The organism is Streptomyces olivochromogenes (genome assembly GCF_021538895.1).
Classification (GTDB): domain Bacteria; phylum Actinomycetota; class Actinomycetes; order Streptomycetales; family Streptomycetaceae; genus Streptomyces; species Streptomyces olivochromogenes_A.
The window spans coordinates 1-47683 of sequence record NZ_JADDRL010000075.1 but is presented as its reverse complement, the minus strand read 5'-3'; the positions used below and the strand labels follow the sequence as shown (position 1 = coordinate 47683).

Annotated in this window: 40 protein-coding genes and 1 pseudogene; 22 read left to right on the top strand and 19 right to left on the bottom strand. The window is 71.0% G+C overall.

The features are described from left to right. The 3 genes from IPZ69_RS31220 to glgB form a co-directional block, all read left to right on the top strand. Window positions 1-481: alpha-glucosidase C-terminal domain-containing protein (locus tag IPZ69_RS31220; RefSeq protein WP_235458007.1), on the top strand; the 481-nt coding region annotated here is incomplete at its 5' end. Between the two features lie 86 nt (window positions 482-567). Then, the gene (locus IPZ69_RS31215; protein WP_235458006.1) at window positions 568-2019 is read left to right on the top strand and encodes a maltokinase N-terminal cap-like domain-containing protein; all 1452 of its coding nucleotides are present in this window, start codon (window positions 568-570) and stop codon (window positions 2017-2019) included. A 35-nt stretch (window positions 2020-2054) separates the two neighbouring features. Then, entirely contained in the window at window positions 2055-4565 is a 2511-nt protein-coding gene (gene glgB / locus IPZ69_RS31210; RefSeq protein ID WP_235458005.1) for a 1,4-alpha-glucan branching enzyme, read from the top strand. Here glgB and IPZ69_RS31205 read toward each other — a convergent pair. From IPZ69_RS31205 to IPZ69_RS31190, 4 genes are all read right to left on the bottom strand, one after another. Then, entirely contained in the window at window positions 4474-6810 is a 2337-nt protein-coding gene (locus IPZ69_RS31205) for a HelD family protein (RefSeq protein ID WP_235458004.1), read from the bottom strand. The genes glgB and IPZ69_RS31205 overlap by 92 nt on opposite strands. Before the next feature lie 139 nt (window positions 6811-6949). Next, window positions 6950-7282: a thioredoxin family protein gene (locus IPZ69_RS31200; RefSeq protein ID WP_308407563.1), complete on the bottom strand. Its 333-nt coding sequence runs from the start codon at window positions 7280-7282 to the stop codon at window positions 6950-6952. Beyond that, window positions 7279-7707 (bottom strand): MerR family transcriptional regulator, encoded by a 429-nt coding sequence (locus tag IPZ69_RS31195; protein ID WP_235458003.1) that lies wholly within the window; start codon window positions 7705-7707, stop codon window positions 7279-7281. The genes IPZ69_RS31200 and IPZ69_RS31195 overlap by 4 nt, the downstream gene beginning before the upstream one ends. Window positions 7708-7736: 29 nt before the next feature. Continuing rightward, entirely contained in the window at window positions 7737-8258 is a 522-nt protein-coding gene (locus IPZ69_RS31190) for an Lrp/AsnC family transcriptional regulator (RefSeq protein WP_235458002.1), read from the bottom strand. Between the two features lie 46 nt (window positions 8259-8304). Here IPZ69_RS31190 and IPZ69_RS31185 point away from each other — a divergent pair, with 46 nt between their 5' ends. Together IPZ69_RS31185 and IPZ69_RS31180 are read left to right on the top strand one after the other, a co-directional pair. Further along, a complete protein-coding gene (locus IPZ69_RS31185) occupies window positions 8305-9216 on the top strand; it encodes an NAD-dependent epimerase/dehydratase family protein (protein ID WP_235458001.1) in 912 nt (303 codons plus the stop codon). 1 nt (window position 9217) lies between these two features. Next, on the top strand, window positions 9218-10114 hold the full coding sequence (locus tag IPZ69_RS31180; RefSeq protein ID WP_235458000.1) for an aldo/keto reductase: 897 nt from the start codon (window positions 9218-9220) through the stop codon (window positions 10112-10114). Between the two features lie 28 nt (window positions 10115-10142). Here the strand turns inward: IPZ69_RS31180 and IPZ69_RS31175 are convergent, their stop codons facing one another. From IPZ69_RS31175 to IPZ69_RS31165, 3 genes are all read right to left on the bottom strand, one after another. Beyond that, window positions 10143-11714 (bottom strand): AAA family ATPase, encoded by a 1572-nt coding sequence (locus IPZ69_RS31175; protein WP_235457999.1) that lies wholly within the window; start codon window positions 11712-11714, stop codon window positions 10143-10145. Window positions 11715-11802: 88 nt separating this feature from the next. After that, window positions 11803-12567: a DUF2127 domain-containing protein gene (locus IPZ69_RS31170; protein ID WP_235457998.1), complete on the bottom strand. Its 765-nt coding sequence runs from the start codon at window positions 12565-12567 to the stop codon at window positions 11803-11805. Between the two features lie 120 nt (window positions 12568-12687). Beyond that, complete coding sequence (locus IPZ69_RS31165; RefSeq protein WP_235457997.1) at window positions 12688-14367, bottom strand: MFS transporter; 1680 nt, start codon at window positions 14365-14367, stop codon at window positions 12688-12690. A gap of 133 nt (window positions 14368-14500) precedes the next feature. On the opposite strand from IPZ69_RS31165, the gene IPZ69_RS31160 reads away from it, so the two are divergent. Continuing rightward, on the top strand, window positions 14501-15136 hold the full coding sequence (locus tag IPZ69_RS31160) for a TetR/AcrR family transcriptional regulator (RefSeq protein WP_235457996.1): 636 nt from the start codon (window positions 14501-14503) through the stop codon (window positions 15134-15136). Between the two features lie 142 nt (window positions 15137-15278). Here the strand turns inward: IPZ69_RS31160 and IPZ69_RS31155 are convergent, their stop codons facing one another. Beyond that, window positions 15279-16676: a cation:dicarboxylate symporter family transporter gene (locus IPZ69_RS31155; RefSeq protein ID WP_235457995.1), complete on the bottom strand. Its 1398-nt coding sequence runs from the start codon at window positions 16674-16676 to the stop codon at window positions 15279-15281. A gap of 147 nt (window positions 16677-16823) precedes the next feature. On the opposite strand from IPZ69_RS31155, the gene IPZ69_RS31150 reads away from it, so the two are divergent. Continuing rightward, window positions 16824-18491: a sensor histidine kinase gene (locus IPZ69_RS31150; RefSeq protein WP_235457994.1), complete on the top strand. Its 1668-nt coding sequence runs from the start codon at window positions 16824-16826 to the stop codon at window positions 18489-18491. Continuing rightward, window positions 18488-19183, top strand: coding sequence for a response regulator (locus IPZ69_RS31145; protein ID WP_235457993.1), 696 nt, complete (start codon window positions 18488-18490; stop codon window positions 19181-19183). The genes IPZ69_RS31150 and IPZ69_RS31145 overlap by 4 nt, the downstream gene beginning before the upstream one ends. Here the strand turns inward: IPZ69_RS31145 and IPZ69_RS31140 are convergent. After that, window positions 19179-21269 (bottom strand): annotated as a pseudogene (locus IPZ69_RS31140) (tetratricopeptide repeat protein); the annotation flags it as partial. The gene IPZ69_RS31145 and the pseudogene IPZ69_RS31140 sit on opposite strands and share 5 nt — an antisense overlap. Beyond that, entirely contained in the window at window positions 21266-21823 is a 558-nt protein-coding gene (locus IPZ69_RS31135; protein ID WP_235457992.1) for a hypothetical protein, read from the bottom strand. The gene IPZ69_RS31135 and the pseudogene IPZ69_RS31140, both read right to left, overlap by 4 nt. Window positions 21824-21856: 33 nt before the next feature. Between IPZ69_RS31135 and IPZ69_RS31130 the strand changes: the two genes are divergently transcribed. From IPZ69_RS31130 to IPZ69_RS31090, 9 genes are all read left to right on the top strand, one after another. Then, complete coding sequence (locus IPZ69_RS31130; RefSeq protein WP_235457991.1) at window positions 21857-22702, top strand: 5'-methylthioadenosine/S-adenosylhomocysteine nucleosidase; 846 nt, start codon at window positions 21857-21859, stop codon at window positions 22700-22702. A gap of 85 nt (window positions 22703-22787) precedes the next feature. Continuing rightward, complete coding sequence (locus tag IPZ69_RS31125) at window positions 22788-24767, top strand: tetratricopeptide repeat protein (RefSeq protein WP_235458010.1); 1980 nt, start codon at window positions 22788-22790, stop codon at window positions 24765-24767. Between the two features lie 177 nt (window positions 24768-24944). After that, complete coding sequence (locus tag IPZ69_RS31120) at window positions 24945-26195, top strand: helix-turn-helix domain-containing protein (RefSeq protein ID WP_235458009.1); 1251 nt, start codon at window positions 24945-24947, stop codon at window positions 26193-26195. Between the two features lie 122 nt (window positions 26196-26317). Next, the gene (locus IPZ69_RS31115) at window positions 26318-26728 is read left to right on the top strand and encodes a DUF6415 family natural product biosynthesis protein (RefSeq protein ID WP_235457990.1); all 411 of its coding nucleotides are present in this window, start codon (window positions 26318-26320) and stop codon (window positions 26726-26728) included. Next, window positions 26722-26937, top strand: coding sequence for a hypothetical protein (locus IPZ69_RS31110; protein ID WP_235457989.1), 216 nt, complete (start codon window positions 26722-26724; stop codon window positions 26935-26937). The genes IPZ69_RS31115 and IPZ69_RS31110 overlap by 7 nt, the downstream gene beginning before the upstream one ends. A 223-nt stretch (window positions 26938-27160) precedes the next feature. After that, window positions 27161-28543, top strand: a complete 1383-nt coding sequence (locus tag IPZ69_RS31105) for an extracellular solute-binding protein (protein WP_235457988.1) — start codon at window positions 27161-27163, stop codon at window positions 28541-28543. A 32-nt stretch (window positions 28544-28575) separates the two neighbouring features. After that, window positions 28576-29493 carry a carbohydrate ABC transporter permease gene (locus IPZ69_RS31100; protein WP_374294443.1) on the top strand — a complete coding sequence of 306 codons (918 nt, stop codon included), beginning with the start codon at window positions 28576-28578 and terminating at the stop codon, window positions 29491-29493. 8 nt (window positions 29494-29501) lie between these two features. After that, window positions 29502-30329 (top strand): carbohydrate ABC transporter permease, encoded by an 828-nt coding sequence (locus IPZ69_RS31095; protein ID WP_235457986.1) that lies wholly within the window; start codon window positions 29502-29504, stop codon window positions 30327-30329. A gap of 180 nt (window positions 30330-30509) precedes the next feature. Then, window positions 30510-31235 carry a helix-turn-helix domain-containing protein gene (locus IPZ69_RS31090; protein WP_374294429.1) on the top strand — a complete coding sequence of 242 codons (726 nt, stop codon included), beginning with the start codon at window positions 30510-30512 and terminating at the stop codon, window positions 31233-31235. Between the two features lie 9 nt (window positions 31236-31244). On the opposite strand, the gene IPZ69_RS31085 is transcribed toward IPZ69_RS31090, so the two are convergent. Then, window positions 31245-32270 carry an ATP-dependent 6-phosphofructokinase gene (locus IPZ69_RS31085; RefSeq protein ID WP_235457985.1) on the bottom strand — a complete coding sequence of 342 codons (1026 nt, stop codon included), beginning with the start codon at window positions 32268-32270 and terminating at the stop codon, window positions 31245-31247. A 223-nt stretch (window positions 32271-32493) separates the two neighbouring features. Between IPZ69_RS31085 and pta the strand changes: the two genes are divergently transcribed. The 3 genes from pta to pyk all read left to right on the top strand — a co-directional run bounded on the left by pta (window position 32494) and on the right by pyk (window position 37334). Continuing rightward, on the top strand, window positions 32494-34602 hold the full coding sequence (pta, locus tag IPZ69_RS31080) for a phosphate acetyltransferase (RefSeq protein ID WP_235457984.1): 2109 nt from the start codon (window positions 32494-32496) through the stop codon (window positions 34600-34602). Further along, the gene (locus IPZ69_RS31075) at window positions 34599-35807 is read left to right on the top strand and encodes an acetate kinase (protein WP_235457983.1); all 1209 of its coding nucleotides are present in this window, start codon (window positions 34599-34601) and stop codon (window positions 35805-35807) included. The genes pta and IPZ69_RS31075 overlap by 4 nt, the downstream gene beginning before the upstream one ends. 99 nt (window positions 35808-35906) lie before the next feature. Continuing rightward, window positions 35907-37334 (top strand): pyruvate kinase, encoded by a 1428-nt coding sequence (pyk, locus tag IPZ69_RS31070; protein WP_235457982.1) that lies wholly within the window; start codon window positions 35907-35909, stop codon window positions 37332-37334. A 97-nt stretch (window positions 37335-37431) separates the two neighbouring features. Here the strand turns inward: pyk and IPZ69_RS31065 are convergent, their stop codons facing one another. The 4 genes from IPZ69_RS31065 to IPZ69_RS31050 all read right to left on the bottom strand — a co-directional run bounded on the left by IPZ69_RS31065 (window position 37432) and on the right by IPZ69_RS31050 (window position 41714). Further along, on the bottom strand, window positions 37432-38784 hold the full coding sequence (locus IPZ69_RS31065) for a hypothetical protein (RefSeq protein ID WP_235457981.1): 1353 nt from the start codon (window positions 38782-38784) through the stop codon (window positions 37432-37434). Beyond that, the gene (locus tag IPZ69_RS31060) at window positions 38774-39331 is read right to left on the bottom strand and encodes a DUF6114 domain-containing protein (RefSeq protein WP_235457980.1); all 558 of its coding nucleotides are present in this window, start codon (window positions 39329-39331) and stop codon (window positions 38774-38776) included. Before IPZ69_RS31060 ends, IPZ69_RS31065 begins: the two co-directional genes overlap by 11 nt. 115 nt (window positions 39332-39446) lie before the next feature. Then, on the bottom strand, window positions 39447-40082 hold the full coding sequence (locus IPZ69_RS31055) for a DUF6230 family protein (protein ID WP_235457979.1): 636 nt from the start codon (window positions 40080-40082) through the stop codon (window positions 39447-39449). Between the two features lie 660 nt (window positions 40083-40742). After that, window positions 40743-41714: a tetratricopeptide repeat protein gene (locus tag IPZ69_RS31050; protein WP_235457978.1), complete on the bottom strand. Its 972-nt coding sequence runs from the start codon at window positions 41712-41714 to the stop codon at window positions 40743-40745. 207 nt (window positions 41715-41921) lie between these two features. On the opposite strand from IPZ69_RS31050, the gene IPZ69_RS31045 reads away from it, so the two are divergent. Further along, window positions 41922-42548, top strand: coding sequence for a TetR/AcrR family transcriptional regulator (locus IPZ69_RS31045; protein ID WP_235457977.1), 627 nt, complete (start codon window positions 41922-41924; stop codon window positions 42546-42548). A 37-nt stretch (window positions 42549-42585) separates the two neighbouring features. On the opposite strand, the gene IPZ69_RS31040 is transcribed toward IPZ69_RS31045, so the two are convergent. The 4 genes from IPZ69_RS31040 to IPZ69_RS31025 form a co-directional block, all read right to left on the bottom strand. Then, window positions 42586-44286 carry an acyl-CoA mutase large subunit family protein gene (locus tag IPZ69_RS31040; RefSeq protein ID WP_235457976.1) on the bottom strand — a complete coding sequence of 567 codons (1701 nt, stop codon included), beginning with the start codon at window positions 44284-44286 and terminating at the stop codon, window positions 42586-42588. 75 nt (window positions 44287-44361) lie between these two features. Continuing rightward, entirely contained in the window at window positions 44362-44700 is a 339-nt protein-coding gene (locus IPZ69_RS31035) for a DUF3817 domain-containing protein (protein ID WP_235457975.1), read from the bottom strand. A gap of 43 nt (window positions 44701-44743) precedes the next feature. Then, a complete protein-coding gene (locus IPZ69_RS31030; protein WP_235457974.1) occupies window positions 44744-45253 on the bottom strand; it encodes a MarR family winged helix-turn-helix transcriptional regulator in 510 nt (169 codons plus the stop codon). A 21-nt stretch (window positions 45254-45274) separates the two neighbouring features. Further along, window positions 45275-46534 carry an MFS transporter gene (locus tag IPZ69_RS31025; RefSeq protein WP_235457973.1) on the bottom strand — a complete coding sequence of 420 codons (1260 nt, stop codon included), beginning with the start codon at window positions 46532-46534 and terminating at the stop codon, window positions 45275-45277. 208 nt (window positions 46535-46742) lie between these two features. Between IPZ69_RS31025 and IPZ69_RS31020 the strand changes: the two genes are divergently transcribed. Then, window positions 46743-47683, top strand: a 941-nt coding sequence (locus tag IPZ69_RS31020) for an ArsR/SmtB family transcription factor (RefSeq protein ID WP_235457972.1), incomplete at its 3' end; no start/stop codon positions are given.

The following is a 47683-nucleotide window of genomic DNA, read 5'->3' as shown; positions in this document are numbered from 1 at the left end:
TGACCGCGACGCCGTCCGCACCCCCATGCAGTGGACCCCCGACCGCAACGCGGGCTTCTCCTCCTGCGACCCCGGACGGCTCTACCTGCCCACGATCATGGACCCGGTCTACGGCTACCAGGTCACCAACGTCGAGGCCTCCATGTCCTCCCCGTCCAGCCTGCTGCACTGGACCCGGCGCATGATCGAGATCCGCAAGCAGAATCCTGCCTTCGGACTGGGGTCCTACACCGAGCTGCAGTCGTCGAACGGGGCGGTGATCGCGTTCCTGCGGGAGTACGAGGACGACCTCGTCCTGTGCGTCCACAACTTCTCCCGCTTCGCGCAGCCCACCGAGCTGGACCTGCGGTCGTTCAACGGCCGGCATCCCGTCGAACTGTTCGGCGGGGTGCGCTTCCCGGCCATCGGCGAGCTGCCCTACCTGCTGACCCTCGCGGGCCACGGCTTCTACTGGTTCCGGCTCCGAGCGGACGCCGCCTAGCCACCCCCGGGTGGGGCGGTTTCCCCTGCCCCACCCTGGGCACGCATCAGTATCACCCCGACGACCCGGGGAAAGGACGTGACGCCATGGCGGACACAGTCACCCCTTCCGGTACGACTCCCGGCCACTTCCTCGCGTCGCTCGATCCACTGTTGCGCGAGTGGCTGCCGAGGCAACGGTGGTTCGCGGGCAAGGGGCGCCCGGTCACCGGTTTCTCCCTGGTCGCGGACACCGCGATATTGCCGTCCCGCACCCTGTCGGCCTCGCTCGACCAGCGGGACACCACCGGCCGCCTCGGCCTGCACCATCTGCTGGTGCGCGCCCACCAGCCGCCCATGCTCGGCGCCGCCGCCCACCCCGGCGACATCTACCAACTCCTCATAGGCGTGCGCGAGGCGCTGCCGCCCCGGCTCGCGCCCGCGCTCATCGGACACGTCGCGGACGGCCCGCTCGCCGGGCACACGGTCTACGACGCCCTGTACGACCCCCGGCCCGCCGAGGTGCTCCTGGAGGCCCTGCGCACCCAGGCCCGCATCGGCGGGCTTCGCTTCGAGCGGGACCCGCGCCAGGAGATCCGGGGCGGACTCGTGGCCCGCATGCTGACCGCCGAGCAGTCCAACTCCTCGGTCGTCTACGGCGATACGTTCATCCTGAAGCTGTTGCGCCGGATCGTTCCCGGTGTCAATCCCGACCTGGAGATACCCCTCGCCCTGGCCCGCGAGGGCTGTGCCCGGGTGCCCGCGCCGACCGCATGGCTGCGGGGATACGTCAATGGCGACATCGGCGATATCAGCGACGTCGGCGACGCGTACGTCCTCGGCGTGCTCCAGCCCTTCGTGCGCGGTGCGACCGACGGCTGGGAGCTGGCGCTGCGCGAACTGGCCAAGGGCGAGGACTTCACCGCCGAGGCGCGGGCGCTGGGGCGGGCCACGGCCGAGGTGCACACGGCGCTCGCCCGCGCGCTGCCGACCGTCACGCTGGGCCACAGCCGGCTGCGGCTCCTGGTCGACGGCATGGTCGAGCGGCTGGAGTCGGCCGTACGGGCGGTGCCCGCGCTGGGCCCGTACGAGCCGGGGCTGCGCTCCGCCTTCGAGGCGCTGGCCGACCTGGCCGCCGACGGGCGCACCTGGACCGCCCAGCGCATCCACGGCGACCTGCACCTCGGCCAGTGCCTGCGCTCGCCCTCCGGCCAGTGGACGCTGATCGACTTCGAGGGCGAACCGGCCCGCCCACTCGCCGAGCGGCGCATGCCGCAGCCGGCGGTGCGGGACATCGCCGGGATGCTCCGCTCCTTCGACTACGCGGCGCACTCGGTGAACCCCGCGGCGCCCGACTGGGCGACCGCGTGCCGGGCCGCGTACTGCGCCGGGTACGCCGAGGTCGCCGACCGCGATCCGCGGACCGATCCGGTGCTGCTGCGGGCCTACGAGACCGACAAGGCCGTCTACGAAGTCGTCTACGAGGCCCGGCACCGCCCCGACTGGCTCCCGGTACCGCTGTCGGCGGTGCGCCGCCTCGCCACGTCCGACCCGACCTGACCGACCTGATCACCTTCGCCGAGGAGGCTCCGCACGTGACCCCCCGCACCCCGTCCAGCGGCCCGGAACCGAAGAAGCCGGAAGTGGAGAAGAGCGCCGTCGACAAGACCGCCGCCACCGAGCAGAGCGTGAAGAAGGCCGCGGCGAAGAAGACCCCGGCGAAGAGTGCGGCGACGAAGAAGTCGGCCGCGAAGAACTCGGCCGCGAAGAACTCGGCCGCGAAGAAGTCGGCTACGAAGAAGGCGGCTACGAAGAAGGCGGTGACCAAGAAAGCGGCGACGAAGGCGGCGGCCGGGAAGGCGGTGACGAAGAAGGCGGCCGCGGCCCACGCGAAGAAGCCCGCTCCACTGGAGATAGCCGTCTCCCCCGCTCTCGACGCCGGTGACCGGGAGCGGCTGCTCCGCGGTGACCATCACGATCCGCATGGAGTCCTGGGCGCCCACCCGGTACCCGGAGGCGTTGCCTTCCGGGCCTTCAGGCCGTACGCGCGGGCGGTCACCGTCGTCTCCGGCGGTCTGCGGGCCGAGCTGCACGACGACGGCGAGGGCTTCTTCTCCGGGCTGGTGCCGCTGCGCGAGGTGCCGGCGTACCGGCTGCTCGTTACCTACGAGGAGGCGGTGCGGGAGACGGAGGACGCGTACCGCTTCCTGCCCACGCTCGGCGAGTTCGACCTGCACCTGATCGGCGAGGGCCGGCACGAGCAACTGTGGAAGGCGCTGGGCGCCGAGCCGATGACGCACCAGGGAGTGACCGGCACCCGCTTCTCGGTGTGGGCGCCGAACGCGCGGGGCGTACGCGTGGCCGGCGGCTTCAACTTCTGGGACGGCACCGGCCACCCGATGCGCTCGCTGGGCTCCTCCGGGGTGTGGGAGCTGTTCGTGCCGGGCATCGGCGAGGGCGAACTGTACAAGTTCGAGATCACCCGCCCGGACGGTACCCGCACCATGCGCGCCGACCCGATGGCCCGCCACACCGAGACCCCGCCGAACACCTCGTCCGTCGTGCACACCTCGCGCTACGAGTGGGGCGACGCCGAGTGGATGGCGCGGCGCGGGTCCACACCCGTGCACGAGGCGCCGTTCTCGGTGTACGAGGTCCACCTCGCCTCCTGGCGCCCCGGTCTGACGTACCGCCAACTGGCCGAGCAACTGCCCGCGTACGCCAAGGACCTCGGCTTCACGCACGTGGAGCTGATGCCGGTCGCCGAGCACCCCTTCGGCGGTTCCTGGGGCTACCAGGTCACCGGCTTCTACGCGCCGACGGCCCGGCTGGGCACCCCCGACGACTTCAAGTTCCTGGTCGACGCCCTGCACCGGGCCGGCATCGGGGTCCTGATGGACTGGGTGCCGGCGCACTTCCCGCGCGACGAATGGGCGCTGGCGGAGTTCGACGGGCGCCCGCTGTACGAGCACGAGGACCCGTTGCGGGCCGCCCACCCCGACTGGGGCACGCTGGAGTTCGACTTCGGCCGGCGCGAGGTGCGCAACTTCCTGGTCGCCAACGCGGTGTACTGGTGCGAGGAGTTCCACATCGACGGCCTGCGCGTGGACGCGGTCGCCTCGATGCTCTACCTCGACTACTCGCGCGAGCCGGGCCAGTGGTCGCCGAACGAGCACGGCGGCCGGGAGAACCTGGACGCGGTGGCCTTCCTCCAGGAGATGAACGCGACGGTGTACCGGCGCTGCCCGGGGGTCGTGACCATCGCCGAGGAGTCGACCGCCTGGGACGGCGTGACCCGCCCCACCCACCACAAGGGCCCGAGCGGCTTCGGCGGGCTGGGCTTCGGGCTGAAGTGGAACATGGGTTGGATGCACGACTCGCTGGAGTACATGAGCCACGAGCCGGTCCACCGCAAGTACCACCACCACGAGTTGACCTTCTCGATGGTGTACGCGTACAGCGAGAACTACGTCCTGCCCATCTCGCACGACGAGGTGGTCCACGGCAAGCGCTCGCTGGTGTCGAAGATGCCGGGCGACTGGTGGCAACAGCGCGCCGACCACCGCGCCTACCTGGGCTTCATGTGGGCCCACCCGGGCAAGCAACTCCTCTTCATGGGGCAGGAGTTCGCCCAGGGCGCCGAGTGGTCCGAGGCGCACGGCCCGGACTGGTGGCTGCTGGACCCGGGATACGGGGCGGAGGCGGACCACCGCGGCGTCCGCGACCTGGTCCGCGACCTCAACACCGTCTACCGCGCCGCCCCGCCCCTGTGGCAGCGGGACACCGACCCGGCCGGCTTCCAGTGGATCGTCGGCGACGCGGCGGACGACGACGTCCTGGCGTTCCTGCGCCTGGACGCGGACGGCACCCCCCTGCTGGCCGTCTCCCACTTCTCCCCCGTCGTCCGCCACGACTACCGCCTCGGCGTCCCTGAGGACGTCCCCGCCTGGCTGGAGGTCCTCAACACCGACGGGGCCCGCTACGGCGGCAGCGACGTCACCAACCCCCACCCCGTCAAACCGGAACCCCACCCCCATCACGGTCGCGCGACGAGCGTCCGCCTGACCCTGCCGCCTCTGTCCACGGTGTGGCTGCGGCCTGCCTGAGGCTGTCGGGCAGGGCGCCCGTGTGCAGCACCCCGAGCCGCTGGGTGGCCCGGGTCAGGGCCACGTACAGGTCGCTCGTGCCGTAGGCGGCGGGTTCCACCACCAGGACGGAGTCGAATTCGAGGCCCTTGGCCTGGCGCGGGTCGAGCAGGACGACCGTGTGCGTCAGGTCGGGGTCGGCCCCGGCCGTGACGCCGTCCAGGCGGGCGGCCAGGGAGCGGTGCAGCTCGCGTGGGGCGATCACCGCCAACCGTCCCTCGGCCGGGGTGAGTTCGGCGACCGCCTCGGCCACGGCGGCGGGGAGGCCGGCCACGGCCTGGCGGATCCACGGGCGTACCCCGGTCGAGCGGACCGAGCTCGGCGGTTCGAAGTCCGGGTTCTCGGCGCGGACCACGGCCGCGGCGAGGTCCATGATCTCGGACGGGGTGCGGTAGTTGACGCCGAGCCGGGTGTGCTCCCAGCGGTCCTCGACGTACGGCTCCAGGATGCCCCGCCAGGAGCCGACGCCCGCCGCCTCCGCGGTCTGCGCCGGGTCGCCGACCAGGGTCATCGAGCGGGTCGGGCTGCGCCGCATGAGCAGCCGCCACGCCATCGGCGACAGCTCCTGCGCCTCGTCGACGATGATGTGCCCGAACGCCCAGGTCCGGTCGGCCGCCGCCCGCTCGGCGGCGCTGCGCAGGTCCTCCTCCTCGTGCCGCTCGGCGAACCGCTCGGCGTCGATGATGTCGTGCGCGGACAGCACCTCCGAACCCTCGGGATCGCTGTCCTCCTTGTCCTCGAACTCGAACGTCCGGGAGGCGTAGGAGACGTCCAGCACGCCCTGCGCGTACGCGACCTGCGTCTCGCGTTCGCGTTCCGCGCGCGCCCGCGCCACCCGGTCGTCCTCGCCGAGCAGTTCGGCCGCCTCGTCGAGCAGCGGTACGTCCGCCACGGTCCAGGCCCGTGTCACCGGGCGGCGGATGGCGGCGGCGTCCGCGTCGTCGACGTACCCCTCGGGCTCGGCGAGGAAGTCCGCGACGAGCCGCCGCGGGGTGATCCTCGGCCACAACTGGTCGATGGCGGACCAGACTTCGCGGTTCTCGGCGAGTTCGTCGCGGATCTGGGTGATGTCGCTGGGGTCGAGCAGATTGGTGCCGTCGTACGGGTCGGTGCCGATGCGCTCGGCGACCATGTCGGTGAGCGTGTTGAGGATGTGCCCCTCGAAGTGCTCGCGGGCCACGTTGTGCGGCAGCCCGGTGGCGCGGGTGCGCTCGCGGGCCACGTTCACCAGGCCGTCGTCGAGCATCAGGATCTCGCGGTCGTGCTCGATCGCGACGACCGGGTCGGGCAGCGCCTGCCGGTCGCGGACGACGGCGGCGAGCACGTCCGCCATGTCGGCGCGGCCCTTGACGGCGGCCGCCGCCGGGGTGTCCGTGGCCGTCGCCCGCACGCCCGGAAAGAGCTCGCCGACCGTCGCCAGCAGCACGCCGGTCTCACCGAGTGAGGGGAGCACCTCCCCGATGTAGCCGAGGAAGGCCGGGTTGGGGCCGACGATCAGGACGGCCCGCTTGGCGAGCAGTTCCCGGTGTTCGTACAGGAGATAGGCCGCCCGGTGCAGGGCCACCGCCGTCTTGCCGGTGCCGGGGCCGCCCTCGACCACCAGCACTCCCCGGTGGGGCGCGCGGATGATCTCGTCCTGCTCGGCCTGGATCGTCTGCACGATGTCGCTCATGCGGCCGGTGCGGGCGGAGTTGAGCGCGGCGAGCAGCACGGCGTCGCCGGTCGGGTCCTCGTACCCGGTGCGGGTGGCGTCGCCGAGGTCGAGGATCTCGTCGTGCAGCGAGGTCACGGTGCGGCCGCTGGTGGTGAGGTGCCGGCGCCGGCGCAGCCCCATGGGGGTGTGGCCGGTGGCCAGGTAGAAGGGGCGGGCGACGTCGGCCCGCCAGTCGATGAGCACCGGGGTGCGCTCGGCGTCGTCGGCGCGCAGGCCGATGCGGCCGATGTGGTGGGTGGCGCCGGAGGACAGGTCGATGCGGCCGAAGCAGAGGGAACCGTCCACGGCGTTCAGCGCGGCGAGCAGCCCGGACCGCTCGGCGACCAGGATGTCCCGCTCCAGCCGGGCCTGCATCGGCTTGTCGCCCTGGGAGAGCGCGTCCGCCACGGAATCCTCGGTGTCACCGCGCAGCGCGTCCACGCGCGCGTACAGCCCGTCGATGAATTCCTGTTCCCGCCGCAATTCATGGTCTGGAAATTCGGTGTTTGACAATGCCGCTCCCACCCGGATATACTGTGCCCACTGAACTTCTTCGCGATTCCATCCACTTGAAGTCGCGAACCATTGAATATACGCAAAGAAATCCCCCGGGCGCAATTGCCCAGGGGATTTCTTCGTGTCCGGCGGGATTTCACAGCAGGTCGGACAGCTCCTCCAGGAGCCTGCGCCGGGGCCGCGCCCCGACCATCGACCGCACCGGCTCGCCGTCCCGGAAGACCATGAGCGTCGGCGTCGACAGCACGCCGTACGCGATGGTCGTCCCCGGATTGCGGTCCACGTCCAGCTGCACGATCTTCAGCCGGTCGCCCTCCTCGAAGGCGATGTCCCTCAGCACCGGCGCCAGCTGCCGGCACGGCCCGCACCAGTCGGCCGTGAACTGCACCAGCACCGGCAGGTCGGAGCCGATCACCTCCGCCTCGAAGTCCGCGTCCGTCACCTCGGCCAGACCGCTCGTCCTGGTCACCCCTCGTGCCCTCCCAGTTCGCACCCGGGTTCCGGACCCCCCGGAACCAGCGCCTCGGCGGCCAGTTCGTCGCGCGCCCGCTCGGCCCGCCCAAGTTGGCCGGCGACCTGGGCCCGCACCGCCCCCAGCTCACCGATCAGCGCGTCGAGCTCGTCCAGCTTGCGCCGGTAGACCGCGAGCGAGGCGGGACAGGAGTCGCCCTCCGGGTACCCGGCCCGCAGACAGTCCACGAAGGGCCGGGTCTCCTCCAGGTCGAACCCGAAGTCGCGCAGCGTCCTGATCTGCCGGAGCAGCGTGAGGTCCCGCTCGTCGTAGGACCGGTGCCCGTTGGCGTCGCGCCGCGCGGGCAGCAGCCCCCGCGACTCGTAGTACCGCAGCGCCCGCGTGGTGGTCCCGGCCCGTGCGGCCAGCTCGCCGATTCGCATGGGTACGACCGTAGGCGTTGACGCTGACGTCAAGGCAAGGCCGGCGGGAGCAGCGGCTTGCGCGGTACCGGCGAGGACAGCACGATCGACGTGGTGGTCCGGCCCAGCGCCGAGGTCTGCTCCAGGATCTCCTCCAGGTGGACGGTGTCCGTGACGGCGACCTTGAGGATCCAGCAGTCCTCGCCGACCACGTGGTGGACCTCAATGATCTCCGGGCGGTCGAGCAGCTCCAGGGTGCGCGGGTGCCTGAGCGTGTAGCCGCCGTGCGGGTTGACCCGGATGAACGCCTGGATGCCGTAGCCGAGGCGGGCCGGGGCGACCTGGGCGGCGTACCCGGTGATCGCGCCCGCGGCCTCCAGCCGCCGTACCCGTTCGGTCACCGCCGCCGGGCTGAGCCTGACCCGGCGCCCGAGCTCGCTCAGCTTCATCCGGCCGTCGGCCTGGAGCAGCCCGAGGATCTGGCGGTCGAGCGCGTCGAAGGCCGCCGACGTTTCCCCGGCGGCGGGGCGCGCGGGCCGTGGTTCCTTCGGTGCGACGGCCGGAACTCCCATGTCCTCCCCTTCAGTCGGCGTCGATACGCCGGGAGAATTATGCTCCATGAGACAGGGACGAGAAGTGCTGGTGATAGGCGGCAACCGCTATTTCGGGAAGCGGCTCATCGCGCGGCTGCTGGCCGCCGGGGACCGGGTGACGGTTCTCAATCGGGGCTCCTCGGCGCCGCCCGCGGGCGCAATTCATCTCGTCGCGGACCGGAATGACGAGAATTCTCTGACCGAGGCGCTCGGCGACCGCACCTTCGACGTGGTCGTCGACCAGGTCTGCTACACCCCGCGCCAGGCGGCGGTCGCCCGCCGGGTCTTCGCGGGCCGTACCCGCCGCTATGTGATGACGTCGACGGTCGAGGTGTACGAGTACGAGGACTCGGCCGACCCGGTGCGGGAGGCCGCCGTCGATCCGCTCACGGTCTCCGTCGACCTCCGGCTTCCCTGGGACGAGCCGGAGTTCCTCGACGCCCACTACGGCGAGGGCAAGCGGCAGGCGGAGGCGGTGTTCTCGGCGGAGCCCGCCTTCCCCTACGTGACCGTCCGCGTGGCCCATGTGCTGGGCGGGGACGACGACTTCACCGGACGGCTGCAGCACTACGCGGACCGCGTCCGCACCGGCGAGCCGGTCTCCGTGCCCGTCGTGAACCACCCGGCGACCTACATCCATGTCGAGGAGATCGCGGACTTCCTGTTCTGGGCGGCGGGCGAGGACTTCACGGGCCCGGTCAACGCCGCCTCGCACGGGACGCTGACGACCGAGGAACTGTGCGCGGCGGTGGCCGCCCACCTCCCGGACGGCGAGGCGGTGTTCCGCCGGGTCGAGGTCGGCGAGGTCTCCCCCTTCTCCTTCTTCCGCTCCTACGGCATGGACAACTCCCGTGCCGCACGGCTCGGTTTCACCTTCGGCGAGGCACGCGACTGGCTGCCGTGCGCCGTGTCCGAGACGCTCGGAAAGGACGCCTGACATGCGGTACCGCTTCCTCGGCGACGTGCGGGTCGGCGCGGTCGGGCTCGGCGCCATGCCCCTGTCCATCGAGGGCCGCCCCGACGAGGCGCGCGCCCTGGCCACCGTGCACGCCGCGCTCGACGCGGGGGTGACGCTGCTGGACACGGCGGACTCCTACCACCTGCCCGGGGCCGAGCCCGGCCACAACGAGCTGCTGGTCGCCCGCGCGCTGGCGGCCTACGGCGGCGACCCGGACGACGTGCTGGTGGCGACCAAGGGCGGTCGCGGCAGACCGGCCGACGGCAGCTGGACGGTCACCGGCTCCCCACGCCATCTGAAGGCGGCCGCCGAGGCCTCGCTGAAGCGGCTCGGGGTGGAGACGATCGGCCTCTACCAGCTCCACAAACCGGATCCCCGGGTGCCGTTCGAGGAGTCGGTCGGCGCGCTGCGCGAGTTGCTCGACGAGGGCAAGATCCGGCTGGCCGGCGTCTCCAACACGGACGTCGAGCAGATCCGCACCGCCCACCGGATCCTGGGCGACCGGCTGGTCGCGGTGCAGAACCAGTACTCGCCGGCCGTCCGAGGCAGCGAGGCCGAGCTGCGGCTGTGCGCGGAGCTGGGGCTGGCGTTCCTCCCCTGGAGCCCGCTGGGCGGCATCTCCCGCAGCTCCCTGGACGGACCGTCGAGGATGACGGGCGAGGTGCGCTTCGGCGCCTTCCACACCGTCGCCGAGGAGCGCGGGGTGAGCCCCCAGCAGGTCTGCCTGGCCTGGCTGTCGGCCCAGGCGCCGACCGTCGTACCGATTCCGGGAGCGAGCCGTCCGGAGACGATCCGGGACTCGGCGGCCGCGGCGGACCTGGTGCTCGACGCCACCGAACTGGCCCGGCTGGACGCCTCGGTCACGACGGCTCGCTGAGGGGTCCGGCGGGCCGTCGTGCCCGCGGTCAGCGGGGAGAGGGGCCGGGGCGCGGACCCAGCAGCCACTCGCCGGTGGGCGGTCCCCCGTGCCCGGCGATGTCGTCGTCCTCGTCGTCCTCGTCGTCCTCGTCGGCGTCGCCGTCCCGCACCCCGAGCAGCCGGCGGGTCAGGCGGTCGCGGTCGGAGAGGAGCTCGTCGAGGGCCTCGCGGACGTCCTCCGGTTCGGTGCGGGGCGACTCGCGCTCCGCCGCGATCAGCACGGACCGCCGTACCAGCTCCTTGGTGAAGGACGCCGTCGTGCCCTCCGTACGGCCCACCACCTCGTCGGCGATGTCCTTGCCGAGGCCGAGTCCCGCGCCGTACAGGCCGAGCAGGGCCGCGCGGCCCTCCGCGTCCGGCAGCGGGATCTCCACGGCGAGGTCGACGCGGCCGGGGCGCTGCACGAGGGCCGGTTCCAGCAGGTCGGCGCGGTTGGTGGTGAGCAGGAAGGCGACGTCGGCGTCGTCGCCGAGCCCGTCCATCTCGTTCAGCACCTGGAAGAGCAGGGGTTGTTCGCCGCCGCCGTAGTCGCGGGCCTCGGCGATCAGGTCGCAGTCCTCCAGGACGACGAGGGCCGGCTGGAGCATACGGGCCAGCGCGCAGGCCGGGCCGATGGCCTCGATGCTCTCGCCGGACAGGATCACCACCGTGAACTGCGGGAGGTGGGAGAGCAGATAGCGGATCGTGTGGGTCTTGCCGGTGCCGGGCGGCCCGTACAGGAGGAGTCCCCGGCGCAGGTGCTGGCCGGCCGCGCGCAGTTGCTCGCGCCGCCGGGCCACGCCCACGACCTGCCGTTCCACCCGCTCCAGGAGTCCGGCCGGGAGCACGATGTCGTCACGGGTCAGGCCGGGGCGGCGGTGGAAGCGGAACGGGCCGAGGCCGTGCCCGAACTCCGAGCCCTCGAAGGAGAGCACCTGTCCGCGGAAGACGCTGTGCTCGCGCACGAGCGCGTCGATCTCGGCGAGCAGCCGGTCCGCGAACCCCTTGTCGGCGGCGAGGACCTCGATCTCGACCTTGTTGAGCCCGTACTGGTCCTGCGGGCCGCGCAGCAGGACGACGAACCGCTCCTCGCCCTCCGTACCGAGGTAGAACCCGCAGGAGACGCAGGCCAGTTCCGTGTCGGGGGAGATCGGCAGGTGGGCGTAGTCGACGGCGCCGACCACGAAGCGGTCGTAGCGGTCGGCGGCGTCGATGATGTCGCCGAGGGTGAGGTCGCCATGGTGCTGGGCACCGCGCATGCCGATCAGCTCGTGCGCGCGGCCGTCCGCGGCGAACCAGCGCTCCAGGGCGAGATGGACGTTGGGCAGGTCGAAAGAGGCGTAGGCGGCCTTCACCACCGGCCGGTCCGTGGGCGCCGACCCGAGGTGTTCGCGCAGCCGCGCGGCGAGGTCGCGGCGGCTGTCGCCGTCCTTGGGCCGCGGGCGGGCGACCGCCATGAGGAACTCGTGGAACAGCCCGTTGACCTGTTCCAGCGAGAGGGGTGACCCCTCCCTGTCCGGTCCGTACCGGGCCCGGTACTCCCGCGCGCTGACGATCTCCACCCCGTCCGGTTCCCCCATGGCCACCTCCGTGCCTCGTGTCCGCGTCAAGGACTCCAAGCCTGGGCCGAACAGATGGACGGGTCAAAGGATTTGGGCCGGGTTCACCCTAGACGGCGACCCCCGCCGACTCCTCCACCTCCATCAGGGAGGCGCTGTGCCGTTCCTCGTCGAAGGCCTTGCGGCCGCCGCGCAGGCCGAACAGGCGCTTGGTGAGGGCGATGTAGAGGACGGCGAGGATGTTGAGGACCAGGGTGGTGATCTTCAACCAGCTGACGTGCTCGGTGAGTTCGTAGATCTCCAGCGGCAGGAAGGCCGCGGTGGCGACCACCGTCAGGTATTCGGCCCAGCGCTTGGCGTACCAGAGGCCGACGGCCTCCACGATCTCGATCAGCGCGTACGCCAGCAGGAGCGCGGCCACCAGCAGCAGCGTGGAGTGCTTGTAGCCGAAGGCCTTCTGGATCGAGCCGACCACCGGCGAGTGGTCGAGGTCGTAGTGGAAGTGCCGGAAGACCGGCCGCAGGACGTCGAGGTACTCGTTGAACAGCCGTCGTACCGCATCCTGGCTGTTGCTGAACTTCCACACCGCGACCGCGACCAGCACGATGAACACCCCGCGCACGGCCCGCTCGACGGCCAGGAACCGCAGGACGAACAGGTCGCGCAGCACCTTGCCGCGCGGCACCAGCGGCGCGTCGTCCGCCGGGCCCGAGCCGCGCGGCTCGCCCAGTACGAAGTCGCCGCAGCGCAGGCAGCGCCAGGCGTCGCCAACGGCGGTCCGGGTGTGCAGCCGCTCCCGGAGCGTCGGATCGTCCGGCGCGTAGGTCACATGCCCCTTCCGCGCGCAGTGCCGCCGGTCCCAGTCGATCTTCATCCCCCGTGCCTCCATACGAGAAGTGCGTTCGCCCCGTAGGGACGCGCCAAACGAACGTGCCGTTCCGGTTGATCCGGCACGGCACGTTAGTGGATGGAGGTGAGGAGGGGGCGCGAGGGGTCAGTGCGCCGAGCTGTCCGCCAGTTCCTTCTCCTCGGCCGCCGGCTCCGTCGGGGCCGCGGACGCGTCCCGGCGCGGCAGCAGCAGCGCCACCACGACCGTGCCGATGCCCAGGATCACCGCGCCGACCAGGCTGGTGTGGGCCACGGCGTCGGAGAAGGAGGATCCGACCGCGTCGGCCATCTGCCGTGCTCCGGTGGCGAGCTGACCGGCCTGCTCCTTGAGCTTGGCGGCCTGCTGCGGGTCGGTGGTCCGCGCGGCCTGCGCCGCGAGCTGGTGGGCCTTGTCGCCGATGCCCTGGGCGACCGCGTAGCCGGCGCCGACCGAGTCCTGGGCGGAGGACAGGGCGTCGGCCGGGAGCTTGCTGCCGGCGGTGGCGTCGGTGAGGTGGTGGTCGTAGGAGGTGGACAGCAGCGAGCCGAGGATCGCGATGCCGAGCGAGCCGCCGAGCTCCAGCGAGGTGTCGTTGACCGCGCCGCCGACGCCCAGGTCGGACTCCGGGAAGGAGCCCATGATCGCGTCCGTGCAGGGCGACAGCGCAAGTCCGATGGCGAGGCCCAGGATGACGAGCGGGGCGACGAAGTCGCCGTACGTCGAGGCCGCGTCCACCCGGGTCAGCAGCGCCAGCGCGGTGGTGCCGCCGACCATGCCCGCGCCGACCGTCCACTTCATGCCGACGCACGGGGTGAGCCAGCCGGTCAGCGCCGAGCCGACGAAGACCGCGCCGGCCAGCGGCAGCATGCGCACGCCGGTGTCCAGGGCGTCGTAGCCGAGGACGAACTGCAGGTGCTGGGTGAGGTAGTAGAAGGCGCCGAAGACGGCCAGGAAGAACAGGGCGACGGCGAGGTTGGAGCCCGCGAACCGGCGGCCGGTGAAGCGGCGCACGTCCAGGACCGGACGCGGGTGGCGCAGCTCCCAGAGCACGAAGGCCAGCAGGCCCGTGCCCGCGACGACCGCGGCGGTGACGGCCTTGACGCCCCATCCGAAGTGCGGCCCCTCGATGATCATGTAGACCAGGGCGCCGACCCACACCACCGAGAGCACACCGCCGACGTAGTCGATCCGGTCGTGGTGCCCTGCCTTGGACGGCGGGACGAGGACGAGGGCGCCGACGATCGCGACGGCGGCGACGGGCACGTTGATCAGGAAGGTCGAGGACCAGCCGTGGTCGCGCAGCAGCGCGCCCGCGACCACCGGACCGGCGGCGATGGCGAGTCCGGCGGTGGCGGTCCACAGGGTGATGGCCTTGGCCCGCTCCCGCTTCGGGAAGGTCGCGGCCAGCAGGGAGAGCGTGGCGGGCATGATGAGCGCGGCGCCGACACCCATCACGGCGCGGGCCGCGATGACCGCGGTCGAACTGTCGGCGAGGTAGCCGGAGACGGCGCCGCCCGCGAAGACGACGAGCCCGAGGACGAGCGCGCCCCGGCGGCTGTACTTGTCGCCGATCGCGCCGAGCAGCAGCATCAGCGCGGCGTACGGGACGGTGTAGCCGTCGATCACCCATTGCAGGTCGGCGCTGGAGAGGCCGAGGTCCTGGGTCATGTCGGGGGCCGCGACCGTGAGGGCGGTGTTCGCCATCACGATGATCAGCAGGCTCAGGCAGAGCACGAGGAGCGCCCACCAGCGCCGGGCGTAGGGGCGGTCCGTCCTTTCGACCGGTTCGTTCATGACGAGTCGCATGAGCAGGGGATGCCTTCCTCGACGATGCGCGCGACGGGACGTGCAACAAGAACTTGCACAGCATCGTGCAATTGCACAACAGTGTGCAATGTACGTCGTTGCACAGCGCTGTGCAAGTCGAGGAGAGTGCAGAATGACAACCATGACCACGGGTAACACCAGCCGCGCCGACGCCAATCGGCGCCGCATCCTCGACGTCGCCCTCGCCGAGCTGCTGCGCGACCCCGACGCCTCGATGGACCAGATCGCCCGCGCCGCGGGGGTCGTACGGCGGACGGTGTACGGGCACTTCCCGAGCCGCGAGGCACTGATCAGCACGCTGGTCGACGGGGCGGTGGACGCACTGGCCGCCGCGCACGCCGCCGGCCGCGAGGGCGTCGCGGACCCGGCGGAGGCGGTGGCCCGTTCGGTGCTGTGCATCTGGGACATCGCCGACCGCTACCGGCTGCTGGTCGCGCTGGCCCAGCGCACGGTCACCGTGCAGGGCATCCGCGAGCGCCTCACGCCGGTCCGCGAGGCCTGCGCCGAGGTGCTGCAGCAGGGCCTGGACCGGGGCACGTTCACCTCACCGCTGCCGGCGGCGGCACTGGCGTACGTGCACGAGCAGATGCTGTTCGCGGTGATGGAGGCGGTGAACGACGGCCTGCTGGCAGCACAGGAGGCGGGCCGCACCGCCGCGGTCAGTGTGCTGATCGCGGCGGGCGTGCCCGCCTCCGGGGCCACCGAACTGGTGGCGAAGCTGAGCGAGGAGAGGCTCGTCGGCAGGTGACCGGGCGGCCGAGTTACGGGGGGAGTCTCGGCCGCCCGGCGTCATGGACCGGGCGCCCGGCCCCGGTTCAGGCGGGGCCGGGCGCTCGGCGGTCGGGCAAGCCCGGGTCGGGCGGGGCCGGGCGCCGGCGAAAGCCGGGCGGTCAGGCCTTGGCCAATTCCTTCTCGGTGTCGCCGTCCCCGTGCTGCTCCGGCAGTCCGGCGGACCCGGTCGCCCGGTCCTCGTCCAGCAGGGTCGTCTCGTCGAACGGCAGCTCGCCGGCCAGCACCTGCCGCACCCGGTCCTTGTCGATCTCCTTGGTCCAGGTGCCGACCAGGACGGTGGCGACGGAGTTGCCCGCGAAGTTCGTCAGGGCGCGGGCCTCGCTCATGAACCGGTCGATGCCGACGATCAGACCGACGCCGTCGACCAGCGCGGGCTTGTGCGACTGGAGACCGCCGGCCAGCGTGGCCAGACCGGCGCCGCTGACGCCCGCCGCGCCCTTGGAGGCGAGCAACAGGAAGAGCAGCAGCGGGATCTGCTCACCGATGGACATCGGCGTACCGAGCGCGTCGGCGATGTAGAGGGACGCCATGGTCATGTAGATCATGGTGCCGTCGAGGTTGAAGGAGTAACCGGTCGGGACGGTGATGCCGACGACCGCCTTGCTGACGCCCAGGTGCTCCATCTTCGCGATGAGCCGCGGCAGCGCCGACTCGGAGGAGGAGGTCGACAGGATCAGCAGGAACTCCCGGCCCAGGTACTTGAACAGCGAGAGGATGTTCAGCCCGGAGACCACGCGCAGCAGCGCGGCCAGCACGATGAAGACGAACAGGAAGCAGGTCACGTAGAAGCCGAGCATCAGCACGGCGAGGCTCTTGAGCGCGTCGACGCCCGCCGAACCGACCACGGCGGCGATGGCGCCGAAGGCACCGATCGGCGCGGCCCACATCACCATGGCGAGGATGCGGAAGACGAGCCGCTGGAGGTGCTCGACACCGCGCAGCACCGGCCGGCCCGCCTCACCCATCGCCTGCAGCGCGAACCCGGCGAGCAGCGCCACCAGCAGGGTCTGCAGCACCTGTCCCTCGGTGAAGGCGGAGACGAAGGTCACCGGGATGATCGACAGCACGAAGTCGACGGGCGGCAGCGCGTCGCTGGACACCTGGTCGTGCCCGGTCTGCTTGAGCGCGTCGGTGAGGTGCAGCCCGTCGCCCGGGTGCAGGACGTTGCCGACGACGAGCCCGATGGCTAGCGCGACCAGCGACATCACGAGGAAGTAGCCGAGCGCGATACCGCCGACGGCACCGACCTTGGCGGCCTTGCGCACCGAGCCGATGCCGAGCACGATCGTGCAGAAGATGATCGGCGAGATCATCATCTTGATCAGGTTCACGAAGCCGGTACCGAGAGGCTTGAGCTCGACCCCGAGGTCGGGCCAGATGAGCCCCACGGCGATGCCGAGCGCCACCGCGGCGATGACGGCGATGTACAGGTAATGGGTGCGGTCCCGCTTCACGGCGGTTGCGGCAGGTGCCGTATCGGGGGTACTGGCGGCCACGGCTGCCCTCCTTGACGTCTTCGTCGGCATCACCGGCGTGCGGCTCACGTCCGGGAGTGGGGGATGCCGCGACTATCTCCCGCTCTGTGAGGCCGGTCACCCTTCCGTTCATTTAGTTCACGCTTGACCCGGAGGCAGACTGACGTCATGCGCATCCCCGCCGTCCCGAAACCCCGCAGCCTGGCCGGCCAGCTCTTCGCCATGCAGGCCGTGCTGCTGGCGGTCGTCGTGGCCGGATACGCGCTGTTCACCTACGTCAGCGACCGCAGCCAGGCCGAGGAGGCGGCGGGCCGCCAGGCCATGGCGGTGGCCCGCTCGGTCGCGGACGCCCCCTCCGTACGGGACGCGATCCGCACCCCCTCCCCCTCGGCGCGCCTGCAGCCGTACGCGCTGAAGGTCATGCGCGACACCGGCGTCGACTTCGTCACGATCATGGATCCGCAGGGCATCCGCTGGACCCACCCCGACAAGAACCAGATAGGCAAGCGGTTCCTGGGCCACATCGGCAGGGCCCAGCGGGGCGGGCACTTCACCGAGACGTACACGGGCACGCTCGGCCCGTCCGTCCGTGCCGTGACCCCCGTGTGGGACGGTGGCAGGGTCGTCGGTCTGGTGAGCGCGGGCATCAAGGTGGAGGCGATCAGCCAGCGGGTGGAGGGCCAGGTGACGGCCCTCGTCGGGGTGGCCGCCGGCACGCTCGTCCTGGGCGCGGTCGCCACGTACGTCATCAACGCCCGGCTGCGCCGCCACACCCACGGCATGAACGCGGCCGAGCTCAGCCGGATGCACGACTACCACCAGGCGGCGCTGCACGCCGTGCGCGAGGGGCTGCTGATGCTGGACGGGCAGTTCCGGGTGGCGCTGATCAACGACGGGGGCCGGGAGTTGCTCGGGGTGGCGTCCGAGGAGGACGTGGTGGGGCAGTCGGTGGCCGGGCTCGGTCTGCCGGCGCCGCTCACCGGGGCGTTGCTGGCCTCGGAGCCGAGGGTGGACGAGGTGCATCTGACGGCGGACCGGGTGCTGGTGGTGAACACCTCGCCGGTGTCGGGCGGTGAGCGCCGCGGCACGGTGGTGACCCTCCGGGACGTGACCGAACTCCAGTCCCTGATGGGCGAGCTGGACTCGGAGCGCGGCTTCACCCAGGCGCTGCGCTCGCAGGCCCACGAGGCCGCGAACCGCCTGCACACGGTGGTCTCCCTGATCGAGCTGGGCCGGGCCCAGGAGGCGGTGGAGTTCGCGACGGCGGAGCTGGAGCTGGCGCAGGCGCTGACGGACCAGGTGGTCGCGGCGGTGAGCGAGCCGGTGCTCGCGGCGCTGCTGCTGGGCAAGACGGCGCAGGCGAACGAGCGGGGCGTGGAGCTGGTGGTCTCCGCGGACAGCCGCCTGGACGACGGCCTGCTCCCGGCCACCCTGCCGGCCCGGGACCTGGTGACCATCCTCGGCAACCTGATCGACAACGCGGTGGACGCGGCGCAGGGCGGTGTGACGGCGCGGGTGACGGTGACCGCGCACGCCGACGACGCCGACGACGCGCGGGCCCTGGTCCTGCGTGTGTCCGACACGGGCGCGGGTGTGGATCCGGCCCATGCCGAGCTGGTATTCCAGCGGGGGTTCTCGACGAAGCCCGCCGGGCCGGGTGGGCGAGGACTCGGCCTGGCGCTGGTCCGGCAGGCGGTGACCCGGCACGAGGGCAGGCTGACGGTGGCGGAGGCCGAGGAGGGCGGTGCGGTGTTCGAGGTGCGGTTGCCCCTGGGCCGGGCCGCCGGTCCGGCCGACGCGGCCGGGCAGGGCGCCGTGACGAGAGGTGAGGTATGACGGGCGGGCAGCCGATTCGGGTACTCGTGGTCGAGGACGACCCGGTCGCCGCCGACGCGCACGTGATGTACGTGGGCCGGGTGCCCGGGTTCGTGGCGGTCGGCAAGGCGCGCACCGGGGCCGAGGCGCGACGGCTGCTGGACCGTACGCCGGTGGATCTCCTGCTGCTGGATCTGCACCTGCCGGACGTACACGGGCTGCAGTTCGCGCGGTCCCTGCGGGCGGCCGGTCATCACGCGGACGTGATAGCGGTGACCTCGGCGCGGGATCTCGCCGTGGTGCGGGAGGGCGTCTCGCTCGGCGTCGTGCAGTACGTCCTGAAGCCCTTCACCTTCGCCACGCTGCGGGACCGGCTCGTCCGTTACGCCGAGTTCCGCGCGACGGTCGGCGAGGCCAGCGGCCAGGACGAGGTCGACCGCGCCCTGGCGACCCTGCGCGCCCCCTCCCCCGCAGCCCTGCCCAAGGGCCTGAGCGCCCCCACCCTGGAACGCGTCACGGCGGCCTTGCGCGAGGCCGAGGAGGGCCTCACCGCGGCCGGCGTCGCCGAGACGGTGGGCATCTCCCGCATCACGGCCCGCCGCTACCTGGAACACCTGGTGGAGGCGGGGAGAGCGGAACGGACTCCGGTGTACGGGCAGGTGGGGAGACCTGAGTTGGTCTATCGGTGGGTGCGGGGGGCTTCGGGGCGGTGAGGGCGACGGCGTGGGCTCGGGCTTGGCCGGCCTCTGTGGGGGCGTTGGCGCGCGTGTAGGCATCGGCGGCCCGGAGGTAGGCGGTGCGGGCTTCTTCGGGGTGGTGGGCGACCTCATGGGCGTGGGCCAGCGCCATGAGGACCTGCCCCTCGCCGTACACGTCGCCGAACTCCCGGTAGACCTCCAGGCCCTTGCCGTACGCCTCGATCGCCTCCTCGGTCCGCTCCGCCTCCCGCAGGGCGAGGCCGAGGTTGTGCCAGGCCCTGCCCACGCGGTGGTGGTCCCCGGTGACCTCGTAGAGGTCGCGGGCGCGCGTGTGCGCGTCGATCGCCTCCGCCACCCGGCCCACCTCGCGCAGGGCGAGGCCGAGGCTGTTCCAGGCCCTGCCCTCACCGTGCCGCTCGCCTTCGGCCCGGAGCAGGTCGCGAGCCCGCGTGTGGGCGTCGACCGCCGCCCCCGCATCGCCCACCTGCAGCAGGGCGCAACCGAGGTGGTTCCAGACGAGGCCCTCGTGATGACGGTCGCCTTCGGCCCGGTACACGTCACGGGCCCGGGTGTGCGCGCCGATCGCCTCTCCCGCCCGGCCCGCATACCGCAGGGCAAGACCGAGGTTGTCCCACGCGACGGCCTCGCCCGGCCGGTTCCCGGCGTGGTGCGCGAGCTCCTGCGCAACCTGCGCCACCTGCGCGACGGCGATCCAGTCGTCGAAGTGCCGTCCCCAGTTGAGGTACTCCGTGAGGCGCTCCGCCAGCCGCACCGCCGTGTGCGCGAACCGCCTCTCCCGCCCCCAGAGCACCGCGGCCACCAGCCCCGGCCGCTCCCCGTCCAGCCACACCAGCGCCTGCTCCCGGTCCGCGAACCGCTCCGGCTCCGCCATCCCCGGCCGCCACCGCAGACGGTCGTCGGCCGCCGACACCCACCGGCGATAGCACTCGAGGACCCGCTCCCGAGCCGCCTCCCCCTCCTCCCGCAGACCCGCGTCCCCGGACACCACGCCGGCCCCGAAAGCCCGCACCAGGTCGTGCAGCCGCCGGCGGCCGCGCCCGCTGCCCCGCTCCACGAGGTGCGCACGCGCCAGCGCCCTCAAGTCCGCCGTCGGAGGGGCCTGTGACCCTGCCAGCGCGGCGGCGACCTCGTCGCTCACCTCGGGCCCCGGAGCGAGGGCGAGCAACCTCAGGAGGCGGGCCTGTGCGGGCGGGAGGCGGCGGTAGGAGAGATCGAAGGCGGCACGGACACTGCGCTCACCGTCATCGAGGTGGCCCAGCCGGTCCCGGGACTCGGTGAGTTCGTCGACGAGCTCCGACACCGGCTTGTCCTGGTCCTCGGCCAGCAGGGCCACGGCGATCTGCAGGGCCAGCGGAAGATGCCCGCACAGCGCGGCGAGCCGCCCGGACGTCTCGGCGTCGTCCCTGACGCGGCTGTCGGCGGGGTTCGCGATTCTCAGCGTGAGGTCGAGAAGGCCGTACGAGGCCTCGGGGGCGAGCTGGTCCAACGGCACGAGCCGCGCCCCGAGTTGGGGAAGCCGGTCCCGGGACGTGACGAGGACCCGGTGCCGGGCGCCGCCCGGGAGCAGCGGCCGTACCTGATCCGGCGACGACGCGTTGTCGGCCAGGATCAGCACCGCGCCGCGCTCCGCCAGCAGGGACCGGTACAGGACGGCCCGCTCGTCCGCCGCGGCGGGAATGTGCTCCGGCTCGACTCCCAGCGCCCGGAGCAGCGACTGAAGTGCCTGGTCAGCCGTGACGGGAGAGTCGTCGTACCCGTGGAGGTCCACGAAGAGCACCCCGCCCGGGAACCACCCCTCGCCCCGAGCCGCGTACGCCGCCTGAACCGCCAGCGCGGTCTTGCCGATGCCACCAAGCCCCGACACCGCGGTGACCAGCACGGCCTGCGGTTCACCAGAACCGGCGCCGGGGTCGAGGGCCTCCCGTAACCGCGCCAGCTCCGTGTCCCGGCCGGTGAAGCCCGCCGCCTTCGCGGGCAGGGCGTCCAGCGCGGTGGGCGCGGGCGCCGGCTGCCGGTACTCCGCTTTCCCGATGACCGGCCCCGTGAACTCCCCGCCCCGGAAGTCGATGTGATCGCTCACCCCGCCTCGCTCCCCGCCCGGAACGGCACGGCGTACAACACGATGTGCACGGCCAGCCCCAGCACCGCGAGGGCCTCGGCCACGGAGAGGAACAGCAGGCCCGCGAAGTCGCCGCCCCCGCTCCAGTACACGACGAGCGCGCTCAGCGGGACGACGCAGAACGCGAGCAGGTCCACGACGCACTGAACGACCTTGCGCGAGAACCGCCGGGTGTCCCCGCGATGGGCGGTCTCCCACTGGAAGACGGCTGTTCCCTCCGCGCCGGCGGCCCGGGCGAGTCGGGGCGCCAACTCCCCGCGCACATAGGCCCCTATCGCGGAGATCTTCTGGTCGTTGACGAGGTAGGTCCATCCGAGCACGACGCACACCGGCGGCAGGGCGAGCAGCATCGAGGTCTGTTTGGCCTGCGCGGCGGCGGCGATGACCGCGGCGACCACGGTGAGCGTGACGTAGAGCAGATTGTCCCGGAACCCGATCCGCGTCTTCTGCTCGTCCTTGACGGTCTGGTACTCGGTGAGCAGCAACTGCCCCACGGTGACGTCTCGTTCCGGCACTACGACCCCTTCCCCCGGCAGTACCTTAAGAGTGTGCCGGAGACCCAGCCCACCGCTCTCGTCCTGACCGCGCTCCCTCTCGAATACGCCGCGGTCCGCGCGTACGTCGACAACCGGCGGGAGCTCGTCCACCGGGACGGGACCCGAGTCGAGGTGGGCCAACTCCCCGACACCGCGTGGCACGTCGCCCTCGGGGAACTGGGGGTCGGTGCCGAACGGGCCGCCGCGCTCACCACGCAGCTCATCAACTGGCTGCACCCCGAGGCCGTGTTCTTCGTCGGGGTCGCCGGGAGCCTGAAGGACGACATCGCGATCGGGGACGTCGTGGTCGGCACGCGGGTGTACGAGATCCACGGCGGCAAACAGACACCCGAGGGTTTCCTGGTCCGCCCGAACGCCCTGCCGGCCTCGCACGCACTGGAGCAGGCGGCCCGTTCCGCCGTACGGGACATGCCCGACGTGCGGGCGCACTTCATGCCCATCGCCACGGGGGACGTCGTCCTGGCCGACGCCGAGTCCGAGATCGCCCGGCACATCCGCGCGCACTACGGCGACGCCGGGGCGATCGAGATGGAGGGGTCGGGCGCGGCCCATGCGGCGCACCTGAGCAGCCAGGTGGACGCCCTCGTCGTCCGGGGCATCAGCGACCGCGCCGACGCGGCCAAACACAAGGCCGACGCCGCCGGCTCCCAGCAGCGGGCGGCCGCGCAGGCGGCGGCGGTCACGGTGGCGGTGCTGCGCAAGCACCGGCCACGCGGTGCGGGTTCCGCCGACTCCGAGGAGGGGCCCCAAGCGGCCTACGGGGGCGACCACATCGACTTCCGGGGCGGAACGTTCCACGGAACCGTCATCGGAAAGCAGACCGGGCAGCAACAGTAAGGCCGACGGCGTCCACGGGCCGGTCCCTCAAGCAACCGCCACCCTTCCGCCCCGCCCCCTCGCCTTCACGGGGCGGTCGACGGATCTGCGTCGGTTACTCGATCACCTCGCTCCCACCCCCGATCCCACGAACACGCTCCCTTTTCTCATCTCCGCCGTAACCGGTATGGGCGGCATCGGCAAGACGGCCCTGGCGATCGAGGCCGCTCACCAGGCGTGCTCCAGGGGCTGGTTCCCGGGCGGGCCGCTCTTCGTCGACCTGCGCGGCTACGACGACAACCCCGTCACAGCGGAGCAGGCCGTCCTCGCGCTCCTCGACGCGCTTGGCATACGCGGCCCAAACCTGCCGAATACCATGGCCCGCCAGTACGACGCATATCGAAATCGGCTCGCCCAACGTCAGGATCGGATCTTGCTGATCCTCGACAACGTGTCGGACCCCTCCCAGTTCCTCCCCCTGCTGCCGGAGGGCGGCCACCACGCAGTCTTGATCACCTCTCGTGACCGGCCGGACTCCCTCACCATCCGGCTGATGGGGCTGGAGCCACTGGACAAGGGTGACTCGGCGGCCCTCGTGGCCGACGCCCTGCGCAACGCCGACGAGCTCGACGATCGCCCAGTGCGAGAACCGGCAGCGTTGCATGAACTCACAGCCCTCTGCGGCCATTTGCCCCTCGCCCTACAGATCGCTGCGGCGATGCTCCGTCGGCGCCGACACCGCGACATCGCCTCTCTGGTGTCCGACATCAAGAAATCCGATGACCCGACCCGCATGTTCGACAGCGGTGGCCGGGGCACCGATCAGTACGGCCGCTCCCTCGTCCTCCGCCCCGTGCTGGAGACGTCGTACCGTCGCCTGGAGCCGGAGCAGGCCAGAGTGATGCGCCTACTCGCCCTTGCCCCCGGCGCGGATACGGACACGGAGGCCGTAGCCGCGCTGACGCATTTGAACCCAGACATCGCCATGACGCTCCTGGAGGACTTGGCCGCCGCCAGTCTTGTCACAGCTGTTGCGGTGAAGGACGGCGTGCGATGGCGGGTGCACGACCTGGTGCGGGCGTTCGGGGTGGGGGTGGTAGCGGCGGACAACGGCCTACGGAAGGAAGGAGAAGCAGCGCGAGCACGGGTGCTCGCGTTCTACCACGCGTGCGCGGCGGCGGCCGATGACCGCTTGCGTTGGCTCCCGGGGCGGCCGGAGCCGCAACGATTCGTGGACCGAGCGCAGGCGCTGGCATGGCTGGACACGGAGAGAACAGCGCTGGTGGCGGCCGTCCAGTGGGCGCGGGAGGAGAAGTACGCGTTCATGGCAGTGGGACTGGCTCAGTCCCTGTCGACGTACTTGGACTGGCGGCGGTATTTCGAGGACTGGATAACCGTGTCGCGTGCCGCGCAGGAGGCTGCGTGTCGAGCGGGGGACCAGGTGAGTGAGGCGATCGCGTGGGACAGCCTCGGCAATCCCTACCGAGCGGTCGACCGGATCGATGATGCGATCGACGCCCACACCCGTGCCCGCGACCTGTTCCGTAATGCCGAAGAATGCCGCCGCGAGGCCATCGCATGGAACAACCTCGGAAACGCCTTGCAGGCTGCCGGCCGAACGACGGAGGCGATCGACGCACTCGCTCACGCCCGCGACCTGTACGACGCCGTCGAAGATCGCCACGGCGAGGCCATGTCGTGGAACAATCTCGGCATCGCCCTGCGGACGGCGGGCCGCGAAGACGAGGCGATCGGCGCCCACACGCGTGCTCGCGATCTCTATCAGGGCGCAGCAGACCGCAACGGTGAGGGCATCGCATGGAACAACCTGGCCATCGCCTTGGAAACAGCGGGCCGGGCGACGGAAGCCATGGAGGCCTACGGCAGCGCGATTGGTATCCTCAAGGAATTCGAGGACTGGTTCAGGGCCGGCCATGCCCTCCGGAACCTGGCCCTGGCCCACCAGGACGTTCACCAAGTGGACGATGCCCGCACCGCCTACCTTCAGGCCGCTGAAGCCTTCACTCAGGCCAACGCCCCAGACGAAGCCCGCAATGCCGAATATCGCGCGGACACATTGACCTGACAGCCCATCGCGTTGTTCACGCGTCACCAACTCCGGCAAATTGTGTCGGACTACTCACGTCACTGGCTCCCGTGATGATGTGCGCAGGCGCGTGAAGGCTCCCCCTGGAGCCGTCACATGAGACCTCCCTTCCCCCTACCCTGGCAGTGACGAACTGCTAGGAGGAGCAAGGCCGTGATGTCCTCAGAAGCTACTCCGGACCCATACGCCGATCCGCTGCGGTTCGGCCAGAGGGTGCAAATCCTCCGCGAGCGTCGTGGGATGACCCAAGCGCAACTCGGTGGTCTCATCGGCCTCTCGGAGCACACGTTGCGGAAGATCGAGAACGGTCAGCAGAAGCCACCTGGTCTCGACACAGTGCTGCGTATCGCTGAGGCTCTGCGGGTCGGAGACCTGGCCGAACTGACAGGCCGCTCCGACACTCACGTGGACCTGTTCATCGGCCCCGGCCATCCACGCCTCGCGGCCGTCAAGGCCGCCATCGATTGCTTTCCGCTCGCCACCGGCGTTGAGCCGCCACCCGTGGCGCATCTAGAGGCCCGGCTGCACGCGGCTTGGAAGGCACGGCACGCGTCGAAGAACCACCGCGAGGTGATCGGCAGACTGCTCCCCGATCTGATCCGGGACGCCCAAGCCCTTGTCCGGAATGCCGACACCGCCGCTGACCGGCGGGCCGCGCAAGCGCAGCTGGCCCAGACGTACTCGCTCTCGCAGTTCTTCATCGCCTACCAGCCCGACTCGTCCCTGCTGTGGCGCGTCGCCGAACGCTGCATGATCGCCGCCCAGGAGAGCGAGGATCCGCATGCGATCGGCGTCGCCTCGTGGCTGCTGGCGCAAGCGCACCGCGACTCCGGACCGAGGCACTACGAGGCGGCGGACGCCGTCAACACAGAGGCGCTACGGTTCCTTGAGCGCTTGCTTCCCGATGCCTCGGACGACGTCCTCGCCATCGCGGGAGCCCTTGAGTTCGAACTCGGTTACACCGCGGCCCGCCGCAGGGAGACCGGGACAGCATGGCGGCGCTGGGACAAGGCCCATGACATGGCGACACGCTTGCCGGCCGGCTACTGCCACCCAGTCACCAGCTTCGGCCAAGCCGTCATGGGCGCGCACGCCGTCACCGTGGCTGTCGAACTCCATCAAGGCGGTGAGTCGGTGCGGCAGGCGGCCCGCGCAGACCGGACGACCATCCAGTCCCGTCCCCGCCGTGCCCGGCATCGGATCGAGGAAGCGCGCGGCTACCATCTCGACAACCAGCCGGACGTGGCGATCGCCTCGCTGGAAAAGGCATACGAGGCCGCACCGGAGACCATCCGGTACAACGGCTACGCCCGGGCAATCCTGCTGGAGCAAGTCGAGTCGACGCGGGCGCCCCGTCGTCGGCGTGCATCGGAGCTGGCGGTGAAGGTGGGCCTGCTCGCCGCCTGAGAGTAGCGACCGGATTACGGTCGGCGATGCCGCGCGGGCGCTTCTACGGTCGAAGCCACAAGACCCCGGCGGCCTGGCAGGGCCCCGGGGCGTGGCCAACGCTTCGAAGGAGCGTCGACACCGTGAAAGCTACAACCCCACCGGCGGCCGCGGCAGGGCCGGATCAAGGAGAACTGCCGGACCTCGCTGCAATGCGCAGGATCGTGACCATCCTGCTGGACCCGGACGCCGTCCCGGAGGTGCTACCCCCGTCCGGCAGCGAGATCGACACGCTGACCAGAACGGTACGCGGCCAACTGGAGTTGCTCATCCCGGAGGTCGAGGCAGCGGCCAGAAAGCTGGGCAAGGAGAGCATCCCCCGCTACTGCGCGCTCGCCTGTGTCAGCGACGCGCGCGGCAGGCTCCAGGCCGAGCCGAGCCGCAGGTACGGCGGAGCCGCCGGTCACGCCCGGCGTCTGGCCCGGGCCCTCAACGCCTTGTGCGACCACTACGAGCAGATGAGCGGTGAACAGTGCCGCCGGGCCGGATGTTGATCGTGACGGCCAGACCACACGTGTGCCGCTACTGCGACCAGCCGATCACCGACCCCGATGAGGCGATGCACCTGGGGTATGAGCCCGGCAACTCGGGGCCCGGCCGGGACGTGTGGGCGCACCGCGAGCACGCCCACCTCGTCGAGCCGGACCCGGTGGCCATGCGCATCCTCGCCCGCGTGCTCATCACGAGAGCCCTACGGTCGTAGAGACGATCGCCAGAGGATCAGCGTCGTACCCGAACGCCCCCTGCCGTGTGTTGAAACGCCGCGGCAGGAGGGGTAGTCCGGTCGGAACAGGGCTCTGTCGCACCAGAACACCTCGCCCAACCCCGGCCAATCCGCCGCAGACTCATTGACCTGACTAGACCACTCCTCTTACGTTCACACGGCAGCCATCCCCACGCCACATCGAAGTGAGCCGCAGGAGGTCATGCCCGTGCGCCCCACCGCCGCCCTTGTCACCGTCCTCGCCGCCGCCCTCGCCGCAACGTCCCTCACCGCCTGCGGATCCGGATCCGGCAGTGACCCCGACACGCTCAAGGTCTCGTTCAAGCAGTCGACGGACAACTCCATCAAGGTGATGGACACCTATCTCGCCGACATCAAGAAGCAGTTCGAGAAGAAGTACCCGGGCAAGAAGGTCGACCTGGTCCCCATCAAGGCCCCGGACTCGGAGTACTACACCAAGCTCCAGCAGATGCTCCGCTCCCCCAAGACCGCCCCGGACCTGGTCTACGAGGACACCTTCCTCATCAACTCCGACATCACGAGCGGGTACTTGAAGCCCCTGGACGCCTATCTCGCCAAGTGGCCGGACTGGAACCAGTTCATCGACACGGCGAAGGCCGCGGCCAAGGGCCAGGACGGGAAGACGTACGGCGTTCCCGACGGAACCGACACCCGCGGCCTGTGGTTCGACCGGCGGGTGTTCCGGCGGGCCGGGCTGCCCGCCGACTGGCAGCCGAAGACCTGGGACGACGTCCTCGCCGCCGCGCGGACCATCAAGCGCAAGGTGCCCGGGGTCGTCCCCCTCAACGTCTACACCGGCAAACCCGCCGGCGAGGCCGCCACCATGCAGGGCTTCGAGATGCTCCTCTACGGCACCGAGGACACCGACGGCGGCACCACGGACCCCCTGTACGACAGCGCGAGCAAGAAGTGGATCGCCGGGAGCCAGGGCTTCAAGGACGCCCTGGCCTTCGTGGAGACCGTCTACAAGGAGAAGCTCGGGCCCGACGTCTCCGACGCCCTCGACCCCAACTTCGGCACCACCGTGCGGGGCGAGCTCCTGCCCCAGGGCAAACTCGGCATCGACCTCGACGGCTCCTGGCTCCCGCAGGACTGGCTCCCGGGCAGCGGCCACGCCTGGGCCGACTGGTCGAAGCAGCTCGGTCTCGCCCACATGCCCACCCAGCACGGCCAGGCTCCCGGCAAGGTGAGCATGTCCGGCGGCTGGACCTGGGCCGTCCCGGCCAAGGCGGCCAACCCCGGCCTCGCCTTCGACTTCATCAAGACGATGCAGACGAAGGCGAACGCGCAGAAGTGGTACGTCGCCAACTCGGGGATCGCGGTCCGAAAGGACGTCGCCGCCGATCCGTCGTACGCCTCCGCCCAGCCCGGCATCAAGTTCTTCACCGACCTCGTCGCCAGCACGCACTACCGGCCCGCCTACCCCGCCTATCCCAAGGTCTCCACCGCCATCCAGGAGGCCATGGAAGGCGTGACGACCGGCGATGCCTCGGTCGACAAGGCCGCGCGCGGGTACGACGAGGCGCTCCGGCAGGCGACCGACAACCACGTGGTCCACAAGTGACCCGCCGGGCTCCCGCGGCCGGCCGGGCCCCGGTGAAAGGCGGGGCCCCCGTGCCCGGCCGGGCCCCGGGGACCGGCCGGGCCGGCCGGATCGCCGGGCGCGTCCTCACCCGCGCCCTCCCGCTCGGCCCGGCCGTCGCCCTGCTGCTCCTCTTCCTCGCCGGCCCCATCGCCTACTGCGCCTACATCGCCTTCACCGACCTCCAGCTCACCGGCCAGGCCCACGCCTCGTTCGTAGGTTTCGACAACTTCCGTACGGCGTTCGGGGACGACGCGTTCCTCAACGCCGTCTGGCTGACCCTCGTCTTCACGGTCCTGTCGTCGCTCGTCGGACAGAACACCCTGGGCCTGGCCCTGGCCTCGCTCATGCGGCGGGCGTCGAAGCCGGTCCGCACGCTGACGGGCGGGATCGTCATCACGGCATGGGTGCTGCCGGAGGTCGTCGCCGGCTTTCTCCTGTACGCCTTCTTCCGGCGGGAGGGCACCCTCAACGCCATCCTCGACGGGCTCCATCTGCCCACCCAGAACTGGCTGTTCACGCTCCCGATCCTGGCGGTCTCGTTCGCCAACGTCTGGCGCGGCACGGCCTTCTCCATGCTCGTCTACTCCGCGGCGCTCGACGAGATACCCCAGGAGATCACGGAGGCCGCCGAGGTGGACGGCGCCGGCGGCTGGCGGCGCATGTGGCACATCACCCTGCCGATGATCCGCCGCTCCATCGGCACCAACCTCATGCTCAACACCCTGCAGACGCTCTCAGTCTTCGGGCTGATCTGGGTGATGACCCGGGGCGGGCCGGGCGACCGGAGCCAGACCCTGCCCCTGTTCATGTACGAGCAGGCCTTCCAGAAGAGCATGATCGGGTACGGGACGGCGGTCGCCCTGCTGCTGCTCCTCGTCGGGTCCCTGTTCTCCCTGGTGTACCTGCGCCTGCTGCGGACGGAGGTGTGAGGCGACCGATGCCCCGCGCGCACCGCTCCCGCCGCCTCGCCGCCGACGCGGGACTGCTCGTCGCCGCCGGCGCCTTCGCGCTCCCCCTCGCCTGGGTCGTGCTGTCCGCCCTCGACCCGCACGCGGACCTGCGGGTGAAGGCGCCGGACGGGCTCACCCTCGGCAACTTCGACGCGATCCTCACTCCGGACATCACGCTCACGCCCCTGCGCAACAGCCTGATCCTGTGCGGCGGCGCCACCGCGCTGACCGTCGTCTGCGCCGCCCTCGCCGCCTACCCGCTCTCCCGCTTCCGGTCCCGGCTCAACCGGCCGTTCCTGCTCACCATCCTGTTCGCGACCAGCCTGCCCATCACGGCGATCATGGTCCCGGTGTACGCCCTGTTCGTCCGCGTGAACCTCATCGACACGTTGCAGGGCACGATCCTGTTCTTCGCCGCCTCCCAACTCCCCTTCGCCATCTGGCTGATGAAAAACTTCATGGACGGGGTGCCGAAGGAACTCGAAGAGGCCGCCTGGACGGACGGCGCGTCCTCGCTCCAGTCGCTGGTCCGGATCGTGCTGCCGCTCATGGGGCCGGGCGTCGCCGTCGTCACCGTCTTCTCGTTCGTGATGATGTGGGGCAACTTCTTCGTCCCGTTCATGCTGCTGCTGACCCCGGATCAGCTGCCCGCCTCGGTCAGCATCAACGAGTTCTTCGGAAACCGGGGCATGGTGGCGTACGGGCAGCTCGCCGCGTTCTCGGTCGTCTACTCGACCCCGGTGATCCTGCTGTACGTACTGGTCGCCCGCCGGCTCGGCGGCGGCTTCGCACTCGGCGGCGCGGTCAAGGGGTGACCTTGGCGGCGGCTCGGATCGGGCACCGGGCCGCCACCGAACGCGCATGGGCCACTCACCGTACGCGCGTTGGCCACTCACCGTACGCTCGGCACCACGCCGCGTAGTACGTTCCTACAATCCGTGTTTGTGGCCGAACAGCCCGTAGTCAGCCGGTCGCCGCGGCCCTACCTTGTGCCCGTGCGCCGACCCCAAGCCCGACCGAACCAGCCCGTACCGCCGCCTACCCCACCGTTCAACGCCCCCGCCGCCCGCAAACTCCGTGCCGCTCTCGGCATGGAACCCGAGCACGTCGCCTACGGATTGCGTGCCTCGTACGGGCTGCCGTACGTCACCCCTGATCTCGTCGTCGCCTGGGAGCGCGGTATCGCCGTTCCCAGCAGCCCGGAACTCACCGCCCTCGCCGGGGTGTTGTGGTGTGCTCCGCGCGAACTCATCGGACGGCCCCGGAGCCTGCGCGAGCACCGCGTCGCCCGCGGCCTCGCGCCCGAGGACGTGGCACTGACCGTAGGTCTCGAACTCCTCGCGTATCTGCGGATGGAGGAGAACGACGAGTGGCGCGGCACCGAGCGGCAGTCCGCCGCCCTCGCCGAACTGCTCGAACTGTCCCTGCGGGACTTCGTGACGGTCACGGGCCGTGACGGGAAGCTGTCCGACCTGCTGCGCAGCGCGGTCGTCACGCGGTGGCAGGCCTACGTCCGGCCGGTGGGCCGCATGGTGTCGCTGGACCGGCGCCTGGTGGAGGTCACCCTGCAGGAGCTGCACCAGGACTACCAGGGGAAGATGGTGGCCTCGCTGACCTGGGGCGGCACCGGTTCGGCGGAGGATTCGAGCCACAACGGCCGCGACTTCCTCGATCGGATCCTGGACCACTTCTGGTCGCGGGTGGAGGCGGGCACGGCGTAGCGAAGCGGTCTAGAAGACCGACTCCGTCTCGTCCATCCGGTCCTTCGGCACGGTCTTCAGCTCGGTGACGGCCTGCGCCAGCGGCACCATCACGATGTCGGTCCCGCGCAGCGCCGTCATGTTGCCGAACTCGCCCCGGTGCGCGGCCTCCACCGCGTGCCAGCCGAAGCGCGTGGCGAGCACCCGGTCGTACGCGGTCGGCGTGCCGCCGCGCTGGACGTGGCCGAGGATGACCGGCTTGGCCTCCTTGCCGAGCCGCTTCTCCAGCTCGTACGCCAGTGCCGTACCGATGCCCTGGAAGCGCTCGTGACCGAACTGGTCGATCTCGCCCTTGCTGTAGTCCATGGTGCCCTCGGCGGGGTGGGCGCCCTCGGCGACGCAGACGACGGCGAACTTCTTGCCGCGGGAGAACCGCTCCTCGACCATCTTGACCAGGTCGGCCGGGTCGAAGGGCCGCTCGGGCAGGCAGATGCCGTGGGCGCCGCCGGCCATGCCGGACTCCAGGGCGATCCAGCCCGCGTGACGGCCCATGACCTCGACGACCATCACCCGCTGGTGGGACTCGGCCGTGGTCTTCAGGCGGTCCATGGCCTCCGTCGCGACGCCGACCGCGGTGTCGAAGCCGAAGGTGCGGTCCGTGGAGGAGATGTCGTTGTCGATGGTCTTCGGGACGCCGACGACCGGCAGCCCGGCGTCGGAGAGCATGCGGGCCGCGGTCAGCGTGCCCTCGCCGCCGATCGGGATCAGCGCGTCGATGCCGAACTCGCCGACCATGTCGGTGGCCCGCTCGCAGGCCTCGCGCAGCCGGTCGCGCTCCAGGCGCGAGGAGCCGAGGATGGTGCCGCCGCGGGCCAGGATGCCGCTGACCGCCTCCAGGTCGAGGGCGCGGTAGTGGCCGTCGAGCAGGCCCCGGTAGCCGTCGTCGAAGCCGATGACCTCGTCGTCGTACGCGGTCACCGCCCGGTGCACGACCGACCGGATCACGGCGTTCAGGCCGGGGCAGTCGCCGCCTGCGGTGAGAACTCCGATGCGCATCGTGCTGTGTCTCCTGGTCGCTGTCGATACCGGTGAGCCAGTCCGATTGTTTCATGCTCGGAAGACGGGTGCCGCTGCGGTCCTGACGGGCGCCTTAACCGTGCTCGGGGGTATTGTCAAGAGGGTTCCGCTCACCTTGGTGGGCGATTTTTGTACGTGTACGTGGACGACCGCACCTCGCACACCGACGGAACATCGGACACAGACGGAACGGAGACCACGCGTGACGCGCAGTGTGTACGTGACCGGGATCGACCGCGGCGACGGCCGCCAGGTCGTCGAGCTGGGAGTGATGGAGCTCCTGACCCGGCAGGTCGACCGGGTGGGCGTGTTCCGGCCCCTCGTCCACCACAATCCCGACCGGTTGTTCGAACTCCTGCGTGCCCGCTACCGGCTGTCCCAGGACCCGGCGACCGTGCACGGCATGGACTACTACGAGGCCTCCGCCCTGCAGGCCGAGCGCGGGACGGACGAGCTGGTGTCCACGCTCGTCGACCGGTTCCACCTGGTGGCGCGGGACTACGAGGTCGTCCTGGTCCTCGGCACCGACTTCGCCGACACCCAGCTGCCGAACGAGCTGGCCCTCAACGCCCGGCTGGCCAACGAGTTCGGCGCGGCCGTGATCCCGGTCGTCGGCGGTCGGGGGCAGACCGCCGAGGCCGTGCGCGCCGAGACCCGCAACGCCTACCGCGCCTACGAAGTCCTCGGCTGCGACGTGCTGGCCATGGTCGCCAACCGGGTGGAGCGCGAGGACCGGGACGAGATCGCCGAGCGGCTCGCCTCCCGGCTGCCGGTGCCCTGTTACGTGCTGCCGGACGAGCCCGCGCTGTCCGCGCCGACGGTCGCCCAGATATCCCAGGCCCTGGACGCCACAGTGCTGCTCGGCGACGACTCGGGGCTGGCCCGGGACGCGCTCGACTTCGTCTTCGGCGGCGCCATGCTGCCGCACTTCCTGGCCGCCCTGACCCCGGGCTGCCTGGTCGTGACCCCGGGCGACCGCGCCGACCTGGTCGTCGGCTCGCTCGCCGCGCACAGCGCCGGCACCCCGCCGATAGCCGGTCTGCTGCTCACCCTGGGCGAGCGGCCCACCGACGAGATCCTCACCCTCGCCGCCCGCCTCGCGCCGGGCACCCCGGTGCTGTCCGTGCCCGGCAACAGCTTCCCGACGGCCGAACGGCTGGTCCCCCTGGAGGGCAAGCTCACCGCGGCCACCCCGCGCAAGGCGGAGACCGCGATCGGCCTCTTCGAGCGGTACATCGACACCGGCGAGCTGCTGAAACAGGTCTCCGCGCCGAGCAGCGACCGGGTCACCCCGATGATGTTCGAGCACCAGCTCCTGGAACAGGCCCGCGCCGACCGGAAGCGGGTCGTGCTGCCGGAGGGCACCGAGGAGCGCGTGCTGCACGCCGCCGAGGTGCTGCTGCGCCGGGACGTGTGCGACCTGACCCTGCTCGGGCCCGTCGACCAGATCCGCAAGAAGGCCGCCGACCTCGGCATCGACCTCGGCGACACCCAGCTGATCGACCCGGCCACCTCCGAGCTGCGCGACTCCTTCGCCGAGAAGTACGCCGGCTACCGCGCCCACCGGGGCGTGACGGTCGAGCTGGCCTACGACGTGGTCTCCGACGTCAACTACTTCGGCACGCTGATGGTCCAGGAGGGCCTGGCCGACGGCATGGTGTCCGGGTCCGTGCACTCCACGGCCGCCACCATCCGGCCCGCCTTCGAGATCATCAAGACCCGGCCGGACTCCTCGATCGTCTCCTCGGTCTTCTTCATGTGCCTCGCCGACAAGGTGCTGGTCTACGGCGACTGCGCGGTCAACCCGCATCCGGAGGCCGAGCAGCTGGCCGACATCGCCATCCAGTCCGCCGCCACCGCGCAGCGGTTCGGTGTGGCGCCGCGGATCGCGATGCTGTCGTACTCCACCGGCACGTCCGGCTCCGGCGCCGACGTGGACAAGGTGCGCGAGGCCACCGAGCTGGCCCGTGAGCGCCGGCCCGACCTGAAGATCGAGGGGCCGATCCAGTACGACGCCGCCGTGGAGCCGAGCGTCGCGGCCACCAAGCTGCCCGGTTCCGAGGTCGCGGGGCAGGCCAGCGTGCTGATCTTCCCCGACCTCAACACCGGCAACAACACCTACAAGGCGGTGCAGCGCTCGGCCGGCGCCATCGCGGTCGGCCCGGTGCTGCAGGGGCTGCGCAAGCCGGTCAACGACCTGTCCCGGGGCGCACTCGTCCAGGACATCGTCAACACCGTCGCCATCACGGCGATCCAGGCCCAGATCCCCGCCCAGTCCGCGTCCCCCACCGAGAAGGCGACCGCCCCGTGACCGCCACCCGCGTCCTCGTCCTCAACTCCGGCTCCTCGTCGGTGAAGTACCAACTGCTGGACATGCGCGACCGCAGCCGTCTGGCCGTCGGCCTGGTGGAACGCATCGGCGAGCAGACGTCCCGACTGAAGCACACCTGTCTGACCTCGGGCCGCACCCGTGAGGTGGACGGGCCGATCGCCGACCACGACGCCGCCCTGAAGGCCATCGGCGGCGAGCTCAACGAGGACGGTCTCGGCCTGGACTCCCCGGAGCTCGCCGCGATCGGGCACCGGGTGGTGCACGGCGGGATGTTCTTCACCGAGCCGACCGTCGTCGACGACTCCGTGCTCGCCGAGATCGAACGGCTGATCCCGGTGGCGCCGCTGCACAACCCCGCCAACCTGACCGGCATCCGCACCGCGCGGGCGCTGCGCCCCGACCTGCCGCAGGTCGCCGTCTTCGACACGGCGTTCCACACGACCATGCCGGAGTCCGCGGCCCGCTACGCGATCGACCCGAAGGTCGCGGACCGGTACCGGGTGCGGCGCTACGGCTTCCACGGCACCTCGCACGCGTACGTCTCCCGGGCCACCGCCGAGCTGCTCGGCAAGGCGCCCCAGGAGGTCAACGTGATCGTGCTGCACCTGGGCAACGGGGCCTCGGCCGCGGCGATCCGGGGCGGCCGGTGCGTGGACACGTCCATGGGGCTCACCCCGCTGGAGGGACTCGTGATGGGGACCCGCTCCGGCGATCTGGATCCTGCCGTCATCTTCCATTTGCAACGGGTTGGCGGAATGTCCATGGACGAGATCGACACTCTTCTCAACAAGGGAAGCGGTCTGTTCGGCCTGTGCGGCGACAACGACATGCGCGAGATCGGCCGCCGCATCGACGAGGGTGACGAAGCGGCGCGATTGGCCTTCGACATCTACATTCACCGCCTGAAGAAGTACATCGGCGCCTATTACGCGGTGCTCGGCCGGGTGGACGCGGTCGTCTTCACAGCGGGAGTCGGGGAAAACGCGAGTCCCGTGCGAGAAGCTGCCCTGGCGGGCCTGGAGGAGCTGGGCCTGGCGGTGGACGCCGGGCTGAACGCCGTACGCGGCGATCGGCCGCGGTTGATCTCGCCCGAGAACGCGCGGGTGGCCGTCGCGGTGGTGCCGACCGACGAGGAACTGGAGATCGCCACGCAGACCTACGCACTGGTCGGAAAGAACAGTTGAGCAATACACAGCAGTAACACGCCTGAGCGCATGTCCGCCCATTTGTATCTTCCACCAGACGGAATATTCCGTAGCGAAACAAACCGATAGGATCGCCCCATGCGCCGTTCGAAAATCGTCTGCACTCTCGGCCCCGCGGTCGACTCCCACGAGATGCTCGTCTCCATGATCGAGGCCGGCATGAACGTGGCCCGGTTCAATTTCAGCCACGGCACCCATGCCGAGCACCAGGCGCGGTATGACCGCGTCCGGGCCGCGTCCAAGGAGACGGGCCGTGCCATCGGTGTCCTCGCCGACCTGCAGGGCCCGAAGATCCGTCTGGAGACCTTCGCCGAGGGTCCGGTCGAGCTGGAGCGGGGTGACGAGTTCGTCATCACGACCGAGGACGTGCCGGGCGACAAGCACGTCTGCGGCACGACCTACAAAGGCCTGCCCGGTGACGTGTCGCGCGGCGACCAGATCCTGATCAACGACGGCAACGTCGAGCTGAAGGTCCTGGACGTCGAGGGCCCGCGGGTGCGGTCGATCGTCATCGAGGGCGGCGTCGTCTCCGACCACAAGGGCATCAACCTGCCCGGCGCGGCCGTCAACGTGCCCGCGCTGAGCGAGAAGGACATCGAGGACCTCCGGTTCGCGCTGCGCATGGGCTGCGACATGGTCGCCCTGTCCTTCGTCCGGGACGCCAAGGACGTCGCCGACGTCCACAAGGTGATGGACGAGGAGGGCCGCCGCGTTCCGGTCATCGCCAAGGTGGAGAAGCCGCAGGCGGTGGAGAACATGGAGGACGTCGTGATGGCGTTCGACGGTGTGATGGTCGCCCGTGGCGACCTGGCCGTCGAGTACCCGCTCGAACGGGTCCCCATGGTGCAGAAGCGCCTGATCGAGCTGTGCCGGCGCAACGCCAAGCCGGTGATCGTGGCGACCCAGATGATGGAGTCGATGATCACCAACTCCCGCCCGACCCGCGCCGAGGCCTCCGACGTGGCCAACGCGATCCTGGACGGCGCCGACGCGGTCATGCTGTCGGCCGAATCGAGCGTGGGCGCGTACCCGATCGAGACCGTCAAGACGATGTCGAAGATCGTCCAGGCGGCCGAGGAGGAGCTGCTCTCCAAGGGCCTGCAGCCCCTGGTCCCCGGCAAGAAGCCGCGGACGCAGGGTGGTTCGGTCGCCCGTGCCGCCTGCGAGATCGCGGACTTCCTGGGCGGCAAGGGCCTGATCGCCTTCACCAAGTCCGGTGACACCGCCCGCCGGCTGTGCCGCTACCGCGCCGCCCAGCCGATCCTGGCCTTCACCACGGACGAGGGCACCCGCAACCAGCTGACGCTCAGCTGGGGCGTGGAGTCGCACGTCGTCCCGTTCGTGAACAGCACCGACGAGATGGTCGACCTGGTGGACCAGGAGGTCATCCGGCTCAACCGCTTCGACGCGGGCGACACCCTCATCATCACCGCCGGCTCGCCCCCCGGCGTCCCCGGCACCACCAACATGGTCCGCGTCCACCACCTCGGCGGCGAGACCAAGTAACAGCCCCCTGACGGGCCTTGTACGGCACTGAGGGCGCCCCCTGCGACAGGGGGCGCCCTCAGTGTTGTGCGGCTCCCGAATGGGCTTGTGGGATCGCTCAGTCGGTCGTGTACACGTGCATGCCGGGCACGTGCAGGGACCCGCCGAACTGGGCGGCCTGCGTCACCTTCACGTTGGTGAAGTAGATCAGCGGGATGTTGAGCGGCGGCGGGCTGTCCGGGCTGAACGTCACCGGGATCAGGCCGAACAGGTTGCCGGAGATGCTCTGGGTGTACATCACCGTGTCGCCGTTGCGGATGGTGGACGTCGAGCCCTTGGCGGCCTGCACGTGGTACGTCTTGCCGGACTGCTTGTCGTTCACCGTCTGGTGCAGGTCACCGATGTCGGTACCGCCGGAGATGACGTACTTCAGCACCTTCTTCTTGGTGCCGTCGGCCGTCTTCACCTCGACGATGCCCTGGTAGTCGGCGCCCTTCAGCAGCAGCGAGCTGGCGTTCAGGTACCAGGGGTCGTCCGCCACCGGCACCTTGTTGTCGACGCCGCTCTCGTCGTCGGTGGCCACCGGGCAGTTGTCGGCGGACGTGCTGGAGCTCGCCGACGGGGTGGGCGTGGCCGCCCCGGTCGCGTCCTGGACCGCCTTGGTGGTGTCCGTGGCCGCCTCGGTCGCCGCGTCGGTGGTGTCCTTCACGGTGTCCGTGGCCGTCTTGGTGGTCTGGTCGACCGTGTCCTTGACGGTGTCGGTGGCGGTGCCCTTGCCGTCGGACGACGAGGACGACGCCGGGGCGGGCGAGTCGGACGTGGAGGTCGCCGACGGCGTCGGGCTCGCGCTCGGGGTCGAGCCGGAGTCCTTGCTGCCCCCGGTGAGGATGTCACCGATCGTGTCGCCGATGGTGTCGAGAAGGTTCCCGCCACTGCTCTGCGACGCCGACGGGGCCGGCGTGGCCGCGGCACCGCCACCGGAGCCCGCGGCGTCCGAGCCGGAGCCCGCGCCGGAGTCCGAGGAGCCGGACGTCGCGGTCGGCGTCGGCGTGGCCTTGTCGCCGGAACCTGAATCCGACGAAGAGGTCTTGCCGGACGTCGAGTCCTGCGCGGTGGCCGTCGCCGTGGGGGTCGGCGTGGCCTCGGGCGTCGACTCGCTCGCCGAGGCGGACGGCGACGGCGAGGCCGAGGCGTCCTTGGCCCCGTCCAGCGCGGTGACGCAGTCCTTGTACTCGTCGGCCGTCAGGCTCTTCGACGACGGCGGCGTGGTGCCGTTGTCGGCGAGGGCCAGCGTGGACGTGAACCCCATGCCCATGAGCACCGCGGTGGGCATCGCCACCGAGGCGATGGCCTTGCCGGCCGGCATGTGGAACCTGGTGAAGAGCGGCTTCTTGGGTGCCGCATGCCGCGGCCCGGTTCTCACACGGGACTCGTCCACATCAGTCCCGTGGGTCACCTCGTCAGCCGGCACTGTGCCTCCCGTTCGCCCCGTTCGCCGGGCTCGTTCCTGACAGGTCGTTCAACTCGCTCGTCTTGTCCACGCCCAGGTCCGGCGACGGCGCGGCCTCGGGGGCACCGCCCTCGCCCGGCGCGGACTCCTGCACCGCCTGCGGCTCCGGCGGCGCGCCCGGCGCCCAGGCCACGGCCATCGCGCCGCCGATCATCGCCAGCAGGAAGCCCATGACGAAGCCGCCGAAGTTGGACACGGGGAGGGACACCAGCGCCAGCAGGATCGCCGCGACACCCGCGAAGGTGCGCACGTGCTTCTGATACCAGAGGCTGAAGCCCAGGACGAAGAGCAGCACGCCGATGATCAGGGATCCGGCTCCCGCGGTGGTCGCCATCGCCAGCGTCAGATGACCGAGCTGGAGGTGGAAGTACGGGAAGTAGATGATCGGAAAGCCGCTGAGCAGGACGAACAGCCCGGCCCAGAACGGACGCGTGCCCCGCCAGGCGCGGAACTGCTGCCTCCGGCGGGTGAACTGGCCGGAAACGGCGGCAGGGGTCTCGGCGCTCATGAAACAGCTCCCTGGTGCGGCGTTGCTGTGGTGGTGATGTGTGCCGCGCGTGAAGACGCGGCCGGAGTAGGGACGGGCGGGGGCGCCAGAGGCCCCCCCGCCCGTCATCGAGTGCTTAGTAGCACTCCTTGGCACCCGTGGCCAGCGACATGTGAAGGCCGCTGAGCTTGAAGGTTCCCGCCGTGGTCGCCCACGCCGTCTGCTTCACGTCGGTCAGCGTGGCCGAGTCGGCCTGCTGGGCGAAACCGTACGGGTTCGCCTGCTCGCCGCCACCCTTCATACCCGGACCCTTGGCGGCATCCTTGGCAGCCACACCGATGTCGATGTTGTTGAACACCGCGTCGGCCTGAAGGTCGGCAACGTCGATGTAGATGTTGTCGGCCTCGACCGGCTTGTCGCCGCCGCCCGCCTTCAGGATGAGGCTGACGGACCCGAAGATCGGGACGTCCGGGGTGACCACGGACTGGCACAGGTTGGTGATCTCGGCCGACTTGAACGCCGAGACGGCGACGGGGTGAGCCGTCTTCTTACCGTCCATCGTGTAGCCGGAGTCGATCGCTCCGTACTGCGCGAAGCCCTTGCCCTCCAGCTTGTCGGCCGAGACCTTGAAGGACTGACCCGACACGCTGAACGACGCCGCGAGAGCGCCCTGCGCGAGGGCGACACCTATACACGCCGTGGCGGCCACGCTGGGCACCATGACCACAGCGAACCGCTTCCATCTGGTCCCGCCACGCACCTGGGACTCCATATTTCCTCCTTCTCGGACGTACATCTCCTGGCCCTGACTAGCCCCCAATACGGCGGCTCAGCCGGGCAGGGATGGGAGAAGTGCTACGTCCTCGGAAGGGGAGCGCCTGCACTCGGCGGCGCGTACCGCGCCCGAATCACCGGCGATCACCCCCGAGCGACAACCACTGGTCGCGCCTGACACGCATCACGCACAACCCTGCTGGACAGGCTTCGCCGTGAGGCGAAGACCCCCCTGCCCTAGAACCGGCGCCACTGCCGCCGGCCCTGCTCGGTGGGGACCCAGATTCACCCGCTGGCCCGACCGGCTGTCGGGGTACGGGTAAGGGACCGAGCGTCGCCGATCGTGGTGCATTCTTGCCGCCCGCACAAGGGGGTTCGTTACTCACTAGTAACGGCCGGATAACCGAAGAACGACCCGCTGGTCTCGGAAGGCGACGCAGGGTGGCATCGGGGGGCAGAACAAAGCCGTTGATCCCTGGACAGAACCACACAGACCAACGGCCTCGATTTACTCCGAGTAACAGCGGCCGCGATTACCAAGATTTGGTAAAGCGCGGCCGCTCTGGCGCCTCGTCGGCAAACCTTTCACTCGGGCATCACATTGCGTGGCGTTTAGCAACTGGTCAGAACGGGGCCGCCGCCCCGCTCGCAAACCCGGTCAGAACAACGCACGCGCGAGCGCCCGACGCGCCCCGATCACCCGCGGATCGTCGGGCCCGACCACCTCGAAGAGCTCCAGCAGCCGACGCCGTACGGCATCCCGGTCGTCACCCACCGTGCGCTGCACGGTCTCGATGAGCCGTCCGAACGCGTCCTCGACGTGCCCGCCGACCAGGTCCAGATCGGCGGCCGCGATCTGCGCCGCCACGTCCGCCGGACGCTCCGCCGCTTCCTTGCGCACCTGCTGCGGGTCCATCCCCTGCACCCGCTGGAGCAACTCGGCCTGCGCGAGGCCCAGCTGGGCCTCGCTGTTGCCGGGGTCGTCGTTCAGCACGTTCTTGTACGCCTGGACGGCACCGCCCAGGTCACCCGCGTCCAGCGCCTGGACGGCGGCTTCGAGCAGGGCGTCGTACGGCCCGGCGGGCATCGGGGCCGGGGCGGCACCGCCCGGCTCCGCGTCCGGGTCGACGGCCAGGCCGGTCAGCCCGAAGCGCTGCTCGGCGACCTGGATCAACTGGTCGAGGGTCTGCCGGATCTGGTCCTCGGCAGCGGCCCCCTGGAAGAGTGGCAGCGCCTGCCCGGCGACGACGGCGAACACAGCGGGGATCCCCTGCACCCCGAACTGCTGCATCAGCATCTGGTTGGCGTCGACGTCGATCTTGGCGAGCAGGAAGCGACCGGAGTACTCGACGGCGAGTCGCTCCAGGACGGGGCTCAGCTGCTTGCAGGGCTGGCACCACTCGGCCCAGAAGTCGATGACGACGGGCACTTCGGCGGAGCGCTGCAGGACGTCGCGTTCGAAGGAGGCCTCGTCGACGTCGATGACGAGATCGGCCGGGGAGACGGCGCCGGCCCCGCCCTGACGGGCTGCCTCGGCGCGCGCCTGCTCCGCCTTGGCCTTGGCCTCCTGGGCCGCCTTCACCGCGGCGAGGTCGACGACGCCGCTCATGGACATGTTCCGTGGCTGCATGCGTCTATCCTCCCCCGTTCCCGCGCGTGTGTGAAAAACGGTGTGAAAGCGTCGGGTCCCCACCCACGCCAAGTGGTCATCGCCCGTGTGCGTCCGTCACGAGCTTTCGCTACGAGTCGTAGCGTAATGGCAGGGGAGGTCCGCGCGACACCACGCCCCGGTGATCTGCCTCACGGATTCACAGGAACGGCCGGTTATGGTCATGGGATGCAGAGCCGCACCCCCGCCAGCCGCCCCGGACGCCCGCGCAACGCCGCCGCGGACACCGCGATCTTGGCCGCGACGCGGGAGGCGCTGGTGGAACTCGGCTGGTCCAAGCTCACCCTGGGAGACGTGGCCACGCGCGCCAGGGTTGCGAAAACGACGCTTTATCGCCGCTGGGCCGGCAAGAACGAACTGGTCGTCGACGCGGTCGCCGAACTCTTCGACGAACTGGAGCTCCCCGACCGCGGCAGCCTCGCCGCCGACATCGAGGGCGTGGTCCTCCAGTTCGCGGCCATCCTGGCCCGCCCGGAGGCCAAGAGCGGCCTGATGGCCGTGGTGGCGGAGTCGACCAGGGACGACGCCCTGCGCGAACGCATCCGCGAGTCCATCGTGGACCGGCAGAAGTGCCTGGTCCTGGAGGGGCGCGCACGGGCCCAGCGGCGCGGCGAACTGCCCCCGGAGGCCGCCCCGGAGGACGCCGAGCGCACGGTGGACCTGATCTTCGACATGGTGGCGGGTGCGGTGGTCCACCGCACCCTGGTGAGCGCGGAGCCGGCGGACGCGGACTGGGTGCACGGCTTCACACGCGTACTCCTGCTGGGCCTGGCGGGAGCGGCGCAGCCGGTCTAAGTGCTGCGCCGCGTCCGGCGGCTCGTGTGGTGGTGGCTCAGAAGCCAGCGGGCTCCGTGTACACCCCCCACTCGTCCCGCAGCACCCCGCAGATCTCGCCCAGGGTCGCCTCGGCCCGTACGGCGTCCAGCATCGGCTCGATCATGTTGGAGCCGTCGCGCGCCGCGGCGAGCATCGCGTCCAGGACCGTGCGCACGCGCGCCTCGTCGCGGGCGGACTTGCGGGAGCCGAGCTCGCGCACCTGCTCCCGCTCGACCTCGTGGCTGACCCGCAGGATCTCCAGGTCGCCGGTGACGGAGCCGGTGTTGACGTTGACGCCGACGACCCGCTTGTCGCCCTTCTCCAGGGACTGCTGGTAGCGGAACGCGGACTCGGCGATCTCGCCCGTGAACCAGCCGTCCTCGATGCCGCGCAGGATGCCGGAGGTGACCGGACCGATCGGGTGCCGCCCGTCCGGGTGGGCGCGCAGGCCCCGCTCCTTGATCTGGTCGAAGATCTTCTCGGCGTCCGCCTCGATCCGGTCCGTCAGCTGCTCGACGTACCAGGAACCGCCCAGCGGGTCGGCCACGTTGGCGACGCCGGTCTCCTCCATCAGCACCTGCTGGGTGCGCAGCGCGATCTCGGCGGCCTGCTCGCTGGGCAGGGCCAGCGTCTCGTCGAGGGCGTTGGTGTGCAGCGAGTTCGTCCCGCCGAGCACCGCGGCCAGCGCCTCCACGGCCGTGCGCACCACGTTGTTGTACGGCTGCTGCGCGGTCAGCGAGACACCGGCGGTCTGCGTGTGGAACCGCAGCCACTGGGCCTTCTCGCTCCGCGCGCCGTACACGTCCCGCATCCAGCGGGCCCAGATCCGGCGCGCCGCGCGGAACTTGGCGATCTCCTCGAAGAAGTCGACGTGGGCGTCGAAGAAGAACGACAGGCCGGGCGCGAAGACGTCCACGTCCAGGCCGCGCGAGAGGCCCAGCTCCACGTACCCGAAGCCGTCCGCGAGCGTGTACGCCAGCTCCTGGGCGGCCGTCGCCCCGGCCTCGCGGATGTGGTAGCCGGAGACCGACAGCGGCTTGTAGGCGGGGATGCCCTTGGCGCAGTACTCCATCAGGTCGCCGATCAGCCGCAGATGGGGCTCGGGCTGGAAGAGCCACTCCTTCTGGGCGATGTACTCCTTGAAGATGTCCGTCTGCAGCGTGCCGTTGAGCACCGACGGGTCGACGCCCTGCCGCTCGGCCGCGACCAGGTACATGCAGAAGACGGGCACGGCCGGGCCGCTGATCGTCATGGAGGTCGTCACGTCGCCCAGCGGGATGTCCTTGAACAGGACCTCCATGTCGGCCGCCGAGTCGATCGCCACACCGCAGTGCCCGACCTCGCCCAGCGAGCGCGGGTCGTCGGAGTCGCGCCCCATGAGCGTCGGCATGTCGAAGGCCACGGACAGGCCGCCGCCGCCCGCCGCCAGGATCATCTTGTAGCGCTCGTTGGTCTGCTCGGCGTTGCCGAAGCCGGCGAACTGGCGGATGGTCCAGGTGCGCCCGCGGTAGCCGGTCGGATACAGGCCGCGGGTGAAGGGGTACTCGCCGGGCCAGCCGATCCGCTCGAAGCCCTCGTACCTGTCCCCGGCTCGGGGTCCGTACACCGGCTCGACGGGGTCTCCGGAGAGCGTGGTGAAGTCAGCGTCGCGCTTGCGCGCGGCGTCGTAGCGGGCCTGCCAGCGGTGGCGGCCTTCCTCGATGGCGTGAGCGTCCATACCATCGAATTTACTTGGACGTCCTAGTAAATGTCGATGGGAAACCGCCGCGCGGTGCTCGCGCGGCGGTGGAGCCTAGGCCTCGGCGACCGCGGGTTCCCGGCCGGCGACCTTGGCGTCCAGTTCGTGGCTGATCCTGCGTTCCACGAAAAAGGCGGCCGTCGGGATGGTCCCCGCCAGCAGTACCCACAGCTGCTTGCCGACCGGCCACTTCGCCTTGGAGCCCAGGTCAAAGGCGAAGACCAGGTACAGGACGTACAGCCAGCCGTGCGCGATGGCGACGACGCGGGTGAAGTCGGCGGCACCGTCGACGTCGAGGCCGTACTTGGCGATCATGCTGAGGCACAGCAGGACCAGCAGCACACCTGTGACGTAGGCCATGACCCGGTAGCGGGTCAGCACGCTCTTTTTCATGGCGAAGAGCGTAACCGCCCGTTCCGGGAGATCCTGCCCCGGGTCACTCCTCGTCGAAGTCGTGTGCCGCGACCCGCAGCGGCCGCAGCATCGCGAAGATCTCCCCGCACTCCTCCGCGTCGTACACCCCGAGCCCGAAGTCCATCGACATCAGGTCGCGGGTGGCCGCCTCGACCACCTCGCGGCCCTTCTCCGTGATGACGGCGAGCGTGCCGCGCCCGTCGTTGGGGTTGGGCCGCTTGGCCACCAGGCCCGACCGCACCAGCCGGTCCACCGTGTTGGTCACGGAGGTGGGGTGCACCATGAGCCGCTCACCGATCTTGGACATCGGCAGCTCGCCGGCCTTGGAGAAGGTGAGCAGCACCAGCGCCTCGTACCGCGCGAACGTCAGTCCGTACGGCTTCACCACCGCGTCGACCTCGCCGAGCAGGATCTGGTGCGCCCGCATGATCGAGGTGATCGCGGCCATCGAGGGCACGCTTCCCCAGCGCCGCTTCCAGAGGTCGTCGGCACGGGCGATGGGGTCGAAGGGAAGACTGAGAGGCTTCGGCACGCCACCGACCCTACCGGCCGGTCATATCCGGTTCAGCTCTGTCTCGGCTTTCGGTCCACTCCACCCCGCGCCCCGCCGCACGGCCACCGCCGTCACGCCGCAGCAGAGCACGCCGAGCGCCCCGGCACCGGCGACGGTGGCGGTCACGCCGACGGCCTCGGCGGCCACCCCGGCCAGCGCCATGCCCACGCCCTGGACCGTCATCAGCCCCGCGCTGAGCACGGTCATCACCCGCCCGCGCAGCTCCTCCGGTACGGCCCCCACGAGCCACTGGTCCAGGCCCAGCGTGTACGCCGATCCGGCGCCGGAGAGCACCAGGAGGAGCAGCGAGGTGAGCAGGCCGGGGTGCAGGACGTAGCCGAGGTAGGGCAGGAGCGTGAGGCAGACCAGCGGGAGGGCGATCCGCTCCCGGGCCGCGGGCCCGAGCCGCGCGCCCGCCCACACCTCGCCCGCGACCGTCCCGACGGGCAGCGCGCACATCAGCAGCCCGAGGCCGGTGGAGCCGGCGCCGAGCTCGTCGGCGTACGGGGCGGCCAGCGCCTCCGGCGCGACGGAGAACATCGCCGGCATCCAGAACAGGAGCAGCAGGAGGCGAACCCGCCGGTCGGCGAGCACGTTCCGGGCGCCCCCGGACGCGCCCGCACCGCCACCCGCCCCGGCCCGGGCGGGCCTGGGCCGGGTGCCGAGGCGCAGCAGCGCGGCCGAGGCCAGGAAGGTGCCCACGGTGATCAGCAGCGTGTGCCGGGGCGCGACGACGGTGAGCAGCAGCCCGCCGAGCCCGTACCCGACCAGCAGCGTGCTCTGCGCGACGATCCGCAGCAGGGAGCGGCCCAGCACGAACAGCTCGCCGTCGCCGAGGATGTCGGCGAGGGTCGCCATCCGGGTCCCGGAGAACACCGGGGCGACGACGGCGACGCAGCAGCGCAGCACGAGCAGGACGCCGAAGCCCGCGCCCGGCACCACCATCAGCGCCACGCACCCCGCGCACACCAGGTCGCACAGCACCAGCACCCGCCGGGCCGGGAAGCGGTCGGCGACGCCGGCCAGCAGGGTGCCGCCGACCACGTACGGCAGGAAGCCGGCCGCGAACACGAGCGCGCTCATCAGCGCCGAGCCGGTGAGATCGTAGACCAGTACGGACAGCGCGATCTCGCTGACGATCACGCCGAGCATGGACAGCGTGTGGGCGACGAAGACGGCCCGGAACTCGCGCTCGGCGAAGACCCGGCCGTAGCCGGCGGGCCGTGGGCGCGCCGACGGGGCCTGTTGCACGGACGACATGCACGGCAGCGTGCCCGCCCGGACGCCGGCACCGTAGAGATTCGGCGTGTGCCGAATCATGGCCGCGGTCCGCCGTCCCCCTGCGCCTCCGGGGTCACCGCGGCCGGGATGTGCGCGCCCCGGCTCCCGACGAGCAGAATGCGTGCGGCCGACGGTGGTCCACCGCGCCCCGCCGGTGCTCGTGTCCGTCTTCCCGTGGAGGTCCACCATGCCGATGCGGCTGTACTTCGGGGAGGACGACTTCCTGCGGTGCCGGTTCGCGGTGTCACCGCTGTGGGAGACGCAGGAGGCGGTGCGCACGCTCAAGCGGCCCGACCGGCACGGCTACCACGCGCCCTGGCTGCGCCGGATCCGTACGGCGGCCGCCGGGCTGGACCTGGCCCCGCTGTGGCTGCTCATGCCGCGCCGCGGCCACTCCCCCGACTGGCTCGGTCCGCCGCCGATCGGCCCGGCGGCCACGTTCGAGGAGGAGATCGCGGCCGTGCGGGCGGCCGATCCGGCGGCGGCCCGCGAGGACACGGCCCTGTCGCTCGCGGACACCCCCGGCGCGGTGGACTCGCCGTACGCGCGGATCTGGCTGGCCGACCCCGAGCGGATGATCCGGGAGCTGGCGGACGCGCTGGAGGAGGCCTGGCTCGCCCTGGTGGAACCGGACTGGCCCCGGCTGCGCGCCCTGCTCGACGCGGACGTCGCCTTCCACTCACGACGACTCGCCGAGGTCGGCCTCGGCGGCCTGCTGCCGGAGATCAACCGGCGCTGCGGCTGGCACGCCGGGACGCTGACCGTGGAGGGGAGCGGCGAGCACGAGCGGCACCTCGGCGGGCAGGGGCTGGTGCTGATGCCGAGCGTGTTCTCCTGGCCGGACGTCATCGGCGGCTTCGAACCGCCCTGGCAGCCCGCCCTCGTCTACCCGGCCCGGGGCATCGGCGGCCTGTGGTCCGAGCCGGCCGACCGCACCCCCGACACGCTGGTACGACTCCTGGGCCGGGGCCGGGCCGCCGTACTCACCGCCCTGGACGAACCGTCGACCACCACGGCCCTGGCCCACCGCCTGGGACTCGCCCCGTCCTCGGTCTCCGCCCACCTGACGACGCTACGCAACTCGGGCCTCCTGACCGCCCGCCGCTACGGACACCACGTCCTCTACGA

Excerpts from the sequence above, each read along its gene's own strand:
- IPZ69_RS31040 (WP_235457976.1), bottom strand. The coding sequence starts at position 44,286 with ATGGACGCTCACGCCATCGAGGAAGGCCGCCACCGCTGGCAGGCCCGC.
- IPZ69_RS31035 (WP_235457975.1), bottom strand. The coding sequence starts at position 44,700 with ATGAAAAAGAGCGTGCTGACCCGCTACCGGGTCATGGCCTACGTCACA.
- IPZ69_RS31050 (WP_235457978.1), bottom strand. The coding sequence starts at position 41,714 with ATGCAGCCACGGAACATGTCCATGAGCGGCGTCGTCGACCTCGCCGCG.
- IPZ69_RS31095 (WP_235457986.1), top strand. The coding sequence starts at position 29,502 with ATGCCCCGCGCGCACCGCTCCCGCCGCCTCGCCGCCGACGCGGGACTG.
- IPZ69_RS31215 (WP_235458006.1), top strand. The coding sequence starts at position 568 with ATGGCGGACACAGTCACCCCTTCCGGTACGACTCCCGGCCACTTCCTC.
- IPZ69_RS31060 (WP_235457980.1), bottom strand. The coding sequence starts at position 39,331 with ATGAGCGCCGAGACCCCTGCCGCCGTTTCCGGCCAGTTCACCCGCCGG.
- IPZ69_RS31145 (WP_235457993.1), top strand. The coding sequence starts at position 18,488 with ATGACGGGCGGGCAGCCGATTCGGGTACTCGTGGTCGAGGACGACCCG.
- IPZ69_RS31055 (WP_235457979.1), bottom strand. The coding sequence starts at position 40,082 with ATGGAGTCCCAGGTGCGTGGCGGGACCAGATGGAAGCGGTTCGCTGTG.
- IPZ69_RS31185 (WP_235458001.1), top strand. The coding sequence starts at position 8,305 with ATGAGACAGGGACGAGAAGTGCTGGTGATAGGCGGCAACCGCTATTTC.
- IPZ69_RS31190 (WP_235458002.1), bottom strand. The coding sequence starts at position 8,258 with ATGGGAGTTCCGGCCGTCGCACCGAAGGAACCACGGCCCGCGCGCCCC.
- IPZ69_RS31120 (WP_235458009.1), top strand. The coding sequence starts at position 24,945 with ATGTCCTCAGAAGCTACTCCGGACCCATACGCCGATCCGCTGCGGTTC.
- IPZ69_RS31160 (WP_235457996.1), top strand. The coding sequence starts at position 14,501 with ATGACAACCATGACCACGGGTAACACCAGCCGCGCCGACGCCAATCGG.
- IPZ69_RS31170 (WP_235457998.1), bottom strand. The coding sequence starts at position 12,567 with ATGAAGATCGACTGGGACCGGCGGCACTGCGCGCGGAAGGGGCATGTG.
- IPZ69_RS31025 (WP_235457973.1), bottom strand. The coding sequence starts at position 46,534 with ATGTCGTCCGTGCAACAGGCCCCGTCGGCGCGCCCACGGCCCGCCGGC.
- pyk (WP_235457982.1), top strand. The coding sequence starts at position 35,907 with ATGCGCCGTTCGAAAATCGTCTGCACTCTCGGCCCCGCGGTCGACTCC.
- IPZ69_RS31150 (WP_235457994.1), top strand. The coding sequence starts at position 16,824 with ATGCGCATCCCCGCCGTCCCGAAACCCCGCAGCCTGGCCGGCCAGCTC.
- IPZ69_RS31165 (WP_235457997.1), bottom strand. The coding sequence starts at position 14,367 with ATGCGACTCGTCATGAACGAACCGGTCGAAAGGACGGACCGCCCCTAC.
- IPZ69_RS31045 (WP_235457977.1), top strand. The coding sequence starts at position 41,922 with ATGCAGAGCCGCACCCCCGCCAGCCGCCCCGGACGCCCGCGCAACGCC.
- IPZ69_RS31180 (WP_235458000.1), top strand. The coding sequence starts at position 9,218 with ATGCGGTACCGCTTCCTCGGCGACGTGCGGGTCGGCGCGGTCGGGCTC.
- IPZ69_RS31110 (WP_235457989.1), top strand. The coding sequence starts at position 26,722 with ATGTTGATCGTGACGGCCAGACCACACGTGTGCCGCTACTGCGACCAG.
- IPZ69_RS31195 (WP_235458003.1), bottom strand. The coding sequence starts at position 7,707 with ATGCGAATCGGCGAGCTGGCCGCACGGGCCGGGACCACCACGCGGGCG.
- IPZ69_RS31085 (WP_235457985.1), bottom strand. The coding sequence starts at position 32,270 with ATGCGCATCGGAGTTCTCACCGCAGGCGGCGACTGCCCCGGCCTGAAC.
- IPZ69_RS31175 (WP_235457999.1), bottom strand. The coding sequence starts at position 11,714 with ATGGGGGAACCGGACGGGGTGGAGATCGTCAGCGCGCGGGAGTACCGG.
- IPZ69_RS31105 (WP_235457988.1), top strand. The coding sequence starts at position 27,161 with ATGCCCGTGCGCCCCACCGCCGCCCTTGTCACCGTCCTCGCCGCCGCC.